We start from the raw sequence: 57,671 nt of genomic DNA, 5'->3' as shown, positions 1-57,671 counted from the left end.
AAATTAAACATTTCAAACTTTTAAATTCAGTACTTAAAGAACTTGGTTACAAATATGGAAATTTTCCAGTGCATGATAATTTAGAATCTGCTCTAGAAGCTACAAAAGACTCTTTAAGCTTTAGAATGGGAGTAGTTCATAGAGGTTTAGAAGCTAAAGGGCTTGATGCCAACCCCTTTGTTGTTCAAAAACTTCAAAGTTCCAATCATTCCATTAAAAATCTTCTAATGGAATATCTTGAAATTATACTTAATGATGAAATAAAACACGTTAAAAAAGGAGATACTTGGTGGAAATTTGCAAATCAAAACAGGTATGATTTTATTGAGCTTTGCAAAACGTTTAAACAATTCTCTCTTGCGGGAAAAAAACTTAACATTCAAGCAAGAATCAAAGCTGGCTTCACTCAAGAAGAATGCGAAGTCATTGAAAAATTTTACTCTTGATTTCTTATCTTAAATTTTGAAACGATAATGGTATATAAAACCCGAATAATTCCATAAAGCACATACAAGCTTGCTAAAATTACTAAACTTTCAAGAGGGTAAAGATATAAAAATGAAAATATTATAATTAAAATAATCAAAACTTTTAAAACACTAGAACGATTAAAATCAAGCTTTTTAAAGCTAGGATAACGTATATTGCTTACCATTAAAAGCCCTAAAATTGCTTGAAGCACCAAAAAAACTACGCCATAAGGCTTTAAAAAATCATAACTGATAAATGCATAAGTCCATATAGCACTTACAACTGCTGCCGTAGGTATAGGAAGACCTATAAAAACGGAGGGTTCATAAGTGCCTGTGGTAACATTAAATCTCGCCAAACGAATAGCTCCAAAAACCACAAAAAAAGCTGTAATCAAAGATCCAAGTTTTCCAAAATCATAACCTATAGCCATATAAAAAAGAACCGCTGGAGCAACTCCAAAAGCTACTAGATCAGCCAAAGAATCAAATTCTACTCCAAATTTTGAAGTAGAATTTGTAAGTCTTGCAACACGGCCATCAAGCCCATCGCAAATCAAAGATAAAATAATATAAATCAAAGCTGTATAATAATTTCCATGTATTGAAGCTATAATAGAAATAACCCCTAAAAAAGCTGAAGCAGCTGTAAAAAGATTGGGTAAAATATAAATTAGTTGCGGTCTGTTATTCATTATTTTTCCTTACGCAAAATAGCCTAGCAATGAACCTGCTTTAATTTCATCATTTAAGCCTATATGAATTCTAGTATCTTTTGGTAAAAGTAAACTTATAGAGCCATTAATTAAAAAACCCATTCTATCTCCTGCTTTTAAATCATGAGAAATATTATCAAGCTTTAATTTTCTATCAAAAGAACCTGCATAGATTCGCAAGGCTATCGTTTTATTCTCTTTAACTTTTGCCAAAATAAAAGCTCTTTCATTCATCATTTTTGCAGATTTTAATTCACTGCACAAAAAAAGCCCATGTCGTAAACGAATATCTATTATAGACATTGCAAAAGGTGTATTAAAATTCCCAGCATCATAAAGAGCATTTTTAATAGTAATTTCAACACATTCACCCAAATCTTTATGATGAATATTTTCTATTTTAGTAACCCTACCATCCATAGGTGCAAAAATAGCTTTTTCATCACTACAAACAAGTTCTCTTTTGGGCGCTCTAAAAAGAAAAATACAAATTACAATTAATGCTAATAGCAAGATGGAAAAAGAATAAAAAATCCACACAAAAATAAAAATTAAGCTTAAAATAATAAGACTTAAATATCCATCTTTTGCAATAAAATCTTTCATTCTTCTACTTTAACTTCAGTTTTAACTTCTTCGAGTTCTTGTAAACGAGTTGGTAGACTATTTTGATCCTCAAACTCTTTAATAATCTCGCGCACTTTATTACCTTCAATAGTTTCTTCTTCATAAAGGGCTGCAACCATAGTCTCAATCGCTCCCTTATAAGTATTTAAAGTATCTTTAACATCTTTATAGCGTTCATCCAAGGTTTTCTTTACATAATCATCTAAAGATTCTGCCATCTTTTCAGAATAATCTTTGATAGTTTGTCCACCACTTAAGAAAGTATTTCTTTGTTTTTCAAGTACCATAAGTCCTGCAATTTCACTCATACCATACATAGAAATCATAGCTTTTATGATATCGGTTGCTCTTTCTAAATCATTACTTGCACCCGTTGAAATTTCACCTATAAACACTTCTTCAGCTGCACGACCACCCAAAAGTACATCTACTTCAGCGATAAGTTCATGTTTTTGCATTAAAAATTTATTTTCCTCAGGAGTATTTAAAGTATAACCTAAAGCCGCAAGACCACGCGGAATCACAGAAACCTTACTTACACGTTTTGCGCCTTTGGTAGTTTCAGCAATCAAAGCATGACCGCATTCATGATAAGTAACAATTTTCTTTTCTTTTTCATTAATACGACGTGATTTCTTCTCAAGCCCTGCTATAGCTCTTTCAACAGCTTCAACTAAATCATTTTGTTCTACATATTTTTTAGAATCCCTACCCGCTAAAAGCGCTGCTTCATTAATAATATTTGCAAGATCAGCTCCTGCAAGCCCTGCGGTTAAGCGTGCTATATCTTCTACTTTAACTTTTGGGGAGATTTTGACATCTTTCATGTGCACTTTTAAAATATCACACCTACCTTTAAAATCAGGTTTATCGACTAAAACTTGTCTATCAAACCTTCCTGGTCTTAAAAGCGCTGCATCTAAAACTTCTGGGCGATTTGTTGCTGCTAAAACAATGACTGGGGAACTTTCTGTCCCAAAGCCATCCATTTCAGCCAAAAGCTGATTTAAAGTTTGTTCTCTTTCATCGTTTCCACCCATCATGCCACTTGCTGCACGACTTTTACCAATAGCATCTATTTCATCTATAAAAACAATAGCAGGAGCTTCTTTTTTTGCATTTTCAAATAAATCTCTCACACGAGAAGCACCTACACCCACAAACATTTCTATAAAAGACGAACCTGAAACACTAAAAAACGGCACATCAGCTTCACCTGCAACTGCTTTTGCAAGCAAAGTTTTTCCTGTACCTGGAGGCCCAACAAGTAAAAGCCCTTTTGGAATTTTAGCTCCCAATTTAATATATCTTTCAGGATACTTTAAAAAATCTACAATTTCTTTTACTTCTTCTTTAGCTTCTTCAACACCAGCTACATCGCTAAATTTTACTTTAGGTTTTTCTGAATTTACAAGCTTCTTAGAACTTCCTATACCCAATATAGAACTTCCCATATTTTTTTGCATACGACTTGCCAAAAACATCCAAATACCAAAGAAAATAAATACTGGCAAAACCCATGAAAAAAGTATATCCGTAAACCAATTTGTTTCAGAATACGCACCATAAGCGATATTTTTACTATCTAGTAAACTCACAAGCTCAGGATCATTAACTTTTTTTGCTGTATAAACAGTATTGTGAGAGCTTGAAATCGCTTTGATTGTTGTTTGTCCTATACTAACTTGATTGATTTGTCCACTTTCAATAAGCTTTTTTAACTCAGAATAAGGGACATTTTTATTTACTTCATTGCCATTCAATGCCCCGCCAAAAGAACCATTGCCATCAAAAAATCCCTTAAAAATAATTATCATTACAATTGCAAAAATCGCAAAAATAAAAATGGGATTTTTGTTAAAAAAATTATTACCCTGCGGATTACCCTTATTATTTTGGGTATTATTATTCATTACTTATCCTTTTTTATTATTTTTATATACAAAACTACACCACTCATTGATTTGCATTTCATCAATGAGTTCCAAATCTTGAAATTTTTCTTTAATTCTTGTTGAATATTTATCTAAAATTCCTGATAAAATAAGTATAGCATTATCTTCTAAATGGTTTTTAATATCTTTTTCTAAAATTAAAATCACATCTGCAATGATATTTGCAACAATTAGATTATATAAACCATTTGCTTTATCTATAGATCCACACCAAGCCTTGTGAAAATCGACACCATTTAATCTTGCATTTTCTAAAGAACTATCAATAGCCAACTCATCAGTATCACAAATTTCAACATTACAACCAAACTTTGCCATAATAATACCCAAAATTCCACTACCACAACCAAGATCTAAAGCTCTTAATTTACTTTTAGAAAATTTTTGTAAAAATTTTACACAAGAATATGTGCTTTCGTGATGTCCTGAGCCAAAGGCTAAGGCTGGATTAATCTTTATATTTATACAATTCTTCTTTTCTTCTTGCCAAGTTGTATGGATGTAAACATTATCCACTAAGATAGGTTTTATGCCTTTTTTATATTCTTGTATCCAGTCCTTGTTTTCTTTCTCTACAAGACTTAAATTAGAAATAATTTTATGGTTTAAATTGAAAGTAGTTGTAAGTTTTTGAGCAAATATTTCAAGTGCCCATGAAAACTCTTCTAAACTCTCATGGGATCTAATGTAAACACCATTATCTTTCTCTTCTATGGCTTCTATACCTAAATCAAAAGCAAAATCAAGAAATAAATTTTTATACCGCTCTTCTACGATAAAGAACAATTCATAATATTTTTTTTGCATTTAGAATTTTAAAAATCAGCCTTTACTCAGCTGCACCTTCTCCACTTCCTGTTCCTAAAACATCTTCAAGTTTTTCCTTTAAAACTTGTGGAGTAAAAGGTTTTACAATATAGTTATTTACGCCAGCTTTTAAAGCAGTAATCACTTCAGCTTTTCCGCCCTCAGTTGTAACCATGATGATAGGCATATCTTCATATTTTTTCTCTGCTCTTACTTTTTTTACCAACTCCAAGCCATTCATTTCTGGCATATTCCAATCTGTAATTAAAACTTTTACATCTTCATTTTTAGTTAATAAATCCCAAGCTTCAACGCCATGCTCAGCTTCTAAAACATCATCGTGTCCAAGTCTTGTTAGGGTATTTTTAATAATCCTTCTCATAGTAGAACTGTCATCAACAACTAACAATTTCACAATTTCGTCCTTTCAAAGTTTTTATAGTTTTATTTTACCCTTTTTAGCCTTATTAATCAAGCTAAAAAATTTTAAAAAACAGCATTATATCATCTTTTACTTAAATTTTTACTCAAATATTATTATTTTTATACTTAACCGTAAATAAATATACACTTAAACCTAAAAGAAGCAAGCTCACTCCACCGATAAGATAAATCGCATAAATCATCTGAGAAAGATCACCAATAGCAAGTTTAAATACCAACATCAAAGCTTCTATAGCTAAAGCAATGATAATAGAACCCAAAAATCTCACCATAGTTTTTTGAATTCCACCTTCTTCTTTTTTTGTCCTTCCTAATACTTCTTGTTCGATCAAAGTTTTTGCCAAATCAAAAATAGCTAAAGCCAAAGTTATAGCGATGGTACTTTCAAACATATGTTCTATACCTATAGCTTGATTATCAAAAAGACTAAAAAAACCTTTTTGAAATAAAAAACAAGTAATCACAAATAAAACCAGTGCGAAGCAAAAATATACCGAACGACTAAATTGAGTAAAAACAAATTCAAATTTTCCTGCTTGAATAATCTTTAAAATATCTTCAAGTTTTATATCAATACAAACAACAAAAAGCAAGTTATTTTTATCATCGTAAATTGGCATAGAAGCTGTCACGCAAAGCTCATTATTTAAAACCGAAGGATAAGGATCGCTCAAAACACATCGTCTTAATTTTACAGCTCTATAAAAATAAGAACGAGTACTTCTATCCTCACCCTGTCCTATTTCATGAGCCTTATTTAAGGAAATCGCATTTTCTATTTGCATGCCTGAAATATCTAAAATATACAAAGCATCAAAAACAACAACTTCATGAGCTATTTTATCCAAAGCTGTTTTAATCGTTTCAAGGTGAATGTCAGGAAGTTTATTGGGCAGATTTCTTGTTAAAATATAACTCATATAAGCCCTAGCACGATAGCGATTATCTTCAAATCTTTGTATATCTTTTATATACATTATACGCCTTCTTTATTGTGTTTAAATTCAGGTACAATCTTTAATAAAGCCTCTGAAATATCTTCACATATTTGTAAATTTTCTATCTCTTTATTAAGCCAATCAAGATCAACCTTCTCATTCTTTGCTACAAAAATACTCTCATATTGCGTTTTAGCATCATTTTCATCAATCAAAAGCTCTTCATAAAGCTTCTCACCTTTTCTTAAACCTGTGATTTTAATTTCTAAATCATTGCGATTAGAAAGTAAAAGCATTTTTTTAGCTAAATCTATGATTTTCACAGGCCTACCCATATCCAAAACAAAAAGCTCTCCTCCTTTTGCGATAGCTCCAGCCTGTAAAACAAGTTGCACTGCCTCAGCCACAAGCATAAAATAACGCACTATATCAGGGTGCGTTAAAGTTAAAGGCTCATTATTGGCAATTTGTGCTTTAAATTTCGGTATCACACTACCACTAGAACCTAAAACATTACCAAAACGCACACAAGCAACTTCAAAATTTTCATCACTCATACTTAAAGTATAAAGCTCGCAAACTCTTTTAGTACAGCCCATAATATTTGTTGGTCGCACTGCTTTATCTGTACTTATCATCACAAATTTAGCTACTTTATTTTCTTTAGCACTGTCGCATAAAATTTTGGTTCCTAAAATATTATTGATTACTGCTGAATGTGGATTTTGTTCGCAAAGAGGCACATGTTTATAAGCGGCTGCATGTAAAATAAGCTCGGGTTTATAAGTTTTTAATACCTCATCTAAACGTTGCTTATCTAAAATACTCAGTAAAATAGGAGTAATTTTTTCTTTATATAAATTTAAATCATCATTGATCTTATAAAGATTATACTCACTATGATCAACCATAATAAGATGCTTAGCACCAAATTTAATACATTGCTTACAAAGTTCACTGCCTATAGTTCCACCTGCTCCACTTACCAAAACTACCTTGTCTTTTAAAAAAGCCGCCACAGCACTATCATCTAAATCTTTTGGTTTTCTAGCAAGCAAGTCTTCTATACTGATATCTCTTGCTTCGTTTCTTGTAAAAGAAAATATTTTTACATCGCAAATACCATAAGCTACAAGTTCTTCAAAAAGTTTTTTAAGCTCTTCTTGTTCAAGTCTTAAAGCAATAATGGCAGTTTTTACCCCTTGTTCTACATAAGATTTTATTTTTTCTTTTTCTTCTACAATAAATTTATCACAATAAGTCCCTATAAGCTCTTTTCTCGCATCAACTACGCCTACAGGAAAAAGCCCTAAAGAACCTTCTTTTGCACCTTTTAACAAATGCAAAGCCTTAGAAGTTGCCCCTAGTACAATACAAGGAGTTTCTTCTTCTTTCATTCTAGAAGGTTTAAAATCCACAAGCATTCTTTTGCTAATTCTTAAAGTACCTATAAACATATAAGAAAGAACAAAATCTATCACAATAGCACTTCTTGGAAAAGGATTAAAAAAATCACTAAAAAAATAAAAAATAAGAAAAAAACAAAACTCAGCTAAAAGCAAAGCGATAAAAATCTTTCTTGCTTCATTGAGAGAAAAAAATCTCCAAGCTACTTTATAAATTCTAAAAACAAACAAAAATGAAAGTTTTAAAACAAGCAAAATAATAGCAGAAACCATCATACCATGATAAAAAATACTCGGAATATCTCCACTAAATCTCAAAGAAAAAGCCAGATAAACGCTAAGTAAAATTAAAACAATATCTGAAGTTAAAAAAAATGCTAATCTTTTGCTTTTATAAAAAATCATTTTAAGCCTTTATGCTCTTTAAGATCAGTTTTGAAATTTCATAAACATCATCTTTACTCATCGCCGTGCCACTTGGCAAACAAATTCCTTTTTGGAAAAATAACTCACTATTGCCATTAAGATAAGCCTTAGCTCCTTTAAATACTTCTTGAGCGTGCATAGCTTTCCATAATGGTCTTGTTTCTATTTGTTCATTTTTCAAATCTTCTATGAGTTTTGAAATTTTTGGATGCAAAGTAATATTTTTTTGACTGATATTTATATCTTTTTGACAAGAATTAAGTTCATTTTTATCAAAATCAATCAAAGCTGTACTTAACCAGCGATTGCTTCTTGAATTTTCTAATTCATCTAAAAAGCTAAAACACTCTCCTAAAAATTCTTTATACCACTCATAAATTTCTCTTTTTTTAAGCACTCTTTGTTCTAAAACCTCCATTTGTGCTACGCCAATAGCTCCTAAAACATTGCTTAAACGGTAATTATAACCATAATCTAAATGTTCATAATGCAAACAATTTTCCCTAGCTTGAGTGCTATAAAATCTTGCTTTTTCAATCTTTTCTTTATTTTTTCCTATAAGCATACCTCCACCTGAAGTGGTGATAATTTTATTGCCATTATAAGAATAAGCTCCAAATTCTCCAAAAGTTCCTAAAGCTTTATTCTTATAAAAACTTCCTAAAGCTTCAGCAGCATCTTCGATTAAAACAATTTCATTTTCTTTGCAAATTTCAACAATTTCATCCATTTTAGCCGCATTGCCATAAAGATGAGTTAAAATCAATGCTTTTGGTTTTTTTTCACATTCTTTAATAGCAAGCTTTAATAAATCTACATCGATATTATAAGTTTCATCACAATCTATAAATACAGGTTTTGCTTTAAGATAACAAATAGGTGCTACTGAAGCGATAAAAGTAAAAGAAGAAGCCAAAACAATATCATCTTGTTTTACCCCTGCCACCCTTAAAGCTAAATGCAAAGCCGCTGTGGCTGAATTTAAAGCTAAGGCATTTTCACTTTTACTGTAAGCCTTGACACTTTGTTCAAAGCGATTTACAAATTCACCCAAAGGTGCTATATAATTGCTTTTGAAAACTTCTTCTATGTATTTTAATTCATTACCACCCATATGCGGAGGAGAAAGAAAAAATCTCATGATTTATCCTTTGTGTAAAACAAAATTTTTATAAATTGACTCTATTTTACCTAAAAAAATTTACAAAGAATCAAACAAAAATCTTTTTATAATCATTTCATATTTTTCTTTTTGCAGGTACTCCCACAAAAACACCTTTTTCATCTTGATTTTTAACTAAAGTTGCTCCACCACCTAAAATACTATCATCTGCCAAACTTAAATTAGGCAAAACACAAGAATTAATCCCTAAAAAACAATTTTTACCAATTTTTACGTTACCCGCACATTTAGCTCCCACACTCACATGAGAAAATTCCCCTATCACACATTCATGCTCAATTACGCTTGAAGTATTTAAAATCACACCTTTTTCTATTTTAGCTTTAGCGTTAATCACTACATAAGGCATGATTAAAATTCCTGCACTTTCTTCCACGATTGCGCTAGGACTTATAAGTGCACTTTTATGGATAAGATTGACAATTTTAAAGCCATTTTCTGAAATTTTTTGATAAATCTTTTTTCGAATTTCATTGTTTCCTATGGCTATAAAAAAATCATATTTAGGTAAGGTACTTTCAAATTTCATTCCTTTAAAATCATCTAAAAAAATACATTCTTTATAACCCATATTTTTAGCCACATCTTCACAAACAAGCCCATGACCACTAGCACCATAAATATAAATTTTTTCAGTTCTTGCCATTAAATTTCTCTGTTGTAACATGGCCTTCTTTGCTTACCCCACTTCGTTTTAAAACCTTTAAAGCTGTTAAAAACATGATTTTTAAATCAAGCAAAAAAGAAATATTTTTCACATAATACACATCAAGTTCGAATTTTTTCTGCCAAGAAATAGCATTTCTACCATTTGCCTGCGCCCACCCTGTTATACCTGGACGCACTTTATGACGCAATTTTTGCTCTTCATTATAAAGGGATAAATACTCTACTAAAAGAGGTCTAGGTCCCACAAAACTCATATCCCCTTTTAAGATATTAAAAAGTTGTAAAAGCTCATCCAAGCTTAAGCTTCTAACAATTTTTCCAAAAGCTTTTAAGCGAAGCTCATCGCTTAATAACTCACCCTTTTCATCTCTTTCATCGCTCATGGTTTTAAATTTATAAATTTTAAAAATTTTTTCATCTAACCCGGGGCGATTTTGGGTAAAAATCACACTTCCTTGAGTGATTTTTAAAAGTAAAGCAGTGATTAAAATCACCGGAGAAAAAAGTACTAAAAGCACTAAAGCTAAAATAAAATCAAAAATTCTTTTAAAAACTTTTTCATACATTCTTAATTACCCTATCATAAAGTTTTAAATAACGCTGTGCGATATTATTTTCATCGTATTGTAAAGCATCTTGGGCGGCATTTTTAGCTAAATTTAATCTTAATTTTTCATCTTCTAATAAAAGTGAAATTTTTTCGCTTAAATCCTTAGCATTTTTTGTTTTTGCCCAAAGTCCATCATAAGCATTAGAAATAGCCTCTACACAACCTTCACAATCGCTCACCACTATAGCCTTACCACAAGCTTTTGCCTCCAAAACACTTACAGGAAAGCCTTCTTTATAGCTTGGCAAAACAAAAATATCACAATTTTGCAAAAGTTCTACGATATCACTTCTAGCACCCAAATAATGCACTGCGCCAAAGTTTAAAAACTCCAAACTCGCACAAGAAGGATTTTCATCTCTTCCACCAACTAAAACAAAATTTGCTTTGTCTTTTAGCATAGTAGCACTTTCATAAAATTCTTTTACACCTTTATGCCATAAAGCTCTTGCTATCATAAGTACAATGGGTTTTTTATCTATGTTTAAATTTTTCCAAAAAAGCTCTTTTTTTTCCGATTCTACATAAATAGGAAAAAATTTTTTTAAATTGATCCCTACAGATTTTATCACGCAAATTTTATTTTCTTTAAGTCCTAAATTCCGCATAAACTCAGCATTACTTTCATTGACAAAAATAAATTGGTGTGCAAATTTAAAACTTAATTTATAAAGACTATCAATAACAAAACGCACTAAATTTGCCTTAAAACCTTGATCTATATAAAAAGATCCCAAGCCTTCTACTAAGGCAAAACGATAAGGAATTTTTGCCCATTTTGCTGCTAAAATTCCAAAAGTATTGCTTTTGTGTGCCGCACTTTGAATAAAATCAAGATTTAAATTTTTCAAAACCTTAGCAAGATAAAAAAAATTCTTTAAAACCACAAAAGGATTTAAACTAGCTCTTGAAAACTCATAAACAATTACTTTTAAGCCAAGATCTCTAAGTTTTTGCGTGTATTCATCTTGCGGCACTATAACAAAAACTTCGTCTTTTCTATCTTTTAACGCTTTTATAATAGGCATTCTAAAATGATAAATACTCGCTCCTGCATGTGATAAAAATCCTATTCTCATTTTCAACCCTTAAATTTTAAGTTTAAAAACCTTAGCATCTCTAGAATTAATCACCAAGTCAAATAAATTCTTATCATAATTTCCCAAAAAAAACATTTGCACATAAGCACTATTAAACATGGTTTTATCCATTAAAATAAATTGTGCATAAGGAATAGCACTATCCTTTAAATAAAAAATATAAAACTGAGCCTTATCATCGATTGGAGTGATTTTGTATTCACCTTGTTTAATAGAATTAATCTCTACGATACTATTTACAGAAACCACATTATCACCTATTTTAAAACTTCTAAAATCATCACTTAAAACCACTCCGTTGCTAAGATAAATTTCTCCATTTTTAACATCAAGTGGATAAGCTGTACTAAAAGTAAAAGGTTTATCCAAAACTCCTGTATCTAAATTAATAAAAGAAAAACTAGCCACCGTAGAAAAAATCAAAGACATTCTAGCGGGCATATAAAGATAAATATCACGAGTTTTTGGTGTATCGATTTTAAAATCAGGTTTTGATAATGAAGCTAGAAATAAATCCACATTGCTTTGATTATAATCTTTCATCATGGCTTGTAAAATGTCTGATTTTAAAATATCATTTTGCGGAGCATAAAAGCTTTTTTCTGTATATTCTACACTAAGTCTTGCCATATTAGCCGCAGCTTGTTCATCTTTGCTTAAAGCAAAAGAAGGGAAAAAATTATCCTTGCCTAAATGCTTTCCACCATCTACTAAAGTTTTCACATCGCTATAATAACGCACAGGATAACCATAATCCCACCAAGTTACCACATAGTCTTCTCTATTGGCTATATTTTTTAATTGATTTAATAATGATGCTTCATTTTGAGAAAAAACTGTTGGTGCTTTGTAGTTGTAGATATGGATAAATACTGGAGTTAAAGTCAAAACAGTTGTAAAAACAATACAAATATTTGAAGTTAATTGGCTATATTTTTTAACCAATATAGCCTTAAACTCGCTCAATAAAAAACCAAATCCTAAAGCCATTACAGGTACAGAATAAATGGTAAATCTAAGCCCCCCTTTTAAGGCTAAAAACCCAAGCACCAATATAGGTAAAGCTATAATCATACTTTTATGTTTTCTCAAAAGCCATACAAAACCAAACAAAGAAAACAAAAAAACAATTTCACTACCACTAATTCTTCGCATAAATTCGCTAAGATCTACATTTTCAACTTCTTGTATGGTTTGATTAACATTAAAATACATAAAACCCTGTGTTAAATTCGCACTTTCATCACTTCTAAAAATATAAAATTTAAGCTGATAAAGTATAGGATCAACCCCACCACTTAAAATCAAAAATATCAAAGTTACACTACCTAAAATTCCTATAATCATAAAATTTAAGCGTTTTTGCTCTAAAGCGAATAAAGCAAAAAGTATTACTATAATGGCACTTTGATAAAACCATGCTATATTTGAAAGAGTAAGAGAAGACAAAATCACAGCTATATAAAAAATCTTTTCTTTTCTATGAAAAATAAGTGTATAAATTAAAAAAAGTCCAATTAAAGCTACATTTAAAGTATAACTTGAAGGATACCACCAAAGATAAATTCCTATAAATAACGGCAAGGCAATCAATGAAAAAAAGTCTTTTTTTAAAATCATTCTTACCATAAAAAATAAAATAAACATAGGTAAAACAATTACCAGCATATCCGTATCATAATACCCGCTCATAGTGCGATTATAATAACTGTTTGCTATACTTGCTAAAAGAGCAGCTACAAAGCCCATTAAAGGACGTTTGTATTCATTAGCTAGTAAAATAATAGGAATCACCACCAAAGAAGATAAAAAAGTACTCATATATAAAATGATACTTTCAAAAGAAAAAGGTGTGATTTTATAAAGCCAATAAGTAAGCGTAGATAAAGAAGATCCATAATAACTCAAATCATTAGGCTGATGAAAACCTGCTATCATATCTCTTGCGCCCTCAGCAAAGGCATAGCCATCGTTTGAAATGATCATTAATTGATTATTGAAAAAATACTCATTAAACTCACTTGCCCACCAAATCCAGTAAAATCTACACAATGCACTAAAAACATAAGCTAATATAATCATCGCAAACAAAACTAAATAAGGGTTTTTTAAATACTCTTTTTTCAACATCTTTTATCCTAATAAATATTTCAAAGCATCGCGTGCAATTTTTACTTTATCAAAGGCTTTAGCCCTAGTTTTAGCTTTGTTTTTATACGCTTTTCTTAATTTATCGTCTTCAAGCATAGTTTTTAAACCCTGAAACATAGAGTTTTCATTATCTACTTCTACTAAAAGTCCAAATTCATCATCGCCAAAAAGCTCTCTTGCACCACTTTTATGATCAGTGCAAACCACCGCACAAGAACAAGCTAAACTTTCGATTAAAACATTTGAAAAACCTTCAAACACAGAAGCAAAAGCAAAAAATTCGCATTTAGCCATGTATTTATAAGGATTATTATCAAATCCTAAAAGCAAAACCTTTTCTTCCAAATTTAATTCTTTAATCAAAGCTAAAAGCTCATCTTTAAGCACACCTTCACCTAAAATCACAAGCTTTAAGCCTGTTTTCAATCTCGCATAAGCACGAATTAATAAAGCATGATTTTTACCTTTATCAAGCCTGCCTACACTTAAAATAAATTTATCTTTTAAAGCTATGTCTTCAAGGGCTTTTTGCCCTATGTTTTCTAAATCGATGGCATTGTATAAAATTTCACATTTTTTTGGATTTATACTAAAATTTTGCACCAAATCTTCTAAATTTCCCTTAGAATTAGGCAAGATTAAATCAGCTTTTGGGTAAAGCAAAGAAATTAAAAATTTATTTACCAAAGAATTAAAATTATTTTTCATATACATCACACTTGGCGTAGTGCATTCATTGATCACAAGGCGAGTTTTGTTTCCAAACATTCTTGCCATTAAGGCTATATAATTAGGTCGATTTAAAAAAACAAATTCTGTATCAATGCCCAAATTGCTGCAAAGTTTTTTGTATTTTAAAGCCAAAAAAGGTAGTTTTAAAAATTTCAAAATAGGATTTTCACTAGGTTTTGAACATTCTAAAAAATGAATTTGACACTCTGGAATTTCATAAGAAATTTTATCATTCATCAAGATCAAATGCACTTCAAATTTCAAACTTAAAATAGGCAATAAAGTCGCCACAACTCTTTCAGCACCACCACTTCCTAAAGAATAAATAAAAATGCCTAATTTTTGCATAAAGCCACCCGAATTTTTGATAATTTTTCAATCATATTATTTGGAATTATACTTAAAATGAGTAATATCAAAGCAGGAGCATTGATTTTTATACTCAGGCTTTTAAACAAACATTTATAAAGGGCTTTATAATTTTTTGCCAGTTTTGCATAATAAGCTGCCATTTTATAATAACTCGCACAAGTTTTTTTATAATCTTTATCCTTACTCATTCTAAGTTCATTTTCTAAAATTTTAGCAAGCTCTAAATATCCCAAATAGACCCTATGAGCATTTTTACTCGCACCCAAAGTCACGCTATCTTGCCTAAAAATCCTATAAATCCTAAAAGCCTTATGGATATAAAAACTTTTTTCCTTGTATAAATTTACCCAAAGCGTGGCTTCATTGCCATAAAATTCTTCATTAAAATGCTTGTTTTCAAGTAGAGATTTTTTAAAAACAGAAAAAAACTCTCCGCTAAATTTAGCCATTAAAAAATCTTTTTTAGAAATTTCACTATCTTTTTCCAAGCCCTTACCGCTAAATTCCTTGCTTAAATTTCCTTCTTTTTCTATCAAACAATTTCCAAAAACATGAGCATAACCCTCATTTGCTTTTTGCATCAAGGTGCTTAAAGCCCCAGATAAAAGTTCATCATCATCATCTAAAAAAGTTACAAACTCGCCACTTGCTTGATCTAAGCCATTATTTTTATTGCCATTTGGGCCTTGTTTGTAATTTTGATTTAAAAAATACTTAATGCGATCATCATCTTTTTGTAAATTTTGCACCACACTTTTAGTATCATCGCTAGAATTATCATCGCTTACAATAATTTCTAAATCTTTAAAATCTTGATTTTGTATGCTTTTAATAGCCTTTTCTAGTAAAACTTGACGATTAAAAGTTGGTACTATAACAGAAAGTTTAGGCATTTTTAACCTCAGCTATAAGCTTAAGCCATTCTTCTTTGATATGAGAAATTTCAAAGTCTTTACACCTTTGTTTGGCATTATTTACAAGTTCTTTTCTAAAATTTTCATTATTTAAAACAAGTTCAAGTTTTTTAGCAAGTGCTATTTCATCATCACAACCTATCAAAAGCCCATCATGATTATCTTTGATTAAATCCTTAGCACCATTATAATAAGAACTTGAAATTCTACAAACCTCAAAATACAAACTTTCAATTAAAACCGTTGGCAAACCCTCTACAAAAGAACAAAGACAAAGCACTTTTGCTTTTTCATAAAGAGTCTTGACATTTTCAACTCGTCCTAAAAAATCAACTTTTATTCCTAAAGATTTTACCTTGTATTCAAGTTCTTGCCTTAACTCTCCATCTCCTGCTATAACAAATTTATAATTTTCTTGCAAATTTTTATCCAAATGCGCTATAGCTTTTAAAAACATTGCAGGGTTTTTGTTGTGATCTAAACGCCCTATAAAAAGAACCAAATTTTCCTTTTCAAAACTAGAATCAAAAGGAATTTCATCACTAAAATGACAAGGATTTAATAAAAACCTAACCCTTTTTACAAATCTTTCATAATACACCTTATCACTGCTTCCAAGCACACTTAAAGCATCACAAAAAGGATAGCTTACTCTTCTTAAAAAACGCCAAATTTTAGGTTTTAAATACGCTTCATTGCTATGCTCACTTATAATGAGTGGAGTTTTAAACCCTATTTTCGCAGCAATACAAGCAATATTAGTCGTATCCAAAAAAGAAATAAAAACATCAGCCTTACTTTCTTTCAAAGCCTTTCTTAAAGCAAAAAATTTCTTAAAACGACTTGCGATTTTATGATAAAGCGTATCAAATCTAAATTGTTCTAAACTTGTAACTTTAACTTCATTTTCAAGCTTATAAAAAGACTCTCCTGCATGAAATTTAATAATACTTACTTCATGCTCTTTGCAAAGTGCATTAGCTAAGGTTACTAAAACACGCTCAGCGCCTCCTGAATTTAAAGTTGCGATAATAAAGCTTATTTTCATCATTTCCCCTCTTTAAGCTTACCGTGTTCTAAACGATAAACCTTATCACATTGCGTTATCGTAGAAAGGCGATGTGCGATAATAATCATGGTTTTATCTTTAGAAATTTTATAAATTTCATCCATGATTTTTGCTTCACTTTGAGTATCAAGCGCAGAAGTTGCTTCATCAAGCACTAAAATTTCAGGCTCTAAATATAAAGCTCTTGCTATAGCTATGCGTTGTTTTTGTCCCCCGCTTAAATTACTCCCCCCATCACCCACTTTTGTTTGCACTCCTTGAGATAAATTTTTTATAAAATGCTCTAAATTTGCTTGTTTGATAACCCTATTAAGTTTTTCTTCATCAACCGCATCTCCAAAAGTGATATTTTTAGCTATACTGTCATTAAAAAGATAGATATTTTGCGGGATATAGCCTATTTTTTGGCGATAATTTTTTGTATTATTTGCATTTAATTCTTGCTCATCAATTAAAATTTGCCCTTCTTTTGGTTTTAAAAGTCCTATGATAAGATCTACTAAGGTACTTTTTCCGCAACCACTCTCCCCTATAAAAGCGATTTTTTCGCCTTTTTTAATGTTTAAGTTAAGATTTTTAAATAAATATTTTTTTCCCTCATAACCAAAGCTAAGGTTGTAAATTTTAAGCTCTTGATTAAAGCTTAATTTTTCCTCGCCCAAATTTTCTTCTTCTTGTCTTAAATTTTGATAAATAATATCCAAAGAAGAATGATAATAAAGCAAATCATGATAACTTGTAATAATACGATTTGCACTTGGCATTAAGCGATAAAGTGCTAAAACAAAAATAGAAATCGTGGATAAAATACCTGAAATATCACTTTCATTTTTCAACACCAAAAATACCACGATAAAAACAAGTACACAAAAACCTATTCCTTCAAGATAAATTCTAGGCACCGCAGCTACGCTTTCGTTGGTAATATTTGCTTTAGAAAAAGCTTCACTTTGCGCTTTAAAAAGACTTAATACTCCATCTTCTTTGGTTTTAAGCTTAATAAATTTGAAATTATTTAAATTTGTATTTAAAATTTCAAAGAAATTTTTCATCGCTTCTTCGCGTCTTGCTCCTGCTTTTTTAATGATAGGGCTTAAAATTTTCACTAAAATAAAGGCATTTAACACCATAAAAATACTTAAAAATAAAGTGATTTTATAATTAATCAAAAGCATTAAAGCATAAAGCAAAAGCACTACAAAAATTTCACTCATCAAAAGCAAAAATGATGAAATCATAGTGCTTAGATTATAAACTTCTCCTGTAATAGACTTTAAAATTTCAGATTGATTTTTTTGAGTAAATTTTTCATAATTAATATTTAAAAATTTAGAAAAAACCTTATAAGCGATCGCATGATAACGCCCTTTAGAAAATCTTGCCAAAAGATGAAAATAATACGCATTTAACAAAGCTCTAAACACATAAAAAACAATAAGCCCCACTCCAAAATAAACAATGATTTCAAAAACAGGGATATTAAGATATTCTTTTAGGCTGATTAAATATTTATTACGATCAAAATAAGAAAAATCACTGGCCAAAGTGATAAAAGGCATTACCAAAGAAATCGCAAAAGTTTCTATAAAAGAAATAAATATTGAAAAAACAAGCAAGAAAAATAAAAAATTTTTATCTTCCTTACTTAAAATAAAAAAAAGTTTTTTTAACACTGTTTTTCCCAATCAAAAGCAGATTTGCAAATAAGCTCTAAATCATCATATTTAGGCTGCCAAGAAGTAAGATTTCTGATTTTACTTGCATCAGAAATCAATACACTAGGATCACCCGCACGGCGTGGGGCAAGTTCTACTTTAAAATCCACTCCGCTAACTTTTTTCATCGCTTCAATCACTTCTTTTACGCTAAAACCATGTCCATAACCTACATTAAAAACATTGCTTTCATTCTCTTGTAAATAATCCAAAGCCGCTAAATGCGCACTTGAAATATCATCTACATGGATAAAATCTCTTATGCAAGTACCATCTTTTGTATCATAATCATCGCCAAATATGAAAAGTTTATCACGTTTTCCTGCGGCACATTCAGCTGCAACTTTTATGAGTAATGTTGCTTTTGGATAGCGTTGTCCTAAAGTATAATCCATACAAGCACCTGCAACATTAAAATATCTTAAAATGCAATGCTTAAATTCAGGATTTGCCATACTTGCATCACGCAAAACCTCTTCGCTCATAAGCTTACTACGCCCATAAGGATTAATAGGTGCTAAAGGGCTTATTTCGCTCACAACGGGAGTTTGTGGTTCGCCATAAGTGGCTGCCGTTGAAGAAAATATAAATTTATTTACTCCAGTTTGTAAACAAGTTTCGATAAGATTTGTCGTATTAACAGTGTTGTTCATATAATATTTTAAAGGGTTTTGCATACTTTCAAAAACTTCAATGCTCGCTGCAAAATGCACAATAGCGTCAAATTTTTCTCTCTCAAACAATGCTTTTACGCCTTGAAAATCACTTAAATCTTGTTCAAAAAATTTAAAAGATCTTATTTTTTGCAAATCTTCTATTGCAATTTTAGAACCCTTAGAAAGATTATCTAAAACACAAATTTCATGATCTGTTTTTAAAAATTGTCTTAAAGTATGAGAACCTATATAACCTGCACCACCGCTAATAAGAATTTTCATCATCATTCCTTTTTTAAAAAATGTCAAAAATAAATTTTAATATATTTTCTTAAATACTTAAGATCGAACTTTTGAAATTTCACTCTCACAAGCTTTTGCAAAAACTTCTGTATAAGAACGATCTGATTTTTTTTCACGCAAAAAATCTCTCATATAAGAAAGAAAATCAACATAATCTTCTTCACTAACATTAGCTTTAATAAGTTCATATTTTAAAAAAAGCATATAGGTGTTTAAAACATCGCTTTCGCAATATTCGTGGATTTTTTCAAGTTTATTTTCATAAAAAAGTTTCATTACCTCATCGCCATGCACATCATATTTTCCTGGCAAACCCACCATAGAACAAAGTGTATCAAGCTTTATTCCACGCCCGTTAGATCCTAAGGATTCTAATAAATCACAATGTTTTAATTCTGAAAATCTTGTTTTATAATTATTCCATTTATCACTTTGAGTATCCAAATAAGTTGCTGCTTTTAAATTGTATTTTAAAGCCCTTAAAACAAGAACAGGCATATCGAAATTTTTACCATTAAAACTGACTAATTTTGGCTCATAATTTTCTATAAAATTAAAAAAATTAGCAATCATTTCTTTTTCATTTTGTCCATCAATTTTATTCACTTTGATAAATTTTCCAAAATTATCACTTAAAACCGCACAAATACTGATAATTTTATGATAAGGCAAAGGCAAAAACTCACTCCCACTTTGTTCTTTTTGCCACTGAAGTGCTTTTAAACTTACCTCTAAATCACTTCCTTCAAAACCCAAAGTTTTGCGGATAAGCTCAACATCTGGCACACTCTCACAATCAAAAACACAAATATAACCTTCATTTTTTGCCATTTTTAACCTTTTTTTAAATAATTTCGCTAAAATCATAGCAAAAAATTTTAAAATATTAGGCTTTTAATGAAAATAGCAATTGTTCGTTTGTCAGCACTTGGTGATATTATACAAAGTGCCGTGGTTTTGCAATTTATCAAAAATTTTAAAAAAGATATAGAAATTCATTGGTTTGTAGATGAAAAATTTGAAGGCATACTTAAAAACCATCCTTTAATAGACAAACTCTATGCCCTGCCCTTAAAAGACAAAAAAATTTTAAAAAGCCTAAAAATTCTTCTTAAAGCAAGAAAAAACAACTATAATGCAGTAATAGATCTACAAGGGCTCATAAAATCTGCTATTGTAAGTCGAATTTTAAGTAGAAATAATTTTGGTTTTGATAAAAATAGTCTTAAAGAAAGTTTTGCTCATAATTTCTACAACCAAAAACTTGAGTTAGATTACAATGAAAATGTATTTGTAAGATACTTAAGTCTTACCTCCTTTATGTTAAATACTGATTTTAATGTCAAAAATTTAGCCTTTAAACAAGATATTTTTAGCGTAGATGAAAATTTAAAACAACTCTTAAATAATAAACTCAAACTCGACAAAAACGAAAAAAACATACTCATACATGTGGGCTCAAGTGTAGAAAATAAAATCTATCCTAAAACCAAACTTGCTATACTTTGCAAACTTTTAATCAATGAATTTCAACAAGCAAAAATTTGGCTCGCTTGGGGAAATGTAAAAGAATACGAATTTGCCAAAGAGATTTTAAATCTTAGTGGTATTGATGAAACACATATAGAATTAGCACCAAAATTCAGCCTTGAAGAGCTAATGGCTTTTACAAAAATGATGAATCTTATCATAGGAAATGATAGTGGTCCAACACATTTGGCTTTTGCTTTAAATAAGGCATCTATTACGATTTTTGGTGCAACACCAAGCTACCGCAATGCTTTTCAAACTCATATCAATAAAATCATTGATGCAGGTAAAAAAATCCAAAATGCCAAGCATATCGATAAAAGTGATTTTTGTATCACGCGTATAGAAGAAGAAGATATCTTCAAACTTGCCAAAGGCTTACTTAATGAAAAATAGTGATAGAATATATCTTAGTCTTTATTATATTTTGAAATTTTTTGTTACTTTTATGCCTGAGTGTATCTTGCATTTTTTAGCTTTGATTGTAGCAAGAATCACTTTTTATCTTAACAAAAAACATCGCAAAATCATCGGTACAAATTTGCAAATCTGCTTCCCTCAATACACTCAAAAAGAACGCGATAAATTGTCTTTGAAAATTTATGAAAATTTTGCTCAATTTGGAATTGATTGTTTGCAAAATCAAAACACTACCAAAGAAAAAATTCTCAATAAAGTAAATTTCATCAATGAAAATTTACTTATAGATGCTCTAGCTTTAAAGCGTCCTATTATCTTCACAACTGCACACTATGGAAACTGGGAAATTTTAAGCCTTGCTTATGCAGCTAAATATGGTGCGATTGCCATAGTAGGGAAAAAGTTAAAAAGTGAAATTATGTATGAAATTTTAAGCCAAAGTCGCACCCAATTTGACATAGAACTTATCGACAAAAAAGGCGGCATAAGACAAATGCTAAGCGCTCTAAAAAAAGGGAGAACTTTAGGAATTTTAACCGATCAAGACTGCGCAGAAAACGAAAGCGTAAGATTAAAATTTTTTAACAAAGAAGTGAATTATCAAATGGGAGCAAGCCTTATCGCACAAAGAAGCAATGCTTTGATCATCCCTGTTTATGCCTATAAAGAAGATGGTAAATTTTGCATAGAGTTTTTTAAAGCAAAAGATTCTCAAAATGCAAGCTTAGAAGAACTGACACTTTATCAAGCACAAAGTTGCGAAGAAATGATTAAAAAAAGACCTTGGGAATACTTTTTTTTTCATAGACGCTTTGCAAGTTATAATAAGGAAATTTACAAGGATGCAAAATGAATCTAAAGCAAATAAGTGTTATTATCATCGTAAAAAATGCAAAACAAACCTTGCTTGAATGTTTAAATTCTTTAAAAGATTTTGATGAAATTATTTTACTTAACAATGAAAGTAGTGATAATACCCTAAATATAGCTAATGAATTTAAAAAAGATTTTGCTAATTTGCACATTTACCACAGTGCTTTTATAGGTTTTGGAGCTTTAAAAAACCTTGCTTTAAGTTATGCAAAAAATGATTGGATTTTAAGCATTGATGCTGATGAAGTGCTTGAAAATGAGTGTATTAAAGAGCTTAAAAATTTAGAACTTCAAAAAGATAATATCATCGCACTTAGTCGTAAAAATCTCTATAAAGGCGAATGGATAAAGGCATGTGGTTGGTGGCCTGATTATGTTTTAAGAATTTTTAATAAAAATTTCACTCGTTTTAATGATAATTTAGTACATGAAAGCCTTGTTTTGCCAAGTAATGCTAAAAAAATTTATCTTAAAAATGGATTAAGGCATTATGCTTTTAGAGATATTTCCCACCTAATTGACAAAATGCAGTACTACTCAAGCCTTTGGGCAAAACAAAATATACACAAAAAAAGTGGTGTTTTAAAAGCAAATTTAAGAGCTTTTTGGACTTTTTTTAGAAATTATTTTTTAAAAAATGGCTTTTTATATGGTTATAAGGGTTTTATAATTAGCGTTTGCAATGCCTTAGGGACTTTTTTTAAATACATGAAATTATATGAACTTCAAAAGCAAAAGCCAAAAACTTGCGCTTTAATAATAACAACTTATAATCAAAAAGAACGCCTTAAATTAGTGCTTGATAGTGTTAAAAATCTAACCTTTTCACCCAATGAAGTTTTAATCGCAGATGATGGTAGCAAAGAAGATACAGCAAGGCTTATTGAAGAATATCAAAAAGATTTTCCTTGCTCTTTAAAACACATTTGGCAAGAAGATGAGGGTTTTCGCGCTGCAAAAAATAGAAATAATGCCATTAGGGTTTCTAAAAGTGAATATATAATTTTAATTGACGGTGATATGATTTTAGAAAAAGACTTTATAAAAAATCATTTCGAATTTGCGAAACGCAAAGTAATTTTACAAGGCTCAAGAATAATTTTAAACGAAAAAGAAAGCGAAGAAATCTTAAAAAATGATGATTATAGTTTAGCTTTTAGCAAAAAAGATTTTAAAAGCTATAAAAATTCTTTTTTAGCCAAAATTATCTATAAAATTTCAAAAATAGATCAAAAATTTTTTAATACCAAAGAAATAATAAAGGGAAGTAAAACCTGCAATATGAGTTTTTTTAAAGCCGATTTTGATGAACTTGATGGTTTTAATGAAAATTTTATTGGTTGGGGTAGAGAAGATAGCGAATTTGTTGCTAGATTTTTGTTTAATAAAGGTATTTTTAGACGCTTAAAATTTAAAGCTATTGCTTATCATATTTATCACGAAGAAAATAGTAAAAAAATGCTTGAAAGTAATCATCAAATTTATTTAGATACCATCAAAAATAAAAAGATTTCTTGGAGATAAAACATGAAGAAAATAGGTGTAGTTATACCAATCTATAATGTAGAAAAATATTTAAAAGAATGTTTAGACAGTGTCATCAATCAAACTTATATTAACTTAGAAATCATACTTGTAAATGATGGTAGTACAGATGAAAACTCACTCAATATTGCAAAAGAATATACCTTAAAAGATAAAAGAATAACTCTTTTTGATAAGAAAAATGGGGGTTTAAGTTCAGCTAGAAATGTAGGTATAGAATACTTTAGTGGGGAGTATAAATTAAAAAACAAAACTCAACATATAAAAGAAAATTCTTTAATAGAATTTCAATTGGATGGTAATAATCCTTATAATATATATAAAGCATATAAAAGCTCTCAAGCTTTTAATAATGAAAAAGATTTAACCAATTTTACTTATCCTAGTATAGATTATATTATATTCTTAGATAGTGATAATTATTGGGAATTAAATTGTATAGAAGAATGTGTTATAAGAATGAAAAATGTGGATGTATTGTGGTTTGACCATGATTGCACCTATGAAGACAATATAAAAAATAAGCACAAAAAAACAAGGATGGAAATTTTTAATTTTAAAGAAGAATGTATAATCACTCCAAAAGAATATGCAAATCGAGCATTAAGTGTAGGATCTAGAGATATTTCTTTTGGATGGAATGGAATGATTGATTTTAATTTTTTAAAGCAAATTAAACTTAAATTTATAAATTTTATTATCAATGAAGATATACACTTTGGAATAATTTTGTTTGCTAGTGCTAATAAAATTTATGTTTTATCGCAAAAGTTGTATTTGTGCCGTTTAAGAGCAAACAGTATATCAAATCATGATAAGAAGATTACAAAAGCAAATGTGTCAGAGTATTTTAAAGATATATATGAAACTTTCGGGGAAAACGCTAAGGAGGCAAAAAATTATTTAAAAGCAGCAAGCAGGGTTATAACTGCTTTAAAATTGATAGAATTTTTTAAAGATCAAAAAAGCGAAAATGCACTTGCTATAAAAGAAACATTTTTACCTTGCTATGCCAAAAAAGCTTTAATGATTAAAAAATTTAAAAAAGATCCTTTAAATTTAAAGGAACAATTGGTTTTAATTAAGCCTTTTATTCAAACAAAACTTCCTTACGATATTTGGAAATTTTGGCAAAAAATAAAAAAAATATTTAATAATAAAAATATAAAAAATTAATTAATTTTTAGGTATAATCACTATAATTATAGGAGAAAATATTTTAATATGCTATTTCAATACATACTTTCATACTTTGTGAAAATAATTTGCTTATTCATCCCTTTTAGAAAAATTAGACATAAAATAAAAAAAACATTTTTACTAAAAAACATACAACGAGATAAAATCGATTCTTATCTACCAAAAAAAACTCTTGCGCAAATTAATAAATACAACAATGAAGATTTAATTAAACTTAATAAAGCTATTATAGGTGAGGAGCATAAAGGATATTTTAATTATGATGAAAAATCTAAAGATCCAAAATCTCCTTTGAATCCTTGGGCTTTTATACGAGTAAAAAATGAAGCTATTACCTTAAAAGCTTCTCTTGAAAGTATATTGCCTGCTATCCAAAGAGGTGTTATAGGATATAATGATTGTACCGATGGAAGTGAAGAAATAATTCTAGAATTTTGCAAACAATATCCTTCATTTATACCAATAAAATATCCTTATGAAATTCAAATTCAAAACCCAAAATCAGAAGAAAATAAACTCTATAGCTATTATAATTATGTTGCAAGTTTTATACCAAAAGATGAATGGCTTATAAAAATAGATGTGGATCATTATTATGATGCAAAAAAATTATATAAGAGTTTTTATATACCTAGAAAAAATTATCATGTAATTAGTTACTCTAGGATAGATTTTATATTTAATGAAGAAAAATTTTATGTTTATCAGAATAAGGAGGGGGAGATTTTAAAAGCTCCTGGAGATTGTTTAGCAATACAAAACACTAACTTATTTTGGAAAGAAATACTTATTGAAGATGATACATTTAAGTGGAATACTGCAAAAAATAATATAGAGAATGCAAAATCATATGAAATTTTAAAAGTTAGAAATAGAATTTATTTTACTACAGAACTTAATAATTATCATTTTCCATTTATAAAAAATTATAGAAAAAATGATTATAAGCAGTTAAATTGGGTTAGCTTAGATGATTTTATTAAAAATTATAAAGAAAAATTAAAAAATCAAATAGATTTTAAAATGCTAGAATACAAAACATTAAAAAAAGTGTACAAAAAGCTTACATCTTCAACAAGCGATAAAATTTAAATTGGATTTTTTTAAAAAAAATATTGATTTTAAAACAAAGAACATTTCGCTTGCTTGATAATGAGTATTTTTCAATTAATAAAAAATACTCAATTAATTTAAGCAAAGTTAAGTTAAAATTGTAATTATATTGCATCTTCTTTAGAAGATATAGAACATTATCTTGTTCTTGTATATTTGTTTTTATATTTTGCAATGTTAATGTTTTGGTTATAGAGAAATTATTTATTTGATAATTGTATAAATTTTTACTCAAGTGAAATATAGTATTTGAAATATTTATCAAAGGGTAGTATAATAAAACATCTTCAGCCATATTTATTTTAGCATTTTCTAGCGATATTAAACCAACAGCCTTGAGATATAATTCTTTTTTTATAACTTTTGCCCACACTGTCCAAAATAAATTTTTAGTTTTTAATAGTTCTTTTAAAAAATCTTTTTTTGCATAACATTTTTCTTGAAAATTCAACTTTCTTTCTATTTTATTATTATTTTCCAATACAAATGCATTAAAAAATAATAAATCTATTTCATTGTTTTTTAAAATTTTCATACATTCTTCACAAGCATTAAGTTCTAAATAATCATCAGGATCTAAAAACATTATATAAGGAGAGTTTGCTACTTTTACACCTTCATATCTAGCTCTTAAAAGTTTTAAATTTTCTTCATTATGTATGATTTTTATTCTATCATCTTTTTTGGCATATTCTTTAGCTATATCTATACTTTTATCACTTCCACAATCATCAACTACAATTATTTCTATATTTTTAAAAGTCTGATTGATACAACTTTCTATTGCCCTTGCTATATATTGTTCCACATTATAAGTTGGTAAGATGATTGAAATTTTAGACATGTTTATTCCTTACTTTATTATAATTTAATTATAACATAAAACCCATTTTGATAAAATCATTAAAAATAAATCTTGATGGAAAATAATTATGAAAAAAGTTATTATTGCTGGAAATGGGCCAAGCTTAAAAGAAATTGATTATTCAAGACTGCCAAATGATTTTGATGTATTTAGATGCAATCAATTTTATTTTGAAGATAAATACTATCTTGGTAAAAAATGCAAAGCAGTATTTTACAACACCATCCTCTTTTTTGAGCAATACTACACTTTAAAACATTTAATCCAAAATCAAGAATACGAGACAGAATTAATCATGTGTTCTAATTTTAATCTAGCTCATATAGAAAATGAAAATTTTTTAAAAAACTTTTATGATTATTTTCCTGATGCTCGTTTGGGATATGATTTTTTTAAACAACTTAAAGAATTTAATGCTTATTTTAAATTTCACGAAATTTATTTTAATCAAAGAATTACCTCAGGAGTCTATATGTGTGCAGTAGCTATAGCTCTAGGATACAAAGAAATTTATCTTACAGGGATTGATTTTTATGATAATGGGGGGGGGTATGCTTTTGATACCAAAAAAGAAAATCTTTTAAAACTAGCCCCTGATTTTAAAAATGATCGCTCACACTATATCGGACACAGCAAAAATACAGACCTAAAAGCTTTAGAATTTCTAGAAAAAACTTACAAAATAAAACTATATTGTTTATGTCCTAACAGTCTTTTAGCAAATTTTATACAACTAGCACCAAATTTAAATTCAAATTTTATCATACAAGAAAAAAACAACTATATTAAAGATATACTCATACCGTCCAAAGAAGCTTATAATAATTTCTCAAAAAATTTTAATCTTCCAAATAAACCTAAACTTAAAGAAAATATTTATTTTAAGATTTTACAAGATTTATTAAAATTACCTAGTGATATAAAGCATTATTTCAAAGGAAAATAAATGAAAGAAATAAAAATACAAAATATAATCATAAGTGAAGAAAAAGCACCCTTAGTCGTACCTGAAATAGGCATTAATCACAATGGCAGTTTAGAACTAGCTAAAATTATGGTAGATGCAGCCTTTAGCGCAGGTGCTAAGATTATAAAGCATCAAACCCACATCGTTGAAGATGAGATGAGTAAGGCCGCTAAAAAAGTAATTCCTGGTAATGCAAAAATAAGCATTTATGAGATTATGCAAAAATGCGCTTTGGATTATAAAGATGAGCTAGCACTTAAAGAATACACAGAAAAATTAGGTCTTGTTTATCTTAGCACACCTTTTTCTCGTGCAGGTGCAAACCGCTTAGAAGATATGGGAGTTAGTGCTTTTAAGATCGGTTCAGGTGAGTGTAATAATTATCCGCTTATTAAACACATAGCAGCCTTTAAAAAGCCTATGATAGTTAGCACAGGAATGAATAGTATTGAAAGTATAAAACCAACTGTAAAAATCTTATTAGACAATGAAATTCCCTTTGTTTTAATGCACACGACCAATCTTTACCCAACCCCGCATAATCTTGTAAGATTAAACGCTATGCTTGAATTAAAAAAAGAATTTTCTTGTATGGTAGGCTTAAGCGACCACACAACAGATAATCTTGCGTGTTTAGGTGCAGTTGCACTTGGAGCTTGCGTACTTGAAAGACATTTTACTGATAGTATGCATAGAAGTGGCCCTGATATAGTTTGTTCTATGGATACACAGGCTTTAAAAGAGCTTATTATACAAAGTGAGCAAATGGCTATAATGAGAGGAAATAATGAAAGCAAAAAAGCAGCTAAGCAAGAACAAGTTACAATTGATTTTGCCTTTGCAAGCGTAGTTAGCATTAAAGATATTAAAAAAGGCGAAGTTTTATCTATGGACAATATCTGGGTTAAAAGACCTGGACTTGGTGGAATTAGTGCGTCTGAATTTGAAAATATTTTAGGCAAAAAAGCATTAAGAGATATAGAAAATGATACTCAGTTAAGCTATGAGGATTTTGCGTGAAAAAAATCCTTTTTATAACAGGTACTAGGGCTGATTATTCTAAGATTAAATCTTTAATGTACAGGGTGCAAAACTCAAGCGAATTTGAACTTTACATCTTTGCAACAGGAATGCACTTAAGCAAAAATTTTGGCTATACAGTTAAAGAGCTTTATAAAAATGGCTTTAAAAATATTTATGAATTTATAAATTATGATAAATATTATCAAACTGATAAGGCTTTAGCTACTACAATTGATGGATTTTCAAGGTATGTAAATGAGCTAAAACCTGATTTAATCGTAGTACATGGAGATAGAATTGAGCCTTTAGCAGCAGCTATTGTTGGAGCATTAAATAATATCTTAGTAGCGCATATTGAAGGCGGAGAGATTTCAGGAACTATTGATGATAGCTTACGCCACGCTATATCAAAACTAGCACATATTCATTTAGTAAATGATGAGTTTGCAAAAAGGCGTTTAATGCAGCTTGGAGAAGATGAAAAATCTATTTTTATCATAGGTTCGCCTGATTTAGAACTTTTAAACGATAATAAAATTTCACTTAATGAAGCAAAAAAATATTATGATATAAATTATGAAAACTACGCTTTGCTTATGTTTCATCCTGTTACAACTGAAATTACAAGCATTAAAAATCAAGCAGATAATTTAGTAAAAGCACTGATACAAAGTAACAAAAATTATATTGTTATTTATCCAAATAATGATTTAGGTTTTGAATTAATCTTGCAAAGCTATGAAGAACTTAAAAATAACCCTAGATTTAAGCTTTTTCCATCGCTTAGATTTGAGTATTTTATAACTTTGTTAAAAAATGCTGATTTTATAATAGGTAATTCAAGTTGTATTTTAAAAGAGGCCTTATACTTAAAAACAGCAGGGATTTTAGTTGGCTCAAGACAAAATGGAAGACTTGGCAATGAAAATACACTAAAAGTTAATGCAAATAGTGATGAAATACTAAAAGCTATTAACACCATTCATAAAAAACAAGATTTATTTAGCGCTAAGTTAGAGATTTTAGATAGCTCAAAATTATTTTTTGAATATTTATTAAGCGGAGAATTTTTTAAACTCAGCACACAAAAAGTTTTTAAGGATATAAAACATGCTTAAAAAAATCATTTCTTTATATAAAAGATACTCGATTTCTAAAAAATTGGTTTTAGATAATGAGCATTTCATTAAGGAAAATAAAAACATCTATGGAAAAAAACATAAGGGCTTTTTTGACCTTGATGAAAAGGCTAAGGATGTGAAATCACCCCTTAATCCTTGGGGATTTATCAGGGTTAAAAATGAAGCTTTAACCCTAAGAGTTTCTTTAGAAAGTATACTACCTGCTTTACAAAGAGGAATTATAGCTTACAACGACTGTGATGATGGGAGTGAAGAGCTTATTTTAGAATTTTGCAAGCAATATCCCAACTTCATTGCTAAAAAATATCCTTATAAAGTAGATCTAGAAAATCCTAAAAATGAAGAAAATAAACTTTACTCTTATTACAATTGGGCAGCATCTTTTATACCCTTAGATGAGTGGTTTATAAAAATCGATGTGGATCATTACTACGATGCCAAGAAGCTTTATAAGAGTTTTTATAGGATTGATCAAGAAAATAAAGCCTTATGCTACCCAAGAATTAATTTTATAATCTTAAATGGAAATATTTATGTGCAAAATAGTGGAAATTATGGATTCATAGGGGGGGGGGGATCAACTCTTGATTAAAAGAAGAAATAGTAGCTTTATAGAAAAAAGGGTTTCAAAAAAAAGCCAATGGATAGATCCTAAGGGACTTATAAAAGAACTCTACTCCGAGCAACAAGTCTTATCTCAAGGAGTGAAAATACTACAAGCTCCCCTACTTCAGTGGCATTTTCCTGCCTTAAAATACCGCCGAAACGATTACCAACAATATTTAGATATCTTGAGTTTAGAAGAATTTCAGGCCTTTCATCGTAAGAGCAAAGAGGCTAAAAAAATAGACTTTGCCATGCTAAAACGCCCTGTAATCGAGCAAATATTAAAGAAATTTCAAGGAGAGATAAAATGAGCTTAGCAATAATCCCTGCTCGTGGTGGCTCAAAGGGTATTAAAAATAAAAATTTGGTTTTATTAAACAATAAACCTTTAATTTACTACACCATTAAAGCTGCACTAAATGCTAAAAGCATTAGTAAAGTCGTTGTAAGCAGTGATAGTGATGAAATTTTAAATTATGCAAAAAGCCAAAATGTTGATATTTTAAAACGCCCAATTAGCCTTGCACGAGATAATACTACAAGCGATAAAGTGCTTTTACATGCTCTAAAATTTTACAAAGATTATGAAGATGTAGTTTTTTTACAACCCACTTCGCCGCTAAGAACAAATATTCATATTGATGAGGCTTTTAATCTTTATAAAAATAGCAATGCAAATGCCCTAATTAGCGTAAGCGAATGTGATAATAAAATTCTAAAAGCCTTTGTTTGCAATGATTGTGGCGATTTAGCAGGGATTTGTAATGATGAATATCCTTTTATACCAAGGCAAAAATTGCCTAAAACTTATATGAGCAATGGTGCAATTTATATTTTAAAGATAAAAGAATTTTTAAACAATCCTAGCTTTTTACAAAGCAAAACTAAGCATTTTTTAATGGATGAAAGCTCAAGTTTAGATATTGACTGTTTAGAGGATTTAAAAAAGGCTGAACAGATATGGAAAAAATAACCTTAAAATGCAATAAAAATATATTAAATTTATTAAAGCAATATAATATTTATACAAAAAACTTACATAGAAAATCCTAGAAGATTTTCAAGACTAAAAACCAAAGATTTTATAACCATTCCATTGGAAAACAATCAACTAGAGAGTGTGGCTGGGCTGGGGATAGAAGAATATTATGCTTTTAAATTTAGCAATATCTTGCATGAAATGGGTTCATTTTCTTTTAGCAGATCTTTTCTACCTCATTATACAAAAGTTGGAAGGTATTGTTCAATTTCCGATGGGGTTTCTATGTTTAACTTTCAACATTCTATGGATAGAATCAGCACTGCAAGTTTTACCTATGAAACAAATCATAGTTTTATTAACGACGCTTGCCAAAATCACATCAACAAAACATTTCCTATAGTTAACCATAATCCAAGCTCATCAATAACGCATTTAATTATACAAGATGATGTTTGGATAGGAAAAGATGTTTTGCTTAAACAGGGTATCACACTTGGGACTGGATGTGTCATAAGACAAAGAGCTGTACTTACTAAAGATGTACTACCTTATGCTATAGTTGCAGGAATTCCAGCCAAAATTATCAAATATAGATTTGATGAAAAAACAATAGAAAGATTATTAAAATTTCAATGGTGGAGATATCATTTTGCTGATTTTTATGATATTGATCTTAATTTAAAAATAAACCAATATCTTGACCTACTAGAAGAAAAAATCATAAAAAAAATCAATTTCCTACTATAATCCAAATAAACTTTATTTTAGAGATATTTTAGAACTAAAATCAAAAAAAATTTTTAATCTATTTTAATCTATTTTTCACCCCTACTTCCTCTCTCTTTAAAACCTCAAATAATTTTTGATGAAAGGTATCATTTTCAAAGTCTAAAGAAAGCTTTTTTATAAGTTCATTGCTTTTCTTTTTATCTCTATAATTTTGATTTAAAATTTCTTTATTTTTGTTTTCATATCTTCCATTTGGATTAAATTCATAATGATAAATGCAAATTTTAAAAACGGCTATTTTCTCACAAAACATAAAATAAATATAACAAAAAAGCACATCTTCGCCGTAACTCAAACGCTCATCTATTTTAATTTTTTCAAAACTTTTTAAGATGATATCTTTTTTAAAGCACTTCGCCCAAACCGACCAGCAAAAATGCCTTTGCTTGCTTAAGAATTCTAAAAATTCCTTTTGATTCAAAACTTCATCTTGTTTAAAACGATAAAATTGTTTGGTTTTTACCCTATGTACAAAGGCATCAAAACAAAGCAAATCAAAACCTTTTTTCATCTCTTTAAACGCTATTTCACAAGCACCAGGTGTCAAAAAATCATCACTATCTAAAAACATTATAAAATCAGAACTAGAATGCAAAACTCCTATATTTCTACTTGCAAAAGTGCCTAAATTTTCTTCATTTTGAAAGATTTTTATTCTTGGATCTTTTTTAGCAAATTCTAAAACTATATTTAAACTATTATCTTTACTTTTATCATCGATAATCAAAATTTCAATATCTTTTAAAGTCTGATTTATACAACTTTGTAAAGCCCTTGAAATAAAATCACAAGAATTAAAAAGCGGGATTATGATCGAAAGTTGTGGCATATTTTTCCTAAATTTTGTTAAAATAATAAAAACAATTCTATCAAAGTTTAGGAAATTTATGAAAATTTTTATACATCTTCCCACTTGGCTGGGCGATGCAGTGATGGCTTCACCTGCTTTATACGCTATAAAAGAACATTTTAAAAATGCCCAATTTATCCTTTATGGCTCTTTGGTTTCCACAGCACTTTTTAAAGAATTTCCTAATTCTAAAATCATCATAGAAAATAAACAATCTCGCTATAAACAAGCCCTATCTTTACGTAAAGAACTTGATAAAATCGATCTTAGCTTTACTTTTAGATCTGCGTTTTCTTCTAAGATTATCTTGCATATTCTTAAAACAAAACAAAGATATTTTTTTGACAAAAACAAGCACAAAGAAGAACATCAAGTTTTAAAATACCTTTATTTTATAGAAAACGCACTTAGTATAAAAGCTCATTTTAAAGACTTAAAGCTTCCCTTTAAGCTAAAATTTCAAAACCCTCTTGTCTTAAAAAATGGTAAAAAAATTCTAGGACTCAACCCTGGTGCAAGCTTTGGAAGTGCAAAAAGATGGGATGCGAGTTATTTTGCTAAAGTGGCTTTAAATTTCAGCCAAAGTCATGAAATTTTAATCTTTGGCGCAGGAAAAGCCGAACAAGAACTTTGTAATGAAATTTATCAAATTTTAAAAGAACAAAACATAAAAGTAAAAAATCTTTGCAATAAAACCACCATCAAAACCCTTTGTCAAAATATCGCTTTTTGCGATCTTTTCATCACAAATGACAGTGGACCTATGCACATAAGTGCGGTTTATAAGGTAAAAACCGTGGCTATTTTTGGCTCCACAAAATTTACCCAAACTTCACCTTGGCAAAATCAAAACGCAAAATTAGTGCATTTAGATCTAGCTTGTATGCCTTGTATGCAAAAAACCTGCCCTTTAAAACACCACAAATGCATGAAAGATTTAAAGCCTCAAAGGGTTATAGAAGAGGCTAGAAATTTACTTAAAAACTCTCATCTATGATCTGACAAAGTGTGTGTATGATTAAAATGTGCATTTCTTGAATTCTAGCCGTATCATCGCTTGGCACAACAAGATTATGATCACAAAGCTTATTCATCATTCCACCGCCCTTTCCACTAAGCCCTAAACAAAGCATATTAAGTTCTTTTGCTTTTTTAAAAGCTTCTAAAACATTGGGACTTTTTCCACTGGTTGAAATGCCGATTAAAACATCATTTTCATTTCCTAAAGCCTCCACTTGTCTTGAAAAAACAAACTCAAAACCATAGTCATTTCCTATAGCACTAAGCGCTGAAATATCGGTTGTAAGTGCTATACCTGCTAAAGCCTTGCGTTCTTTTTTATAACGCCCACTAAGTTCAGCTGCAAAATGCTGTGCATCAGCTGCACTTCCACCATTTCCGCAAATTAAAATTTTACCACCTTTTTTAAGACATTCACATAAAAGCTCGCCTATTTTAGCGATTTGTCCTTTTAAAATTTCACTTTCTTGAACGATTTTTTGATGTTCTTGCCATTCTTTTTTTACTAAATTTATCATTTTTTATCCTTAATCTTTTCTATAATCTTACTCGTACTAAATCCTTCTTCAAAATCGATTAATTCAACTCTTGAAATCAAATTTGAACCTACAACAAGCTTATCTTTATAATCAGCTCCTTTAACCAAAATATCAGGCTTTAAAAAGCTTATAAGTTCTAAAGGTGTGTCTTCATCAAAAATCACTACAAAATCTACAAAATAAAAAGCTGCCAACATACAAGCTCTTTGAAACTCTGAATTTACAGGACGACTCTCACCTTTGAGTCTTTTCACACTCGCATCTGAGTTCAAACCTACAATCAAAATATCGCCCAATCTTTTAGCTTTCTCAAGATATTTTATATGTCCAAAATGCACGATATCAAAACAACCATTTGTAAAAACAATCTTTTTATCATTTTGTTTTAAAAGCGTTAAAAGCTCTTCTTTGCTTTTGATCTTTTTCTCAAAACTCATACTTTTAAAACTTCTAATCTCATCAAAACTCACACTCACACTACCTATTTTACTTACCACAACGGCTGCAGCTTCATTGGCAAGTTCGCAAGCTTTAAAAATTTCAATCCCATTTGCCAAACAAAAAGCCAAAACGGCAATCACACTATCGCCCGCTCCTGTTACATCATAAACTTCTAAGGCTTTAGCAGGTGCGATTTTTAAACCCTCATTAAAAAGCGCAATCCCCGCTTCTGAAAGAGTGATAATAGAATAACGTAAAGAAAAATCTTCTTTTAATTTTTTAATCCCTTTTTCTAAATTTTCACCCTCTAAATTTTCAAATTTCAAAGCTTCTAAAGCTTCTTTTTTATTAGGCGTGAGCAAGGTTGCACCGCTATATTTACTAAAATCACTCCCTTTAGGATCAACTAAAACAGGGATATTTAAAGCCTTAGCCTTTTTTATCACAGCCTTACAAACCTTAGGCGTTAAAATACCCTTAGCATAATCGCTTAAAACCACAGCTTTAAAATCTTTAATCTTTTCATCAAACAAAGTAATAAGCTCATTTTCAAGCAAAATCTCACTTGTATCTTCTTCATCTAGTCTTAAAACCTGCTGATTGTGTGCCATAATGCGATTTTTAAAAGGGGTTTTGCGTCCTTTTTGGATCAAAAATCCTCCTTTTAAATTTTCTTGTAAAAATTTCCCACTCTTATCATCACCCACAATACCAAGTGCAAAAACATCAGCTCCTAAACTTTTTAAATTTGCATAAACATTCGCAGCCCCGCCTAATCTTTTATCTTCCTTAAGAGTTTTAGCTACCAAAACAGGGGCTTCAGGACTGATACGCGAACAATCACACCAAGTGTAATTATCCACCATAAAATCCCCTATAATTAAAATTTTAGGTTTTTGCTGGCTTAAAAACTCAAGCATTTACTTCCTTTTCAAAAAGTCTTTTTATCTCATCTAAATAATCTTTAATCCCCTCTTCAAGACTAAATTTTGGCTGATAATCCCAAGTTTGATCTAGTTTTGCTTCAGTATGGAATTGATAAGATTTTACATAAGGATTTGGGATATATTCACAAGGCAAATCAGTCTTTAACTCTTTTTGCAAAATATCAACTATATCTTGAAAGGTTCTTGCTTTACCACTGCCTACATTATAAACCCCACATTTTGAATCAAGGGCGATTAAATTAGCACTAATAACATCTTTAATATAAGTAAAATCTCTATAAATTTGATCACTTCCTTCAAACAATCGTGGATTTTTTCCTGCTAAAATTTGATGGCCAAATTGCAAAACCATAGAAGCGGTTTTGTTTTTATAAAATTCGCCTTTTCCATAAACATTAAAATATCTAAGTCCTACCAAATGAGCTTTATCGTAATATTTTTTCGCTAACTTATCCATCATCAATTTTGAAAAAGCATAAGGATTTTTTGGTTCTTCATCTTTACCTATAGTTTGTGGACTTTTTGCATCACCATAAACCGAAGCTGAACTTGCATAAATAAGCTTTGCATTAAGATCTATGCTAAGTTCTATAAAATCTTTAAAAGTATTTAAATTGGTTTGTAAAACCTTAGTTTGATCAAAAACCGTAGTGTCTGAAATTGCTGCTTGATGAAAAATAATCTCTGGCTTAAAATCTTCAATCTTTTTTAAAACTTTTTCATCGTTAATATCGCCTGCAAAAAGTTCTCCATCAAATTCAAGTAAATTTTTAAAATGTCCAAAACTTTGTAAATTTCCATTTTCAAAAGTCGCACTGCTACGCATTTTATCAATGATTAAAATTTCATGTTTTTCTTGCAAATTTAAAGCCAGTTGCGAACCTATAAATCCTGCACCACCTGTGATTGCTACTCTCATTTAAATGTCCTTTTCTTTAAAAAAACTCAAAATTTCTTTTAAATTTTTAAATTGTCTAAAAAAATCGCCTTCTTTTTTTTCTTCATTTACTAAAACCAAAGTGCCAATATTAGCATTTAACCCTGCTTGCATATCGCTTAGATTATCTCCGATAAAAATAGAATTTTTCATATCTAAATTAAACTCATCTTTTGCTTTTAAAAGCATTCCTGCTTTAGGTTTGCGACATTCACAACCTTCTAAATGCGGACAATGATAAATTTTATCAATTTTTATACCTTGTTTAGTAAATTCTTTAAGCATATAATCACAAAGCTTAAAAAAATCACTTTCCTTATAATATCCTCTTGCAATGCCTGATTGATTTGTCGCTATAAAAAGCAAATATTTTTTAGCTAAAAAATATCTACAAAGTTCAAAAATTCCATCACAAAATTCAAAATCTTCTATTTTATAGACATATTTTTTATCTATATTAATCACACCGTCTCTATCTAAAAATAATGCTTTTGTTTTCATAAAAAACATTATAATATAGCTTTTTTGAAAAGAAAATAAACATTATCTTTATTTTCTTAAGATTTTTATAAAAATAAAGATATATAATATCTGGCAATCTAATTTTTACTGAGGAGAAATCAAATGAAAAAATTATTAGTAGTTTCTGCTTTGGCATGTCTTGGTGTTTCTGCTTTTGCTGCAGATGGTGCTACACTTTTTAAAAAATGCGCAGTATGCCATGGTGCAAATGCTGACAAAGTTTACTTAAACAAAGTTCCAGCCTTAAAAACTCTTTCTTCTGCTGAAAGACTTCAATACATGAAAGAATATTCAGAAGGTAAAAGAAATGCTTATGGTCAAGGTGCGATCATGAAACTTAACCTTAAAGGTTTAACTGAAGAAGATTTTAAAGCTATCGAAGCTCATATTGAGACTTTAAAATAATTTCTAAAAAAGGCTTTCCTTTTTAAGAAAGCCTTTTTTTATCCAAAGCTTCTTTTTTACGTCTTTCTAATTCTATAGCATCACGCAAAGAATCCTCATCATCATTTAAAGTAGTAAATTTATAATCATCATCAAATTGCTTATTTTTAATCCCCCAAAGCAAAGTTGCCAAAATGATAAAAAACGCTAAGATAGAAACTCCTATCATCATCATGATTATACTATTCATTCTTTAATCCTTAAAGCATTTAAAACGACTATTATACTACTAAAAGACATAGAAATAGCAGCAAATAAAGGATTTATCATACCCAAAAAAGCCAAAGGTATGGTGCAAGCATTATAAAACAAAGAAAAAGCAAGATTTTGCTTGATAATTTTAAAGGTGTTTTTAGATAATTTGATGGCTTTTTTTAAAGAAAGCAAGTCATTTTTCAAAAGCAAAACATCACTACTTTCTATAGCTAGATCACTTCCTTCTCTTAAAGTCATTGAAACACTTGCGTATTTTAAAGCTAGTGCATCATTTACCCCATCACCTACAAATAAAACTTTGTAATTTTTACTTAAATTTTCTATAGTTTTCATCTTATCTTCAGGCAAACAAGAAGCTTGATAATTTTGAATTTCTAACTTTTTAGCGATTTTTTCCACTGCTTTTTGATGATCGCCACTGAGTATCATTAATTCTTTCTTTTCTTTTTTAAGATAAGCGATAAGCTCTTTTGCACCTTCTCTTAAAACACTATCAAACTCAAAAAAAGCTAAAATTTTACCTTCCTTGGCAAAAATAAAATGCGTATTATCAAATTCTTTAGCCACAATACCCTTTTCTTGCAAAAATTTAGAACTTCCGCCTAAAAGCAACTCTTCATTTAACTCAGCACTTAAACCTTTAGCTTGAATACTCGAATGCTTTTTAAAATCCAAATTTAAATCCTTAGCTCCTTTTTGCTTTAAATACGACGCAATATTTTGAGATATAGGATGTTTAGAAAGTTTTACAAAATTATAAAGCTCATTTAAATCAAGCGCTTTATCTAGAAAAACCTCTTTAAGTTCAAGCTCTATTTTGGTTAAAATACCCGTTTTATCAAACACCACACAATCACATTTGCTTAAATCCTCTATCACGCTAGAACTTTTAAACAAAATATGTTTTTTCAAAGCTCTACCTAAAGCTACAAGATTACTCACGGGCGTTGCTAAAGCCAAAGCACAAGGACAAGCGATAATCAAAACTGCAATCGCATTAACTAAAGAAATTTCAAAACTCTCTTCCTTATAAAAAAACCAAAAAGCAAAACAAATAAAAGCAATCAATAAAACCGTTCTAGAAAAATAAGCCAAAAGACTATTAACCAAACTTTCAAGTTTTGCTTTTTTAGAGCTTGCAAGTTCTAAAAGCTGGATAATTTGACTGAGTTTTGAATCTTTGTAAAGCTTTGTTGCTTCATACTCCACACTTCCATCAAGCACTATACAAGCTGAAAAAATTTCATCTTCTTTTTGTATGAGTTTTGGGGTATTTTCTCCATTTAAAGAAGAAGTATCCACGCTCATTTCACCACTTTTACAAATCCCATCGATTAAAATTTTATCTCCAGTTTTAAGCAAAATTCTATCCCCCAAACAAACCTTTTGCACTTCTTTAGAGACAAATTCTTTACCATTGAAAACTAAAACTTCATTTTGCAAAAAATCATTAAGCCCATCTATAGTATCTAAAGCACGCTTTTTGCTAAACATCTCAAGATATTTACCTATAAAAACAAAGCAAATTATCATCGCCACAGAGTCAAAATACACCTCCCCTACCCTAAAAAACATGGCCCATAAAGAATAAACATAAGCCAAACTCGCTCCACTAATCACCAATACATCCATATTTAAACTATTCATTTTTAAAGTTTTAAAAGCACTTTTATAAAAATGAGATCCCGTATAAAAAAGCACAGGAGAACAAAGGATAAATTCAGCAAAATTTAAAATATCCTTAGTGTCCTTATCCATACCGCTAAAAAATCCTGCGTATTTTGCCACTGCTATCCACATGATATTCATCACACAAGCTATAGCCACAACAAGCTTAGAATAAAATTCCCTTTTTAGTAAATCCGCTTTTTTTGAAGCCTTGCTCGCATCATAAGCACTCGCTTTATAGCCTATGCTTTCAATAAGTCTTAAAATTTGCACCAAAGAAATGCTTTGCTCATCAAAAACAATGCGTGCTTTATGGTTTAAATGATTAATATCAAGTTCTAAAATTCCTTCTTGTTTGGTTAAAATTTTCTCATTAAGCCACACACAAGCTGCACATTCTATACCGTGTATCATGAGATAAATTTCACTAAATCCTTCTTTGGTTTTAGCGATAAACTCATCATAATTTTTCATTTCATTTTGAAAATTTACAGGGCTTAAAGTTTGATTTCCAAGCTTTTCATAAAACTCATCTAATCCACTTTCATGCAAAATTTCCCAAACGCTCTCACAACCTTTACAACAAAAAAATTTACCCTTATACTCTATCATTTGGGCTTGTTTATAATCAAGTTTGCAATGTTCACATTTCATAATCATTCTTTAAAAAAATATTTTTTATAATTATAAACAAATTTGACAAAAAGTGCATTTTTTTATTAAAATCACATTTTACAAAAATTATTCTGCTAAATCTTACGAGGACTTATGGAAAAAGAAAAAAAACAACATCAAAGAACCCACGTTCCAGTGGAAGGTTATAAAATCGAAGAATTAAAATTATTAGATTTAGAAAATCTAGTTAAAATCGCTAATGAATGTGAAATCGAAAACCCAAGAGAATTTCGCCGCCAAGAACTTATTTTTGAAATTTTAAAAGCACAAACAAAAAAAGGCGGTTTTATACTTTTTACAGGGATTTTAGAAATTTCTTCCGAAGGTTATGGCTTTTTAAGAGGTATGGACTCTAATCTTAGCGATAGTGTTAATGACGCTTATGTTTCAAATTCACAAATTAAAAAATTTGCTCTGCGTGTAGGCGATATCGTTACAGGACAAGTTAGAGAACCAAAAGATCAAGAAAAATACTACGCTCTTTTAAAAATCGAAGCGATCAATTATCTGCCTTTGCAAGAAGCCAAAGAAAGACCTTTGTTTGATAACTTAACCCCTATTTTTCCAACAGAAAAAATCAAACTCGAATACGATGCAATGAAGCTTACAGGTCGTGTTTTGGATCTTTTTACTCCTATAGGAAAAGGACAACGCGGGCTTATCGTTGCTCCACCACGCACAGGTAAAACAGAGCTTATGAAAGAACTTGCTACTGCTATTGCAAAAAACCACCCAGAAATGCATTTAATCGTACTTTTAGTCGATGAAAGGCCTGAAGAAGTTACCGATATGCAAAGATGTGTAAAAGGCGAAGTTTTTAGTTCTACTTTTGATTTACCTGCTTATAATCATGTGCGTGTAGCCGAACTCGTGATAGAAAAAGCCAAAAGAATGGTAGAAACAGGCAAAGATGTTATCATCTTACTTGATAGTATCACAAGACTGGCACGTGCTTATAACACCGCAACTCCAAGCAGTGGAAAAGTCCTAAGCGGCGGAGTGGATGCTAATGCCCTACACAAGCCAAAACGCTTCTTTGGTGCAGCTAGAAATATAGAAAATGGAGGCTCTTTAACCATAGTTGCTACAGCTTTAATTGATACAGGTTCAAGAATGGATGATGTGATTTTTGAAGAATTTAAAGGCACAGGAAATAGCGAAATAGTTCTTGATAGAAATATCGCCGATAGAAGAATTTATCCTGCGATTAATATCATCAAATCAGGAACAAGAAAAGAAGAATTGCTCCAAGGCGTAGCAAATCTTCAAAAAATTTGGGCAATCCGTTCAGCGATTTCTCAAATGGATGATGTTGAAGCGTTGAAATTTTTATATTCTAAAATGCTTAAAACCAAAGACAATGTAGAACTTTTATCTATAATGAACGAGTAGAAAATGCTTCAAGCTTTAGCGATTAAATACAGACCAAAAACCTTTGATGAACTCATAGGACAAAAGACAGTTAGCGTAAGTTTAAAATACGCCCTAAATCATAATCGCTTAGCTCATGCTTATCTTTTTTCAGGACTTAGAGGAAGTGGAAAAACTTCAAGTGCTAGAATTTTTTCTCGTGCTTTAGTTTGCGAACAAGGACCAAGTGATACTCCATGTGGCACTTGCAAACACTGTCTTGCAGCACTTGAAGGCAAACACATAGACATTATAGAAATGGATGCTGCAAGCAACCGTGGGCTTGAAGATATACAAGCCTTAATTGAACAAACCAAATACACCCCTTCTATGGCAAGATTTAAAATTTTCATCATTGATGAAGTACATATGCTTACCCCACAGGCTGCAAATGCACTTTTAAAAACCTTAGAAGAACCCCCAAGTTATGTTAAATTTATACTTGCAACCACTGATCCTTTAAAACTCCCAGCTACCGTGCTTTCAAGAACGCAACATTTTCGCTTTAAACAAATTCCGCAGAGTGAAATTTTAAATCATCTTAAAGAAATTTTACTTAAAGAAAATGTTAAATTTGAAGAAGAAGCTTTAAAATTTATAGCAAGAAGCGGCAATGGATCTTTAAGAGATACTTTAACCTTGCTTGACCAAGCTATTATTTTTTGTCAAAATGAAATCAGTATTAGTAAAATTACAGATATGTTAGGCTTTTTAGATCCTCAAAAAATCAAAGCCTTTTATCAGGCTATCTTAACAAAAGACAAGGAAAAAGTTTTTGCGTATTTAGAGGAATTACAAGATTATGAAGCCTCAAGCGTGATTGATGAAATGCTTTTTTATTTAAAAGAAAGTTTTTTTGCAAAAAGTACAGAATTTTCTACTTTAATTTATGAAAGATTTTTCCGTATTTTATCAAAAGCTAAGAATATGCTTTGCGATGATGATGGCTTTACGCTTTGTGTTATGGCTTTTATGATGATGGAAGCAAGTCATTTAAAAGAAATTGACGCACAAATCCAAGCAATCAAACAAGAAAATACAACAAATATTATACCTAGGATCACAGCTTCTCCTATCATACCTCATCTTGAGAAAAAAACAGAAAAAAATGCTTATGAAATCTTACTTGATAGTATTTATGATAGGGATTTTGATCTTGCAGAATGCTTTAAACAAAGTACAAATTTTATTAGTTTTGAAAACAATACTTTAAATATAAACTCAAACGCACAAGGACAAAATCGCGATACACTCAATAAAGGTTTTAAACTCATACAAGAACTTTTTAAGGCTAAATTTGGGGAAAATGCTAAAATTAATGTGCAAAAAGTACTAACAATTGATGAAAATAAGCTTCAATCCTTAACTCAAGAATTACCAAACAATGAAAATAAAAACATAGATATTCAAAGTTCTATTAATATGCTTAAAGAAGGGGCCAAAAAATTTGACCCACAAGAAGATCTTAAAGAGGCTCTTAAAGATTGTTTTGGAGAGCCTAGTATAGAAAATTAATCATTTTTAAGAGAGATGAAAATCAAAGCCAAAAACATATAAGTTACCAATCTTGTAGTATCAGGTAAACCTTTCCAAACCTTACTCATCCACATTCCAAACCATTCTGCAACAACTACTTGGAAGGCAAAAAACCATAAAATACACAAGTTAAAGAAATAATCCCAAAAAATCTTAGCATTATGAAAGCTTTGAGCATCTAAATTTCTAGCTTTAAACATATCATAAGCACCTTTTTTAGAGCTGTTAAGGCAATAAAAGTTTCAAAAAGAATAATTGCTATATAGCCTATATGATAAATCACGGGAGAAGTAATAGCCATATAAACTACAGCATTACCTAAATAAATCAGGCTTTATATCCATACTCATCACATGCGAAACAAATTGGAAATTAGAATTGTAATCTGTCACATTTCCAAAAACCACTATACCTGCTAACGATACAACGGTAAGCAAAATAATAATTTTTGAAAATCTAATCATGTTGCTTATGCAAAAACATTTTTGTTGCATTTATACTCTTTTAATAATATATTTTAGTAATATTAATTATATATAATATATTATTAATAAAAATTAAATTTTTAAATTCTTTTAAGTCTTAAAGAATTAAGCACTACAGTAATAGAACTAAAACACATTGCAAGTGCTGCTATATGAGGACTTAAAGAGATAAAAGGTATAAATCCTGCCGCGATAGGAATGCAAAGTACATTATAAATAAAAGCCCAAAAAAGATTTAGCTTAATAATACCGCGTGTTTTTTTAGCAAGTTTAAAACATTTAAAAATCGCTGATAAATCATCTTTTATCAAGATAAAATCTCCTGTTTTTTTAGCAAGTTCATTTGCCTTTGAAAAACTCATACTCACACTTGCAGCAGATAAAGCCGCCGCATCATTGATCCCATCTCCTACAAAAAGAGTTTTTTTAAATTTTTGAATGATTTGTAGTTTTTCTTCACTCTTAAGCTGAGTGTGAAATTCGTCTATTTGTAATTCTTTGGCTATTTTTTCTACATTTTTTACATGATCGCCGCTTAAAATAAAAGTTTTAAGATTTTGCTTTTTTAAATTTAACACAAGCTCTTTGGCTCCATCTTTTAAAGCATTGCTTAACAAAACACCGCCTAAACACTTTTTATTCTTAGCAAAATACACCCTAACATATTCTTTAAAAGTATCAAAAAAGATATCACTTTCTTTTGTGTCAATTTCATTTTCGTGCAAAAACTGTGCATTGCCTACGAGATAATTATCATTATCTTCTTTGTATTTTATACCAGAACCCACAATCACTCTTCCCTCACCCTTTAAATCAAAAAAATGATCTTTATGTAAAGCCTTAGCTATAGGATGAGAGCTTAAACTTTCAATTTGACATAATTTATCAAAATCATCTTTAGAAAGATTGTGTTTAAAAATACTCAAATTTTCCTTTGTTAATGTACCCGTTTTATCAAAAAAAGCATACTTAACTAAGGCTAATTTTTCTAAAGCAGCAGGATTTTTAATAAGAATGAAATTTTTTGCCGCATTTGCACTTGCCACAACCAAAGCTATAGGCGTTGCAAGACCTAAAGCACAAGGACAAGAGATCAAAAGCACAGCACAAGAGTGTAAAAAAGCTGTATTTAAATCTGCTTTTAGCACCCAAAAAACAAAAACTAAAAAAGCAAAAAATATTATACCCCCTACAAAGTATTTAGAAATTTGATCTGCTAAATTTGCCAAAGGACTTTTGATACTTCCTGCTTCAAAAACTAGATTTTTGATTTGTTCTAAAGTACTATCCATGGCCTTTTTGTTTGCTTTGATCCTTAAAGCACCATTTAAAACTACTGCTCCTGCTTGAACTTCATCGCCTTCTTTTTTTAAAACAGGCAAAAACTCCCCATTTAAAAAACTCATATCAAGCTCTGCACTCCCTAAAAGCACTACTCCATCTGCAACAATACTTTCTCCTTCTTTTACCAAAAGTACATCGCCACTTTTGACAAAAGAACTTGAAATTTCTTTGATACTTTCATCTTCAAGCAAAATTTTTGTCTTTTTTGTGTCTATATTTTCTAAAATTCTTTGATAATCTTGTGCCTTAAATTTAGCCTTACTTTCAAGATATTTTCCTAAAAGCACAAAGGAAATAATCATCATTGCACCACTAAAATACAAATCTTCTTCTTTGAAAATTTGCAAATACACCAAAAAAGAATACACAAAAGCACTCAAAGTCCCCAAAGCTACAAGGGTATTCATATCTAAATTTTTACTTTTAAGTCCTAAAAAAGCATGAGAAAAAAAGTCTCTCCCACAATAAAATATCCCAAAAAAACTCAAAGCCATTTGGATATTTTGAGAAAAAGAACTTTTAACAAACATTTCAAAATACATAATAATCACACTCAAAACTATACTTAAGAGCAAATTTTTTCTTAATTCTAAGTGTTTTTTTGCCTTGTATGCGTTCAAGCTTTGTTCATCTTCTAAAATTTCAAAGCCTAAATTTTGAATTTTTGCGATGATATCCTTGCGTTTTTCTTGATCTTTAAGTAAAAAAACCCCGCTAGAATTCACATAAGAAACACTAGCATCTTTAACACCATCAATTTTTTTACAAGCTCTTTCTATAGCGTTAGAACAATTAACGCAAGTCATTTTGCCTATTTTTATACGCAATTCTTCCATTATAAACGCTCTACGATCTCAAAACCTAAATCTTGAAATTCTTTTGTAAAATTTGATACTTGATTTTCTTCTAAATTTAAACTTAAAATTTTTTGCTCCAAATCCACTTCTATATTTCCAAATTCATCTTCAAGAGAATTTTTGATCAAATTTACACAATTCATGCAATTAACATTTTTTACTTTAAATTTCATTTTCACTCCTTATAGGTTGTATGGTAATGTGCCCGATTTCAAATTCATGCAATAACTTATGAGATAAATCCTGAGATAGTTTTTCAAATTCCTTTAGATTGCAAACTCTTACTTTTAAATGCATAGAGGCTACTAGCATTTTATTAGTGATTTGAGTAATATGCAAATCCACTACCTCATCCACACTAGGATTTAAAAGCAAAACTTGTCTTACTTTTTCTATATCCACAGGAGAACTTTCAAGCAAGACATTAGCGCTTTGTTTAAGCAAGATAATCGCCCATCTTAAAAGCAAGATTGATAATACAATAGCTAAAATCGTATCTATATAAACAATACCGCTAAAATACACCACGATCCCACCTATAATAACCGCTAAAGAACCTAATAAATCACTCATCATATGCAAAAAAGCAGACTTCATATTGACATTTTCTAAATTTGCACCCTTAAACATCATCAAAGCATTAATCCCATTTACCAAAAAGCCTAAAATAGCTACAATTATCATGGTTTTAGCGTCAATTTCTTTTGGATTAATAAATTTTTCTATAGCTTCATAAATGATAAATAAAGCCGATAAAATAATGGTTAGAGCATTGATAAAAGCCACTAAAACTTCAAGACGAAAATACCCAAAGGTCTTTTGATGATCTTGCCATTTTTCTACAGCTATAATGGCTAAAAAACTAAGAGCTAAGGCAAAAACATCAGAAAACATATGCAAAGTATCGCTTAAAAGTGCTAAAGAATTTGAAAGGATTGAATAAATAAATTGCACAAGCATCATAGAAAAAGTCATTAAAAGAGAAATTTTTAAAATCTTTTTATCCACACTCCTTGCATCAGCATGGGAATGATGATGTTCATGAGAATGTTCTTCGTGATTATGATGACAAGATTTGTTAGCTAAAGGCTCGTGTGATAAAAATTTATACATCTTATATCCTTTTTGCTTGACATTTTAAGATATTAAGCTAAAAAGGATATAAATATTTGTTATTTTTATAAAAATTAAAAGTCAAAAAGCTCGCCTAGCCAACTTTCTTTCTTTTTCTTTTTATAGTAATCATTGTGCTGATGATAAGCTGAGTCATTATATCTTGACTCTTGTCTTGGAGCTTGGTTAAAATTTGCTGTATTAGGGACACTGCGTTCTATGATTTTGTCAAGTTCTCCACGATCAAGCCAAACGCCACGACACTTTGGACAATAATCAATCTCAACTCCACTCCTATCACTCATAACCAAATCTACATTACAAACTGGACATAACATACAATACCTTTTTTTTAAATTTTTGATTTAAAATTATAAAAAGAAATATTAAACAAATTTACAACAAGTTTTAATGTTTTTTTGCATGTCTAGTCATCATAAAACTTTGTTCAAAAAATATAAGCAAGGTAACACTCACTCCTATAGCTAGAGCCAAAGTCACAGAAACAGTTGTAAAAAAATAATCAAAAAATTGAACCAAAAATTCAGACTTAGCCTTCAAATCATCACTGCGTATAAAAGAAATAAGATACAAAATCGCTTTATAAGCATAAATTCCAGGTATCATAGGAATAAGAGCAGGGAAAGCGATAATTTCAGCAGGAGTTTTGATGATTTTTGCTAAAACAATTCCTAAACATCCTATGCAAAATGAAGCAACAAAAGTTGCAATTGCTAAAGTTTGAAAATGAAAATATTCCACCAAGGTAAAACGAAGCCCATGTGCAATTGCCGCTAAAAGAGCAGATAAAATAAGGGTTTTTAAAGGTGGATTACAAGCATAAGCAAACCCAAATCCCGCCACAGCAGCAAAAAACATATCTCTTAAAATAAATTCAATCATCTTAAAATCCCAAAATCCGAAATACTAAGCGTCATGTAAATTCCAAGTGCTATACAACAAATCAAAATAGCCACGCTGATAATACGGCTAAGCCCCATTAAAATATGATCTTTTAATATATCAATCACAGAATTTATAAAAAATACTCCTGGTATAAGATACAAGATACTAGAACCCAAAGCCACATCAGAAGTATTGGTATATCCCATATCCAGTCCAAAAAATACAAACCACGATGAGATAAAAGAACAAAGGATGTATTGAATTCTTAAATCAATCTTTGCTTTAGTTAAAATATATCTTAACAACAATCCCACAAAAGTTGCAAAAAATACTAAATTTCCAGCACCAAAATCACCACCAAAAAGCCTACAAAAAGCTGAATTTGCCATAGAAACAAATAAAAGATTAAGCAAATAAGAATGCTTTTTTTGTTGAGAAATTTGCTCAAAAACGACTTTTGCTTTTTCAAGATCGTATTTGTGATCATATATAGCCCAGCTTAAAGCACTTAAATCAAAAATAAGCTTAAAATTAACATGGGCATGATGATTGGGTATAACATAAGTTCTTTGAATGGAGTTATCATCCATATCTACAACATTTAAAGTAATATGATGAAAAAAGAAATTGATATTTATCTCATAGCCATAAACCTCAGCTATTCTTCCTACGCATTTTGCCACCCTAGCTGTATAAGTTCCAGCACCTAGCAAAGTTTTAGTATATACGATTAAAAAATTAGTTAATCTTTGTATATCAGGTTTTTCCATATTTTAATAATCTTTGATTGAATTTGTTATAATTATAGCAAATTTTAAAATAAATAAGGAGAAAAAATGGCAAAAATCGGTATAGTTGGTTTAGGTTATGTAGGAGCTGCTAGTGCTTATAGCATAGTTACTCAAGGAATTTGTTCAGAACTTTACTTATATGATATAAAACAAGATTTAGCTCTAGCTCATGCAAGAGATTTGGAAGATATGTCAGCCATTCATTTTTCTTATACAAAAATTTTTCATGTGCCAAATTTAGAAAATTTAGCTTCTTGCGATATTATCATTTTAGCTTTTAGAAAAGAAAGCTTAAAAGAACTACCTAGTCGCTTAGTAGAACTTCAAAACAATATCCTCGAACTTAAAGACATTGTCTTAACCTTAAAAAATGCTAATTTTAAAGGCAAATACATTGTCGCAACAAATCCAAATGACACCATAACTTACTACACTCAAGTATTAAGCCAATTACCTAAAAATCATGTTTTTGGTAGTGGAACAAATTTAGATAGTTCAAGACTTAAGAAATTTTTAGCCAAAGATTTAAACATAAATTCAAAAGATATTTTTGCTTGTATGATTGGTGAACATGGAGATTCTCAGTTTGCAGCACTTTCTAATGCAAGCGTTTTAGGACAAAATTTATTAGATTTTTATAAGCAAAAATTAGGCAAAGATTTAGACATACAAGAACTCGAAAAAGCCGTGATTAGCGAGGGATATTTCATCTATGAACGCAAAGGAAGAACAGAATTTGGCATAGGAACTTCTTGTGTAAATTTGGCCAAAGCCATCCTAGAAGATAGAAAAAGTTTACATCCTGTAAGTGTGGTTTTTGATGATATAGCTTTTTCAATGCCCGCTATCATAGGAAAAGATGGTATAGAAAAGGTTTTTGAATTAAAATTCAATGAAAAAGAAAAAATAAAATTAGAAAATTCAAAACAACAAATCAAAAACGCCATACAAAGCGTAAAAGATAAAATTTAAGCCTTTTTAAAAGGCTTTTTGATTTTGATATAAATTAAACTTGCTAAAATCACAAAAACAATTATAATGATTAAAATTTGAGTTAAATAAGTTTTAATCAACTCTTCATTTTGTCCTATATAATAACCCAAAAATACAAGTATAGCCACCCAAATAGCACTACCAAGTGCAGTAAAAAGTATAAAATTTACAAGTTTCATTTTTACCAAACCTGCAGGCATAGAGATGTACTGACGAATCCCTGGTAAAAGACGACAAGTAAAGGTTGAAAATTCCCCGTGTTTGTTGAAAAATTCTTCAAATTTAGCAAATTTGGCTTCGTTTATACCAAAATACTTACCCCATTTTAATACAAAATTTTTACCCCAAAAAAAGCAAATATAATAATTAATCAAAGCCCCTAAAACAGAACCTAAAGTCCCACTAAGTATACAAAGAGTGATATCAAGTTCGCCTTTATGTGCCAAATATCCAGCAGGTATCATAACAACTTCACTTGGAAAAGGTATAAAACAACTCTCTAAGGTCATTAAGATAATAATACCCAAATACCCCCAAGCACTAGCCGTCTCAACAATAAAAGAAATGATTTCTTGCATGTTAGCCTTATTTGAAGAAAATTTTAAAAAATTGTAGCTTAAAAAATTAAACAGTAAAAAGCGGTTTTACACCGCTTTTTTTATTTACCTGCAACTGAAACTTGATTTGGATTGTCCGCTGCACGAGCGATCATACACTCTTTTAAAACAGCAGCATCAGCTGGATCGCTAACTTTTTTATTAATCCAGCGTTCAACTTGTTTCATTGTTTTTGACTCTGGCTCTGGAGCTTCGTATTTTGCCATCAAACTTGCACAATCAGCCAAAGCAATGATAGGTAATAAACTTGCAAAAAGTATTTTTCTCATCTTTTGCTCCTTAGAATTTTACATTATACATTAACATGATATTATCAGCTCTTGCTTTATCTTTTTTCGCTCCACCAAATGGTAAGCCACGATTACCCCAAATATTTTGGATATTAGTATAGCTTAAGCGTAAGAATTGATATCTATCAAGTTGATAAATCACATAAAAATCATGTGCTGTTCCTCTTGTCATTCTTATATTAAGTGGATCGTTGATACTTGGACGGCTCATAGTATACCAGTATCTACTTCCCCAGAAAAACTCATACCCTACTTTTAAAGCTTTGGTAAAATCATAGCGTCCGCCTACATGTACAGCATAGCCGTCTTCTTCATTAAACTTGCCATTATAACCTTGCATCTGAAGAATTGTGCTTAATGGCGAACTTAATTGATTGTTGTTCCCGTGAGAATAACCTAAAGATAGAAAATAATTAAAATTTGTTCCAAAAGCTTTATAATTTTCAAAATGAAGATTTGCTATAGTTAAATCTCCTAAATTTACCACACCATCATCATCAAGAATAGTAGTAGCACCGCTACCAGTACCACCAGGTAAAGCAATTGGACCATTGTTAAGTGGCAAAGCAAAATCGCTTAAATATGCAATATTAAATAATATTAAATTATCTCCCATACCTTCTATAGGAAGCTCTCCTTCTACTGCAGCATAGTAAAGATTTGCATCAGCATCTTTTTGATCGCTCATCCAGTCTCTTACCTTGCCTTCTTCATCCCATTGATAGGTTTTACCATAAGCTGCACGGATAGCTACCTTATGATCTTGCAAACTTTCAGGCTTATAAGTGATCACTGCTGCATCACCTAGAGCATTAATCGCTAAGGCTGGATAAGTTGATTGTCTTAAAGCATTGTTTCTAAGATTACTTCCCGGACCATCGGTTCCTGGCTGTCTTCCTATGGTTGCAATCCACTCAGGTGTGATATAGTAGTCAAGATAAGCTCTATCTACATAAAGTACAGGCCCACTTGATCTTGTGTTTCTTCCTGCATCTAAGTCAAGTGGACTTCCACTCCAACCCATTTGAGACCAGTTTTTAGCCATAGATAAACGACCATAGAATTTGGTTTTATCATTAATATCAGCATTCATATTTAAATGAAGCTCATTCATCCATTTGTTATTAGCACTATAATCTTGTCCGCTAACTTTATAGTTTGTATTTGAAACTGCTGTTGAAAACTCAAGTCCAAATTTAACCTTGCTCAAAGCAGCTTGGAATTCTGTTTCATCGGCTCTATCATTAAGATCAGCAAGTTCAGCTTTTACAGCTTCATTTTGCTTAGCTTGAGCTTCCCTTTCTTTTCTGATTTGTGCAAGTTCAGCTTGAATTTGTGCAAGCTGTTTTTGAAGCTTGGTTATCTCATCATCTGTATTTTTAGCAAAAAGTGAAGATGAAAGAAGACAAGCACTTAAAATAAGTGAAAACTTAGTTTTCATAATCATAACTCCTTGTAATTTTGTTACATTTAGCAAATTAAGATTGTGATTATAGAAAAAAAAGTTTAAAAAAAATTATACATTAATCATTTTTAGCTAGTCAAACTTATGACTAGCTTTGTAAATATTGTAGTTTTAAAAAAGTTTTAAAATTTTAAATTTTTAAATTTTATCGCAAATTTTTATGTCTAAAATTTTATCTCCTTGGCGTATAGAGTCTAAAACTTCTAAACTTTCTTCATCTTTTGGATCAATTTGCCCAAAAACAGTATGAACCCCATCTAAATGAGCTTGAGGGCTGTGACAAATAAAAAATTGAGAACCACCCGTATCGCGTCCTGCGTGTGCCATAGATAAGGTTCCACGCTCATGTTTATGCTCTTGATCATCACATTCGCAAATGATTTCATATCCAGGCCCACCTACACCATTGCCGTGTGGACAACCTCCTTGTATGACAAAATTTGGGATCACACGATGAAAATTTAAATCTTTATAAAATCCCTCATTAGCCAAAGTAGCAAAATTACAAACCGTTTGCGGAGCCTCATCGCCAAAAAGTTTTAATTTCATTGTGCCTTTTTCAGTTTCTATAAGAGCAAATTTGTATTCATTTACTTTGCTTGTGTCGATTGTTTTTATCATTATTTCTCCTTAATCTATATTTGTATAAACAGCTTGAACATCATCATCATCTTCTAACTTATCTAAAAGTTTTTCTATATCGCTAAGCTGTTCTTCGCTAAAGCTTACAGGATTGTTTGGTATATACTCAAGTCCTGCTTTTTTAAGAACTAAACCCTTAGTCTCTATAGCAGAACTTAGCTCACCAAAGGCAGTATAATCACCGCTAATTACTAACTCTTCTTCATTTTGTTCTAATTCTTCAAGCCCTGCATCGATCAAATCAAGTTCTAATTCTTCTAAATCTCCTGCAAATTTTTCAAGATGAAAAACCGCTTTTCTAGTAAACATAAAGCCTAAAGATCCATTTTGTAAAACTTCTCCACCATTTTTGCTAAAAATGGCTTTAACATTAGCCACGGTGCGCGTAGGGTTATCGCTCATACATTCAACTATAACCAAAGCTCCATGTGCAGCTTTTCCTTCATAATGAATGTTTTTAATATCTGCGCTATCTTTTCCACTCGCACGCTTAATAGCCGCATCTATATTATCTTTTGGCATATTATTTGCTTTTGCTGTGGCTATAGCACTTCTTAATTTTGGATTCATATCAGGATCAGTGCCACCTTCTTTAGCAGCTACTTGTATGGCTTTAGCAAGCTTAGGAAAAAGCTTACTCATTTTATCCCATCTAGCCTCTTTAGAAGCTCTTCGGTATTCAAACGCTCGTCCCATAAATTCTCACTTTCTTTAAAGATTTTTAAACTTAAAAGTATAAACTAAAAAGGCTAATTAAAGCTTTAAATGGTATGATTTTACCATTTATTTTTGGGGAGAAGCTTTTTGAATATCGCAAAAAAAGAACTTTTTGTTGCTTGGTTTTTCTTGATTGCTGCTATTGTATTTGAAGTTTTAGGCACTAGTTTTTTAAAAATGGAAAATCAAGTTTTAGGCTATATATTTATGGCTTTATTTATAGCTTTTTCTTATTTTTTTATGGGCAAGGCGATTAAAAAAATTCAAGTAGGTATAGCCTATGCTGTATGGGAACTTTTAGGGATTATTCTTATACTTTTAGTTTCTTTTATAGTTTTTAAAGAGAGTTTAACCTTAACTCAAATTCTAGGCATTGTTCTTTCTATCGTTGGAATTATCATGATTAATATAGGCGAGGTTAAAGAATAATGTATATTTTTATTATTGTTCTATCGGCATTGTTAGATATCGTAGCAAATTTATTGCTAAAAAAATCAGATGGTTTTAAGAATAAAATTTGGGGCTTAGCTGCGATTGTCAATGCTATACTTGCTTTTTTTCTACTTTCTTTTTCTTTAAAATATGTTCCTTTAAGCATAGCTTACTCAACTTGGGGTGCTATAGGCATCATAGGAACTTGTCTTGGTGGATGGATTTTATATAAAGAAAAATTAAACAAAATAGGAATTTTAGGTATCATTATCGTGATAATAGCAGTATTTTTACTAAACTATTAAAACAGCAAAATGCGGTTTTAATGTTCCATTTTGTTTTTTGCTTCAATACCCATTAAAGAAAATGCGGTTTTAATACTAAGAGCAACCAAAGAAAATAATTTAAGCAAATCATTTTCATTTGCAGAGCCTACAACTTTATTTTCATTGTAGAATTTATGAAAATTTGCAGCTAAATTTTTAAGATAATCAGGAATTTTTTGCAAAGCTCTAGCCTCAAAAGCATCGTTTAAAACAGCCTTTAAATTCAAAGCTTCAAAAAGCAAATTTACGCCATCTTGATTTAAACTTTGTAAATCAGCTTTCATTACATCATCGATTTTTTTACCAGCTTTAGCAAATACTTGATGAATTCTAGCGTGTGCATAGTTGATATAATACACAGGATTAGAACTATCTTCTTTTTGCAAATCACTAATATCAAATTCCAAATGCGTATCGCATTTTTTGCTCAAAAAGATATAACGCAAAGCATCACTTCCTATCTCATTAACCACATCGCTCATCAAGATAAAATTTCCTGCTCTTTTACTCATTTTATAAGGTTCTCCATCTTTAAGTAGGGAAACCATTTGTGCTAAAATAATCTCAAGATTATTAGAGTCAAATCCCAAAAATTCCATCGCAGCTTTCATTCTAGGGATATAACCATGATGATCTGCTCCCCAAATATTAATACACTTTCCATAACCACGACTCATTTTATCTTTATGATAAACAATATCTGCTGCCAAATAAGTCCCGCGTCCATCTTCACGGATAATTACCCTATCTTTTTCATCGCCTTTTTGCGAAGAAGCAAGCCAAATTTTACCTTCTTGCTCGTAAATTCCTTTATGCTCTTTTAAAGATTCTAAAGTTGCATTTAAAGCATCATAATACAATCTTTCGCTTACATAGCTGTCAATTTTAATCTTTGCTTGTTCTAAATTTTGTTTAATCAAAACAAGCATTTTATCTTTTGCCCAATCAGCCAAACTAGGGATATTTTCTTCGCTAAAAAATTCTTTACCAAATTTTTCAAAAGCTTCTTTTGCTAAATCCGCTATATACTCGCCTTTATAATATTGCTCTGGGTATTCAACATTTTCATGAAGTATACTTTCTTTCACACTTAGTAAAATAGAAAGCCCTAGTAAATAAATTTGATTACCCGCATCATTGACATAGTATTCTGTATTAAATTTATAGCCCAAATGTCTTGCAAGTCTTGTTAAGGTGTCTCCAAAAACAGCGCCTCTTGCATGTCCTATGTGTAAAGGCCCAGTAGGATTTGCACTCACATATTCAAGCAAAAAACTTTCTTGTTTTTTTTCTCCTTTAGTAAAATCATTTGGATTTGTTAAAGCCTGATTTGCAAGTTCATTTAAAAAAGTTTTGGAAATTCTAAAATTTAAATACCCATTTACAGCTTCAACTGATTCAAAACAATCATGATTTTGAAATTTGCTCGCTAAGTCGCTAGCGATCAACATAGGGGATTTTTTTAATTCCTTAGCCAGTGAAAAAGCCAAAGGGGTAGCAAAATGTGCTAAATTTTTATCCTTTGGATTTTCAAGTGCAAAATCACACTCTAAAATCTTTTTAATTTCATTAAAAATAATACTTTTCAAAAGACTAAACCTTAAGCTTTTTTTGTTTCGTCTATACTTGCATCAGCATTTGTATTATTAGTTGTGTTTTTATTTTCTTCTATTTTTTGAGTATTTTTTGCTACTTCATCATCATTATTCATTTCATCTTTAAAAGTTTTAATACCTTTACCTAAACCCTTTGCAAGTTCTGGAATTTTTTTTGCTCCAAAAAGCAATACAACAATCAATAAAATAATCAACCAATGACTTGGACTTGACCAACCACCCATTTTATTCTCCTTCATTCCAAATATTTTGAATTTGCCCTAGATTCTGCCCTTTGGTTCTAAATTTATGGGCGATTAAAATCGCTCGCAATGCTTCATAACTTTGCTTTAACTCATCGTTAATGATAAGATAATCATACTCGCTAAGCTCTTTCATTTCATCACTAGCGTTTTGTAATCTTTTTTCTAGTTGTATTATTGTATCAGTATTTCGCTTAATAAGTCTTTTTTTTAACTCATCTTTATTTTTTGTAGTAATAAAAACAGAAACAATCTTATCAGCCATTTTTTTTCTGGCTATTTTAAATCCTTGCACATCAATATCAAAAACAACTATTTTTCCATTATCTAAAGCATTTTGAGTGTGCTTTAAAGAAGTACCATAAAAATTTTCATGCACTCTAGCCCATTCTAAAAAATGATCACTATCTATACCTTTTTGAAATTCTTCATGGGATATAAAATGATAATGTATTCCATTTTTTTCACCCTCTCTTGGTTTGCGAGTTGTTGAAGAAATAGAAAAATAAAGCTCATCTTCAAATTCATCAAAAAGTTTTTTTAAAAGAGTTGATTTTCCAGCACCACTAGGACCTGAAATCAACAAAACAAAACCTTGCAATTTCAATCCTCTTTAAAACTAATGTTTATATTTATATTCATATTCATACCCTTAAGAGCAGCTTTTAAGGTATCATCTTTAATACTTGAAGTGATCGCTCCTGCTATGCTTTGGCTAAGCTCATTAACTATCTCTTCGCTATTATCATCTTTAGTTACATCACTTACTATAGGCTCTTCATTTTTTTCTAAGATTTCCTCTCCAAGAGCTTCTTGTATATCACTTTCTTTCAATGTATCAAAATCACTTATATTTAAATTTGGCACAACCACTTCCTCTTCATTTGTTCCTAATTCTTTATCGTCTAAAATTGGTTCATCTTTAAAATCTTCTAAGACCTTGCTACTATTGTCACTATCAATACCATAATCAAGCTCATCAAGTTGAGCTAGTTCTTCTTTGATTTGATCTTGAGTACTCAAATTTGAAGCAAAATCATCTATTTCATCTTGAACATCTTCTTCCACAACAGGAGCAAACTCCTCTAAATTTTCCTCTGATTCTTCATTATATTTTGCTTGACCTAAAAATTCAGCATCCTCAGGAAGATCATCAAAATCCATTTCTTTTTCTTGCTCTTCAACCTCAGGAAGATCATCAAAATCGCTTATATTAGCTTGTAATTCTTTATTATCTTCTAAATCTTCATCATTTTTATCATCTAGCTCATCTAAACTAGGCTCAGTATCCAAAGCTGTATGTTCTTGGCTT

General features: G+C 30.1%; 58 protein-coding genes and 4 pseudogenes (1 of these 62 only partly in view). 20 read left to right on the top strand and 42 right to left on the bottom strand.

Annotation, left to right across the window (positions count from 1 at the left end):
- Positions 1 to 446 carry the 3' portion of a ferritin-like domain-containing protein gene (locus AJ889_RS06575; RefSeq protein WP_002935041.1) on the top strand. The gene continues 352 nt to the left of window position 1, outside the view, so 446 of the gene's 798 nt are visible here — the last part of the coding sequence; its start codon lies off the left edge, out of view; it ends in the stop codon at positions 444 to 446.
- Here the strand turns inward: AJ889_RS06575 and pssA are convergent.
- The 18 genes from pssA to AJ889_RS06485 all read right to left on the bottom strand — a co-directional run bounded on the left by pssA (position 437) and on the right by AJ889_RS06485 (position 20,094).
- On the bottom strand, positions 437 to 1,165 hold the full coding sequence (gene pssA, locus AJ889_RS06570) for a CDP-diacylglycerol--serine O-phosphatidyltransferase (RefSeq protein ID WP_002859122.1): 729 nt from the start codon (positions 1,163 to 1,165) through the stop codon (positions 437 to 439). The genes AJ889_RS06575 and pssA overlap by 10 nt on opposite strands.
- Positions 1,166 to 1,174: 9 nt before the next feature.
- On the bottom strand, positions 1,175 to 1,792 hold the full coding sequence (locus AJ889_RS06565) for a phosphatidylserine decarboxylase (protein WP_002866132.1): 618 nt from the start codon (positions 1,790 to 1,792) through the stop codon (positions 1,175 to 1,177).
- Entirely contained in the window at positions 1,789 to 3,726 is a 1,938-nt protein-coding gene (ftsH, locus tag AJ889_RS06560; protein ID WP_002856296.1) for an ATP-dependent zinc metalloprotease FtsH, read from the bottom strand. Before ftsH ends, AJ889_RS06565 begins: the two co-directional genes overlap by 4 nt.
- A 3-nt stretch (positions 3,727 to 3,729) precedes the next feature.
- Positions 3,730 to 4,575 (bottom strand): 50S ribosomal protein L11 methyltransferase, encoded by an 846-nt coding sequence (locus AJ889_RS06555; RefSeq protein WP_002856135.1) that lies wholly within the window; start codon positions 4,573 to 4,575, stop codon positions 3,730 to 3,732.
- A 22-nt stretch (positions 4,576 to 4,597) separates the two neighbouring features.
- A complete protein-coding gene (locus tag AJ889_RS06550; RefSeq protein ID WP_002866134.1) occupies positions 4,598 to 4,990 on the bottom strand; it encodes a chemotaxis response regulator CheY in 393 nt (130 codons plus the stop codon).
- Positions 4,991 to 5,102: 112 nt separating this feature from the next.
- On the bottom strand, positions 5,103 to 5,996 hold the full coding sequence (locus tag AJ889_RS06545) for a PDC sensor domain-containing protein (protein ID WP_002856519.1): 894 nt from the start codon (positions 5,994 to 5,996) through the stop codon (positions 5,103 to 5,105).
- Positions 5,996 to 7,768 carry a UDP-N-acetylglucosamine 4,6-dehydratase (configuration-retaining) gene (pglF, locus tag AJ889_RS06540; protein ID WP_002935035.1) on the bottom strand — a complete coding sequence of 591 codons (1,773 nt, stop codon included), beginning with the start codon at positions 7,766 to 7,768 and terminating at the stop codon, positions 5,996 to 5,998. The genes AJ889_RS06545 and pglF overlap by 1 nt, the downstream gene beginning before the upstream one ends.
- Before the next feature lies 1 nt (position 7,769).
- Complete coding sequence (gene pglE / locus AJ889_RS06535) at positions 7,770 to 8,930, bottom strand: UDP-N-acetylbacillosamine transaminase (protein WP_002852877.1); 1,161 nt, start codon at positions 8,928 to 8,930, stop codon at positions 7,770 to 7,772.
- A gap of 97 nt (positions 8,931 to 9,027) precedes the next feature.
- A complete protein-coding gene (pglD, locus tag AJ889_RS06530; RefSeq protein WP_004308598.1) occupies positions 9,028 to 9,618 on the bottom strand; it encodes a UDP-N-acetylbacillosamine N-acetyltransferase in 591 nt (196 codons plus the stop codon).
- Positions 9,605 to 10,207: an undecaprenyl phosphate N,N'-diacetylbacillosamine 1-phosphate transferase gene (gene pglC, locus AJ889_RS06525; RefSeq protein WP_002935034.1), complete on the bottom strand. Its 603-nt coding sequence runs from the start codon at positions 10,205 to 10,207 to the stop codon at positions 9,605 to 9,607. The genes pglD and pglC overlap by 14 nt, the downstream gene beginning before the upstream one ends.
- On the bottom strand, positions 10,200 to 11,330 hold the full coding sequence (pglA, locus tag AJ889_RS06520; RefSeq protein ID WP_032585162.1) for a N,N'-diacetylbacillosaminyl-diphospho-undecaprenol alpha-1,3-N-acetylgalactosaminyltransferase: 1,131 nt from the start codon (positions 11,328 to 11,330) through the stop codon (positions 10,200 to 10,202). Before pglA ends, pglC begins: the two co-directional genes overlap by 8 nt.
- Before the next feature lie 9 nt (positions 11,331 to 11,339).
- A complete protein-coding gene (pglB, locus tag AJ889_RS06515; RefSeq protein ID WP_002935030.1) occupies positions 11,340 to 13,481 on the bottom strand; it encodes an undecaprenyl-diphosphooligosaccharide--protein glycotransferase in 2,142 nt (713 codons plus the stop codon).
- 3 nt (positions 13,482 to 13,484) lie between these two features.
- Entirely contained in the window at positions 13,485 to 14,582 is a 1,098-nt protein-coding gene (gene pglJ / locus AJ889_RS06510) for an N-acetylgalactosamine-N,N'-diacetylbacillosaminyl-diphospho-undecaprenol 4-alpha-N-acetylgalactosaminyltransferase (protein WP_002884080.1), read from the bottom strand.
- On the bottom strand, positions 14,570 to 15,499 hold the full coding sequence (gene pglI, locus AJ889_RS06505) for a GalNAc(5)-diNAcBac-PP-undecaprenol beta-1,3-glucosyltransferase (RefSeq protein ID WP_002935026.1): 930 nt from the start codon (positions 15,497 to 15,499) through the stop codon (positions 14,570 to 14,572). The genes pglJ and pglI overlap by 13 nt, the downstream gene beginning before the upstream one ends.
- Positions 15,492 to 16,571: a GalNAc-alpha-(1->4)-GalNAc-alpha-(1->3)-diNAcBac-PP-undecaprenol alpha-1,4-N-acetyl-D-galactosaminyltransferase gene (gene pglH, locus AJ889_RS06500; protein ID WP_074484708.1), complete on the bottom strand. Its 1,080-nt coding sequence runs from the start codon at positions 16,569 to 16,571 to the stop codon at positions 15,492 to 15,494. Before pglH ends, pglI begins: the two co-directional genes overlap by 8 nt.
- Positions 16,568 to 18,262 (bottom strand): ABC-type lipopolysaccharide transporter PglK, encoded by a 1,695-nt coding sequence (gene pglK / locus AJ889_RS06495; protein WP_002935022.1) that lies wholly within the window; start codon positions 18,260 to 18,262, stop codon positions 16,568 to 16,570. The genes pglH and pglK overlap by 4 nt, the downstream gene beginning before the upstream one ends.
- Positions 18,256 to 19,242, bottom strand: coding sequence for a UDP-glucose 4-epimerase GalE (galE, locus tag AJ889_RS06490; RefSeq protein WP_002935020.1), 987 nt, complete (start codon positions 19,240 to 19,242; stop codon positions 18,256 to 18,258). The genes pglK and galE overlap by 7 nt, the downstream gene beginning before the upstream one ends.
- Positions 19,243 to 19,299: 57 nt before the next feature.
- Positions 19,300 to 20,094: a 3'-5' exonuclease gene (locus tag AJ889_RS06485; protein WP_002935018.1), complete on the bottom strand. Its 795-nt coding sequence runs from the start codon at positions 20,092 to 20,094 to the stop codon at positions 19,300 to 19,302.
- 66 nt (positions 20,095 to 20,160) lie between these two features.
- On the opposite strand from AJ889_RS06485, the gene waaC reads away from it, so the two are divergent.
- The 5 genes from waaC to AJ889_RS06460 are packed head-to-tail and all read left to right on the top strand — an operon-like array spanning position 20,161 to position 25,923.
- Entirely contained in the window at positions 20,161 to 21,189 is a 1,029-nt protein-coding gene (waaC, locus tag AJ889_RS06480; RefSeq protein ID WP_002935017.1) for a lipopolysaccharide heptosyltransferase I, read from the top strand.
- A complete protein-coding gene (gene htrB, locus AJ889_RS06475) occupies positions 21,179 to 22,066 on the top strand; it encodes a lipid A biosynthesis lauroyl acyltransferase HtrB (protein WP_002871713.1) in 888 nt (295 codons plus the stop codon). Before waaC ends, htrB begins: the two co-directional genes overlap by 11 nt.
- Positions 22,063 to 23,610, top strand: coding sequence for a glycosyltransferase (locus AJ889_RS06470; protein WP_002935013.1), 1,548 nt, complete (start codon positions 22,063 to 22,065; stop codon positions 23,608 to 23,610). The genes htrB and AJ889_RS06470 overlap by 4 nt, the downstream gene beginning before the upstream one ends.
- A 3-nt stretch (positions 23,611 to 23,613) precedes the next feature.
- The gene (locus AJ889_RS06465) at positions 23,614 to 24,807 is read left to right on the top strand and encodes a glycosyltransferase family 2 protein (RefSeq protein WP_070293316.1); all 1,194 of its coding nucleotides are present in this window, start codon (positions 23,614 to 23,616) and stop codon (positions 24,805 to 24,807) included.
- Positions 24,808 to 24,855: 48 nt separating this feature from the next.
- Positions 24,856 to 25,923, top strand: a complete 1,068-nt coding sequence (locus AJ889_RS06460) for a beta-1,4-N-acetylgalactosaminyltransferase (protein ID WP_002868608.1) — start codon at positions 24,856 to 24,858, stop codon at positions 25,921 to 25,923.
- Here AJ889_RS06460 and AJ889_RS06455 read toward each other — a convergent pair.
- Positions 25,895 to 26,788 carry a glycosyltransferase family 2 protein gene (locus AJ889_RS06455; RefSeq protein ID WP_002859246.1) on the bottom strand — a complete coding sequence of 298 codons (894 nt, stop codon included), beginning with the start codon at positions 26,786 to 26,788 and terminating at the stop codon, positions 25,895 to 25,897. The two genes, AJ889_RS06460 and AJ889_RS06455, sit on opposite strands and share 29 nt — an antisense overlap.
- 88 nt (positions 26,789 to 26,876) lie before the next feature.
- Between AJ889_RS06455 and AJ889_RS06450 the strand changes: the two genes are divergently transcribed.
- From AJ889_RS06450 to AJ889_RS06425, 7 genes and pseudogenes are all read left to right on the top strand, one after another.
- Positions 26,877 to 27,755, top strand: a complete 879-nt coding sequence (locus AJ889_RS06450; protein WP_070293314.1) for an alpha-2,3-sialyltransferase — start codon at positions 26,877 to 26,879, stop codon at positions 27,753 to 27,755.
- Complete coding sequence (neuB, locus tag AJ889_RS06445) at positions 27,756 to 28,796, top strand: N-acetylneuraminate synthase (RefSeq protein WP_032585995.1); 1,041 nt, start codon at positions 27,756 to 27,758, stop codon at positions 28,794 to 28,796.
- Complete coding sequence (neuC, locus tag AJ889_RS06440) at positions 28,793 to 29,917, top strand: UDP-N-acetylglucosamine 2-epimerase (protein ID WP_002868604.1); 1,125 nt, start codon at positions 28,793 to 28,795, stop codon at positions 29,915 to 29,917. Before neuB ends, neuC begins: the two co-directional genes overlap by 4 nt.
- Positions 29,910 to 30,452: pseudogene (locus tag AJ889_RS06435) on the top strand (beta-1,4-N-acetylgalactosaminyltransferase); the annotation flags it as partial. The gene neuC and the pseudogene AJ889_RS06435, both read left to right, overlap by 8 nt.
- A gap of 73 nt (positions 30,453 to 30,525) precedes the next feature.
- On the top strand, positions 30,526 to 30,858 hold the full coding sequence (locus tag AJ889_RS09450; protein WP_087707738.1) for a hypothetical protein: 333 nt from the start codon (positions 30,526 to 30,528) through the stop codon (positions 30,856 to 30,858).
- Positions 30,855 to 31,520, top strand: coding sequence for a cytidylyltransferase domain-containing protein (locus tag AJ889_RS06430; protein WP_002935341.1), 666 nt, complete (start codon positions 30,855 to 30,857; stop codon positions 31,518 to 31,520). The genes AJ889_RS09450 and AJ889_RS06430 overlap by 4 nt, the downstream gene beginning before the upstream one ends.
- 123 nt (positions 31,521 to 31,643) lie before the next feature.
- A complete protein-coding gene (locus AJ889_RS06425) occupies positions 31,644 to 32,276 on the top strand; it encodes a CatB-related O-acetyltransferase (RefSeq protein WP_042635876.1) in 633 nt (210 codons plus the stop codon).
- A gap of 58 nt (positions 32,277 to 32,334) precedes the next feature.
- Here the strand turns inward: AJ889_RS06425 and AJ889_RS06420 are convergent, their stop codons facing one another.
- The gene (locus tag AJ889_RS06420) at positions 32,335 to 33,147 is read right to left on the bottom strand and encodes a glycosyltransferase family 2 protein (RefSeq protein WP_002918295.1); all 813 of its coding nucleotides are present in this window, start codon (positions 33,145 to 33,147) and stop codon (positions 32,335 to 32,337) included.
- A 58-nt stretch (positions 33,148 to 33,205) separates the two neighbouring features.
- On the opposite strand from AJ889_RS06420, the gene waaF reads away from it, so the two are divergent.
- Complete coding sequence (gene waaF / locus AJ889_RS06415; RefSeq protein ID WP_069360625.1) at positions 33,206 to 34,165, top strand: lipopolysaccharide heptosyltransferase II; 960 nt, start codon at positions 33,206 to 33,208, stop codon at positions 34,163 to 34,165.
- Here waaF and gmhA read toward each other — a convergent pair.
- The 4 genes and pseudogenes from gmhA to gmhB all read right to left on the bottom strand — a co-directional run bounded on the left by gmhA (position 34,146) and on the right by gmhB (position 37,596).
- Entirely contained in the window at positions 34,146 to 34,706 is a 561-nt protein-coding gene (gene gmhA / locus AJ889_RS06410; RefSeq protein WP_070293312.1) for a D-sedoheptulose 7-phosphate isomerase, read from the bottom strand. The genes waaF and gmhA overlap by 20 nt on opposite strands.
- A complete protein-coding gene (rfaE1, locus tag AJ889_RS06405) occupies positions 34,703 to 36,088 on the bottom strand; it encodes a D-glycero-beta-D-manno-heptose-7-phosphate kinase (protein WP_002935344.1) in 1,386 nt (461 codons plus the stop codon). Before rfaE1 ends, gmhA begins: the two co-directional genes overlap by 4 nt.
- Complete coding sequence (gene rfaD / locus AJ889_RS06400) at positions 36,081 to 37,034, bottom strand: ADP-glyceromanno-heptose 6-epimerase (protein ID WP_032585172.1); 954 nt, start codon at positions 37,032 to 37,034, stop codon at positions 36,081 to 36,083. Before rfaD ends, rfaE1 begins: the two co-directional genes overlap by 8 nt.
- Positions 37,035 to 37,596: pseudogene (gene gmhB / locus AJ889_RS06395) on the bottom strand (D-glycero-alpha-D-manno-heptose-1,7-bisphosphate 7-phosphatase).
- 80 nt (positions 37,597 to 37,676) lie between these two features.
- Here gmhB and AJ889_RS06390 point away from each other — a divergent pair.
- Positions 37,677 to 37,979, top strand: coding sequence for a cytochrome c (locus tag AJ889_RS06390; RefSeq protein ID WP_002852762.1), 303 nt, complete (start codon positions 37,677 to 37,679; stop codon positions 37,977 to 37,979).
- A 22-nt stretch (positions 37,980 to 38,001) separates the two neighbouring features.
- Here the strand turns inward: AJ889_RS06390 and ccoS are convergent, their stop codons facing one another.
- Positions 38,002 to 38,208, bottom strand: coding sequence for a cbb3-type cytochrome oxidase assembly protein CcoS (gene ccoS, locus AJ889_RS06385; protein WP_002852798.1), 207 nt, complete (start codon positions 38,206 to 38,208; stop codon positions 38,002 to 38,004).
- Positions 38,205 to 40,562, bottom strand: a complete 2,358-nt coding sequence (locus AJ889_RS06380; RefSeq protein WP_002859256.1) for a heavy metal translocating P-type ATPase — start codon at positions 40,560 to 40,562, stop codon at positions 38,205 to 38,207. Before AJ889_RS06380 ends, ccoS begins: the two co-directional genes overlap by 4 nt.
- 108 nt (positions 40,563 to 40,670) lie before the next feature.
- On the opposite strand from AJ889_RS06380, the gene rho reads away from it, so the two are divergent.
- Both rho and AJ889_RS06370 read left to right on the top strand, forming a co-directional pair.
- Entirely contained in the window at positions 40,671 to 41,969 is a 1,299-nt protein-coding gene (rho, locus tag AJ889_RS06375) for a transcription termination factor Rho (RefSeq protein WP_002852852.1), read from the top strand.
- A gap of 3 nt (positions 41,970 to 41,972) precedes the next feature.
- Positions 41,973 to 43,502: a DNA polymerase III subunit gamma/tau gene (locus tag AJ889_RS06370; RefSeq protein WP_032585175.1), complete on the top strand. Its 1,530-nt coding sequence runs from the start codon at positions 41,973 to 41,975 to the stop codon at positions 43,500 to 43,502.
- Here AJ889_RS06370 and AJ889_RS09750 read toward each other — a convergent pair.
- From AJ889_RS09750 to AJ889_RS06325, 7 genes and pseudogenes are all read right to left on the bottom strand, one after another.
- Positions 43,499 to 43,987 (bottom strand): annotated as a pseudogene (locus tag AJ889_RS09750) (DUF2165 family protein). The gene AJ889_RS06370 and the pseudogene AJ889_RS09750 overlap by 4 nt on opposite strands.
- A gap of 101 nt (positions 43,988 to 44,088) precedes the next feature.
- A complete protein-coding gene (gene copA / locus AJ889_RS06350) occupies positions 44,089 to 46,188 on the bottom strand; it encodes a copper-translocating P-type ATPase CopA (RefSeq protein WP_032585179.1) in 2,100 nt (699 codons plus the stop codon).
- The gene (locus tag AJ889_RS06345) at positions 46,188 to 46,382 is read right to left on the bottom strand and encodes a heavy-metal-associated domain-containing protein (protein WP_002852760.1); all 195 of its coding nucleotides are present in this window, start codon (positions 46,380 to 46,382) and stop codon (positions 46,188 to 46,190) included. The genes copA and AJ889_RS06345 overlap by 1 nt, the downstream gene beginning before the upstream one ends.
- Positions 46,372 to 47,322, bottom strand: a complete 951-nt coding sequence (gene czcD, locus AJ889_RS06340; RefSeq protein ID WP_002867391.1) for a CDF family cation-efflux transporter CzcD — start codon at positions 47,320 to 47,322, stop codon at positions 46,372 to 46,374. The genes AJ889_RS06345 and czcD overlap by 11 nt, the downstream gene beginning before the upstream one ends.
- Before the next feature lie 74 nt (positions 47,323 to 47,396).
- Positions 47,397 to 47,660, bottom strand: a complete 264-nt coding sequence (locus AJ889_RS06335) for a zf-TFIIB domain-containing protein (RefSeq protein ID WP_002831611.1) — start codon at positions 47,658 to 47,660, stop codon at positions 47,397 to 47,399.
- A gap of 70 nt (positions 47,661 to 47,730) precedes the next feature.
- Positions 47,731 to 48,225: a threonine/serine exporter family protein gene (locus tag AJ889_RS06330; RefSeq protein WP_002831613.1), complete on the bottom strand. Its 495-nt coding sequence runs from the start codon at positions 48,223 to 48,225 to the stop codon at positions 47,731 to 47,733.
- Positions 48,222 to 48,998, bottom strand: a complete 777-nt coding sequence (locus AJ889_RS06325) for a threonine/serine exporter ThrE family protein (protein ID WP_002853925.1) — start codon at positions 48,996 to 48,998, stop codon at positions 48,222 to 48,224. Before AJ889_RS06325 ends, AJ889_RS06330 begins: the two co-directional genes overlap by 4 nt.
- A 66-nt stretch (positions 48,999 to 49,064) precedes the next feature.
- On the opposite strand from AJ889_RS06325, the gene AJ889_RS06320 reads away from it, so the two are divergent.
- The gene (locus AJ889_RS06320; protein WP_002859260.1) at positions 49,065 to 49,991 is read left to right on the top strand and encodes an L-lactate dehydrogenase; all 927 of its coding nucleotides are present in this window, start codon (positions 49,065 to 49,067) and stop codon (positions 49,989 to 49,991) included.
- On the opposite strand, the gene AJ889_RS06315 is transcribed toward AJ889_RS06320, so the two are convergent.
- The 5 genes from AJ889_RS06315 to AJ889_RS06295 form a co-directional block, all read right to left on the bottom strand.
- Positions 49,988 to 50,590, bottom strand: a complete 603-nt coding sequence (locus AJ889_RS06315; RefSeq protein WP_002842592.1) for a DedA family protein — start codon at positions 50,588 to 50,590, stop codon at positions 49,988 to 49,990. The two genes, AJ889_RS06320 and AJ889_RS06315, sit on opposite strands and share 4 nt — an antisense overlap.
- A gap of 80 nt (positions 50,591 to 50,670) precedes the next feature.
- The gene (locus AJ889_RS06310) at positions 50,671 to 50,898 is read right to left on the bottom strand and encodes a hypothetical protein (protein ID WP_002822505.1); all 228 of its coding nucleotides are present in this window, start codon (positions 50,896 to 50,898) and stop codon (positions 50,671 to 50,673) included.
- A 10-nt stretch (positions 50,899 to 50,908) separates the two neighbouring features.
- Positions 50,909 to 52,360, bottom strand: a complete 1,452-nt coding sequence (locus AJ889_RS06305; RefSeq protein ID WP_070293310.1) for a DUF3373 family protein — start codon at positions 52,358 to 52,360, stop codon at positions 50,909 to 50,911.
- A gap of 162 nt (positions 52,361 to 52,522) precedes the next feature.
- A complete protein-coding gene (locus AJ889_RS06300; RefSeq protein ID WP_002822502.1) occupies positions 52,523 to 53,005 on the bottom strand; it encodes a peptidylprolyl isomerase in 483 nt (160 codons plus the stop codon).
- Positions 53,006 to 53,014: 9 nt separating this feature from the next.
- Entirely contained in the window at positions 53,015 to 53,722 is a 708-nt protein-coding gene (locus AJ889_RS06295) for a YebC/PmpR family DNA-binding transcriptional regulator (RefSeq protein WP_002787769.1), read from the bottom strand.
- 108 nt (positions 53,723 to 53,830) lie between these two features.
- Between AJ889_RS06295 and AJ889_RS06290 the strand changes: the two genes are divergently transcribed.
- On the top strand, positions 53,831 to 54,172 hold the full coding sequence (locus AJ889_RS06290; protein WP_032585187.1) for a multidrug efflux SMR transporter: 342 nt from the start codon (positions 53,831 to 53,833) through the stop codon (positions 54,170 to 54,172).
- Positions 54,172 to 54,480, top strand: coding sequence for a multidrug efflux SMR transporter (locus AJ889_RS06285; protein WP_002777309.1), 309 nt, complete (start codon positions 54,172 to 54,174; stop codon positions 54,478 to 54,480). The genes AJ889_RS06290 and AJ889_RS06285 overlap by 1 nt, the downstream gene beginning before the upstream one ends.
- 17 nt (positions 54,481 to 54,497) lie before the next feature.
- On the opposite strand, the gene argS is transcribed toward AJ889_RS06285, so the two are convergent.
- The 4 genes and pseudogenes from argS to AJ889_RS09745 all read right to left on the bottom strand — a co-directional run.
- Entirely contained in the window at positions 54,498 to 56,090 is a 1,593-nt protein-coding gene (gene argS / locus AJ889_RS06280) for an arginine--tRNA ligase (protein WP_002935172.1), read from the bottom strand.
- A gap of 11 nt (positions 56,091 to 56,101) precedes the next feature.
- Positions 56,102 to 56,341, bottom strand: a complete 240-nt coding sequence (locus AJ889_RS06275; RefSeq protein WP_002852866.1) for a twin-arginine translocase TatA/TatE family subunit — start codon at positions 56,339 to 56,341, stop codon at positions 56,102 to 56,104.
- 1 nt (position 56,342) lies between these two features.
- Complete coding sequence (gene gmk / locus AJ889_RS06270; RefSeq protein WP_002860253.1) at positions 56,343 to 56,966, bottom strand: guanylate kinase; 624 nt, start codon at positions 56,964 to 56,966, stop codon at positions 56,343 to 56,345.
- Positions 56,963 to 57,671 (bottom strand): annotated as a pseudogene (locus tag AJ889_RS09745) (highly acidic protein); the annotation flags it as partial. The pseudogene AJ889_RS09745 and the gene gmk, both read right to left, overlap by 4 nt.

Source organism: Campylobacter sp. BCW_6468, from assembly GCF_001762865.1.
Lineage (GTDB): Bacteria > Campylobacterota > Campylobacteria > Campylobacterales > Campylobacteraceae > Campylobacter_D > Campylobacter_D jejuni.
This window is presented reverse-complemented; position numbering and strand designations above follow the sequence as displayed.

Bases quoted from the DNA above. Each gene is read 5' to 3' on its own strand.
- AJ889_RS06380 (WP_002859256.1), bottom strand. From the start codon at position 40,562: ATGATTATGAAATGTGAACATTGCAAACTTGATTATAAACAAGCCCAA.
- AJ889_RS06300 (WP_002822502.1), bottom strand. From the start codon at position 53,005: ATGATAAAAACAATCGACACAAGCAAAGTAAATGAATACAAATTTGCT.
- ccoS (WP_002852798.1), bottom strand. From the start codon at position 38,208: ATGAATAGTATAATCATGATGATGATAGGAGTTTCTATCTTAGCGTTT.
- pglD (WP_004308598.1), bottom strand. From the start codon at position 9,618: ATGGCAAGAACTGAAAAAATTTATATTTATGGTGCTAGTGGTCATGGG.
- pglB (WP_002935030.1), bottom strand. From the start codon at position 13,481: ATGTTGAAAAAAGAGTATTTAAAAAACCCTTATTTAGTTTTGTTTGCG.
- AJ889_RS06420 (WP_002918295.1), bottom strand. From the start codon at position 33,147: ATGCCACAACTTTCGATCATAATCCCGCTTTTTAATTCTTGTGATTTT.
- AJ889_RS06455 (WP_002859246.1), bottom strand. From the start codon at position 26,788: ATGTCTAAAATTTCAATCATCTTACCAACTTATAATGTGGAACAATAT.
- pglE (WP_002852877.1), bottom strand. From the start codon at position 8,930: ATGAGATTTTTTCTTTCTCCTCCGCATATGGGTGGTAATGAATTAAAA.
- AJ889_RS06430 (WP_002935341.1), top strand. From the start codon at position 30,855: ATGAGCTTAGCAATAATCCCTGCTCGTGGTGGCTCAAAGGGTATTAAA.
- gmhA (WP_070293312.1), bottom strand. From the start codon at position 34,706: ATGATAAATTTAGTAAAAAAAGAATGGCAAGAACATCAAAAAATCGTT.
- rfaE1 (WP_002935344.1), bottom strand. From the start codon at position 36,088: ATGCTTGAGTTTTTAAGCCAGCAAAAACCTAAAATTTTAATTATAGGG.
- AJ889_RS06325 (WP_002853925.1), bottom strand. From the start codon at position 48,998: ATGGAAAAACCTGATATACAAAGATTAACTAATTTTTTAATCGTATAT.
- AJ889_RS06465 (WP_070293316.1), top strand. From the start codon at position 23,614: ATGAAGAAAATAGGTGTAGTTATACCAATCTATAATGTAGAAAAATAT.
- AJ889_RS06315 (WP_002842592.1), bottom strand. From the start codon at position 50,590: ATGCAAGAAATCATTTCTTTTATTGTTGAGACGGCTAGTGCTTGGGGG.
- pglA (WP_032585162.1), bottom strand. From the start codon at position 11,330: ATGAGAATAGGATTTTTATCACATGCAGGAGCGAGTATTTATCATTTT.
- AJ889_RS06370 (WP_032585175.1), top strand. From the start codon at position 41,973: ATGCTTCAAGCTTTAGCGATTAAATACAGACCAAAAACCTTTGATGAA.
- AJ889_RS06295 (WP_002787769.1), bottom strand. From the start codon at position 53,722: ATGGGACGAGCGTTTGAATACCGAAGAGCTTCTAAAGAGGCTAGATGG.
- AJ889_RS06310 (WP_002822505.1), bottom strand. From the start codon at position 50,898: ATGAGAAAAATACTTTTTGCAAGTTTATTACCTATCATTGCTTTGGCT.
- AJ889_RS06485 (WP_002935018.1), bottom strand. From the start codon at position 20,094: ATGGCAAAAAATGAAGGTTATATTTGTGTTTTTGATTGTGAGAGTGTG.
- AJ889_RS06565 (WP_002866132.1), bottom strand. From the start codon at position 1,792: ATGAAAGATTTTATTGCAAAAGATGGATATTTAAGTCTTATTATTTTA.
- neuB (WP_032585995.1), top strand. From the start codon at position 27,756: ATGAAAGAAATAAAAATACAAAATATAATCATAAGTGAAGAAAAAGCA.
- pglC (WP_002935034.1), bottom strand. From the start codon at position 10,207: ATGTATGAAAAAGTTTTTAAAAGAATTTTTGATTTTATTTTAGCTTTA.
- pssA (WP_002859122.1), bottom strand. From the start codon at position 1,165: ATGAATAACAGACCGCAACTAATTTATATTTTACCCAATCTTTTTACA.
- pglH (WP_074484708.1), bottom strand. From the start codon at position 16,571: ATGATGAAAATAAGCTTTATTATCGCAACTTTAAATTCAGGAGGCGCT.
- htrB (WP_002871713.1), top strand. From the start codon at position 21,179: ATGAAAAATAGTGATAGAATATATCTTAGTCTTTATTATATTTTGAAA.
- AJ889_RS06330 (WP_002831613.1), bottom strand. From the start codon at position 48,225: ATGATTGAATTTATTTTAAGAGATATGTTTTTTGCTGCTGTGGCGGGA.
- galE (WP_002935020.1), bottom strand. From the start codon at position 19,242: ATGAAAATTCTTATTAGCGGTGGTGCAGGTTATATAGGTTCTCATACT.
- AJ889_RS06555 (WP_002856135.1), bottom strand. From the start codon at position 4,575: ATGCAAAAAAAATATTATGAATTGTTCTTTATCGTAGAAGAGCGGTAT.
- AJ889_RS06320 (WP_002859260.1), top strand. From the start codon at position 49,065: ATGGCAAAAATCGGTATAGTTGGTTTAGGTTATGTAGGAGCTGCTAGT.
- AJ889_RS06345 (WP_002852760.1), bottom strand. From the start codon at position 46,382: ATGAAATTTAAAGTAAAAAATGTTAATTGCATGAATTGTGTAAATTTG.
- czcD (WP_002867391.1), bottom strand. From the start codon at position 47,322: ATGTATAAATTTTTATCACACGAGCCTTTAGCTAACAAATCTTGTCAT.
- AJ889_RS06285 (WP_002777309.1), top strand. From the start codon at position 54,172: ATGTATATTTTTATTATTGTTCTATCGGCATTGTTAGATATCGTAGCA.
- pglF (WP_002935035.1), bottom strand. From the start codon at position 7,768: ATGATTTTTTATAAAAGCAAAAGATTAGCATTTTTTTTAACTTCAGAT.
- rho (WP_002852852.1), top strand. From the start codon at position 40,671: ATGGAAAAAGAAAAAAAACAACATCAAAGAACCCACGTTCCAGTGGAA.
- pglI (WP_002935026.1), bottom strand. From the start codon at position 15,499: ATGCCTAAACTTTCTGTTATAGTACCAACTTTTAATCGTCAAGTTTTA.
- AJ889_RS06275 (WP_002852866.1), bottom strand. From the start codon at position 56,341: ATGGGTGGTTGGTCAAGTCCAAGTCATTGGTTGATTATTTTATTGATT.
- AJ889_RS06470 (WP_002935013.1), top strand. From the start codon at position 22,063: ATGAATCTAAAGCAAATAAGTGTTATTATCATCGTAAAAAATGCAAAA.
- AJ889_RS06335 (WP_002831611.1), bottom strand. From the start codon at position 47,660: ATGTTATGTCCAGTTTGTAATGTAGATTTGGTTATGAGTGATAGGAGT.
- AJ889_RS06545 (WP_002856519.1), bottom strand. From the start codon at position 5,996: ATGTATATAAAAGATATACAAAGATTTGAAGATAATCGCTATCGTGCT.
- pglJ (WP_002884080.1), bottom strand. From the start codon at position 14,582: ATGCAAAAATTAGGCATTTTTATTTATTCTTTAGGAAGTGGTGGTGCT.
- copA (WP_032585179.1), bottom strand. From the start codon at position 46,188: ATGGAAGAATTGCGTATAAAAATAGGCAAAATGACTTGCGTTAATTGT.
- AJ889_RS06390 (WP_002852762.1), top strand. From the start codon at position 37,677: ATGAAAAAATTATTAGTAGTTTCTGCTTTGGCATGTCTTGGTGTTTCT.
- waaF (WP_069360625.1), top strand. From the start codon at position 33,206: ATGAAAATTTTTATACATCTTCCCACTTGGCTGGGCGATGCAGTGATG.
- AJ889_RS06450 (WP_070293314.1), top strand. From the start codon at position 26,877: ATGAAAAAAGTTATTATTGCTGGAAATGGGCCAAGCTTAAAAGAAATT.
- ftsH (WP_002856296.1), bottom strand. From the start codon at position 3,726: ATGAATAATAATACCCAAAATAATAAGGGTAATCCGCAGGGTAATAAT.
- AJ889_RS06460 (WP_002868608.1), top strand. From the start codon at position 24,856: ATGCTATTTCAATACATACTTTCATACTTTGTGAAAATAATTTGCTTA.
- waaC (WP_002935017.1), top strand. From the start codon at position 20,161: ATGAAAATAGCAATTGTTCGTTTGTCAGCACTTGGTGATATTATACAA.
- AJ889_RS06305 (WP_070293310.1), bottom strand. From the start codon at position 52,360: ATGAAAACTAAGTTTTCACTTATTTTAAGTGCTTGTCTTCTTTCATCT.
- rfaD (WP_032585172.1), bottom strand. From the start codon at position 37,034: ATGAGAGTAGCAATCACAGGTGGTGCAGGATTTATAGGTTCGCAACTG.